Genomic DNA, 57,671 nt, shown 5'->3' on the forward strand with positions numbered 1-57,671 from the left:
CTCCATGCGTGGTGCTTGGTGGTTGGATGTATTGGAAGTATGATCGCGGGGTTGAAGGTGTGTTTAGTTATAAATAATGTTGGGCCGTTCGGGATGGGATTCCGGGCGGTTTTTTTTTGGTGTGAAACTATAAAAAGCGCCCCACCCATCAAAGGCAGGACGCTCCAATCAAACTTAAAATCTCTTATACCCAACAAACTTAGGATTCCAATACGTATTACTCAATTTCGATACCACTACCCCACTGTCAGATGCGTGGATGAATTCCCCGTTTCCAACGTAGATACCCATGTGGCTGATGCCGGCTTTATACGTATTTTCGAAGAATACGAGGTCGCCTGGTTTCGGGCTGGATACGAAGGTTGATTTGCTGTAGTAGCCTTCTGTGTTCGTACGTGCAATCGATTGTCCTGCCTGGTTGAAGACGTAGTAGATGAATCCGCTGCAGTCGAAGCCAGATGGTGATGTGCCTCCCCATGCGTACGGAGTTCCTACATATTTCTTGGCGATGTCGACGACGTTTGATGATGGGGTCTCTGTTCCTCCTCCGTCAGAGGTACCGTTAATGGAAAGCTTTTGCCCGACGTAAATGGTGTCTGAGCTTAACCCGTTCCAAGACTTGATGGATGATACGCTCACGTCATAACGAACGGCGATATGTGACAGGGTGTCTCCTGATTGTACTGTGTATATACTTGATGCTGTTGATGGTGGTGGCGTGGTTGTTCCGCCGGAAGAAACGATCAAGGTTTGACCAGGGTAGATGACATCACTACTCAGGTTGTTCCATGATTTTAATTCGGCCACATATACATCGTATTTGGCACCGATTTTTGATAGATAGTCCCCTGATTGGACGGTATAGGTTTTGGCAGAAGAACTGCTTGGAGCCGATACTTCCAGTACTTGATTCACATAGATCAAGTCGGAGCTCAGGTTGTTCCAGTTTTTCAGGTTTGAAACGGATGTATCATATTTATATGCAATCACGGAAAGGGAATCACCTGATTGTACGCGGTAAGAAGCCGCTTCCGTTGAATTGGCAGCCATTGTCGAGACTAGTGCAGCAGTTGTAAAGGCAATGATTGTTTTCTTCAAAAAAATGTCTCCTCTTCATAGATAGTGTCGAATTTTAGTGCTTGTCCATTATCTATGAAATAGACAGATATTTTAATAGGCTTATTTTCTTATATGAAGAAATATCAGGAAGAAACCCCAGTATAATCACACTTGGTACTTTATGGTTCTAATTCCAATTAACATTAAAGTGTGGAAATTCCACGAACAAAGTGAATTTCCTAATTTATGACCACTTCGTTAGCTTTGGCATCACCTTTTTACCAGTCATGACTATCATTTGGAGGAACATATACGAAAAGTATTAAATGAAAGTAGTGAATCCATTTCTTTCTATTGATATACTTTTAGTAACAAACTTGCAGGTGATTCCATGATAAAAAGTAAACTAAAAGCAGTCTTTCTCTCAATTGTTCTGGTACTATTGCTCACACCTATTCTTTTCCCTCTCGAATCTCACCTTCAGTCGGTAGGCATTTTTTCTATAGTCGGCGGAGTGTTAATGATTGTGGTTGGTATTCCTGTGACGATTCTTGCGGGAGTGGTCACAAGGAAAATGAAGCAGTATATTCATATAATAAACTTCATTATTCATATTCTTCCTGCCTTTCTTGTCAGCGTGATTATGTTTGGCCATGCCTTACCTCTCTTATCTATGCCCTATGCAGGTGTACCGATCTTCGCTTCTACTATTTTCTATGTGGTAGATGAAGTGATTTATCAAAAAATTGACCTTAGGGGCAGGTTTGTAAAAGGAATTTTTCTGATTCCGGCAGCAGTCTATTTACTGTACGTTGGCCCTTCTCTTTATACAGGCTTCTTGGCCAGTCAATCTTCAACACAGATTAATGAAAAAGGCTCACCTAAAGTTTCTCTGACATTCGATGGAGAAGAGATTCCCATCAAAAGCAGCTATTGCTGGACTCCAGACGGTGAAGGTTGTGTCTATGGCACAGACCCTTTTCCCCTTCCTGAGGAAAAAGTGAAGAATGTGAAGGAAATAACGATGACTTCACCCGCTACACTCGATTTTTCATTTGAGAATAGTGAGGGTGAGCCCACTATTTATGCTTACTACCATGATGGGAAGGATTTCAAAGAAATAGAAGAAGCAGGCAACAAAATAAACATCTCAAATGATATTCCTGAACAAGCGATCAAATTCGTTGTGAAGTGGGACAATAATGAAATGGTTAAGTTCTTTGTTGGTGTGAGGACTGGGATCCTTACTAACGGGAGAACCTTTTAAGGACTCTATTAAACCTTGAGGCATTCAGTTGCCTCAAGGTTTTTTTATGATCACTACCAACTTAAATGTAAACGGATACACTTTTTCGTTGACAACTTGTATATACATGAATACAATAAAAGTATATCTTGTATATACAACACTCCCCGTAAAATGAAAGCGTTTTGACAAAAGCATGATGTAAAGCGTTTTTCTCATACTATTTAGGGGAATTCCATTAATAGAAATGAAAGCGGGTACAAGTTAGGCGCCCGGCAGCTTTCACCATTCCAAGGGAGGGAATTTCATGAGCGTGAAACGTGAAGACGTTCTCGAAATCATTGAAGCGATTGGCGGCAAGGATAATATCCGCACGGCCACGCACTGTGTGACTCGTCTGAGGCTTGTGCTGAATGATGAGAAGAAAGTGGATAAAGAAAGATTAGAGGCAATTGATCTGGTGAAGGGTTCCTTTTCCTCCAACGGTCAGTTCCAGGTTGTCATTGGACAAGGTCTTGTGAATAAAGCGTATCAAATACTAGCTGAGGAAACAGGGATCGAGCATGCATCGAAGCAGGATGTCAAGGATGCGGCTACCCAGAACCTGAATCCCCTGCAGCGCGCGATCAAGGTACTGGCGGATATCTTCATTCCGATCCTGCCGGCAATCGTAACGGCCGGTTTGTTGATGGGTCTGAATAATATTCTGACCGGACCGGGGATTTTCTATGATGAGAAATCTGTCATCGATGTGCATAAGCAGTGGGCTGATTTTGCCTCGATCATTAACTTGATTGCCAACACCGCCTTTGTGTTCCTGCCAGGGTTGATCGGTTGGTCAGCGGTCAAGCGTTTCGGCGGAAGTCCATTACTCGGTATCGTATTAGGTCTTATGCTTGTACATCCGGACTTACTGAACGCCTGGTCGTATGCAAGTGCTGAAAAGATTCCTACATGGAACCTATTCGGATTTGAGGTCGACAAGATTGGTTATCAAGGACAGGTATTGCCAATTCTATTCGCTTCCTATTTATTAGCGAAAATTGAAATGTTCCTGGATAAGAGAGTTCATGACTCCATCAAGCTATTGGTCGTGGCTCCTGTGGCCCTTCTGATTACCGGATTCGCTGCATTCATCCTGATCGGACCTGTGACCTTCTTCATAGGTAACATGCTGACAGACAGCGTCGTGTGGGTGTTCGATCACGTATCATGGTTAGGTGGTCTCCTGTATGGTGGATTATACGCCGTCATGGTTATCACAGGTATGCACCATACCTTCCTTGCAGTAGACTTGCAGCTCGTCGGTAGTGAAGGTGGAACCTTCCTATGGCCGATCCTTGCCCTATCGAATATTGCACAAGGTTCAGCAGCACTTGCCATGATGGTTGTGGCCAAGAAAGAAAACGAAAAGCTTCGCGGCCTGGCTGGTACGTCTGCCATCTCAGCTTATCTTGGAATTACAGAACCGGCAATGTTCGGGGTCAACCTGCGCTACCGCTACCCGTTCATCAGTGCCTTGATCGGTTCTGCCATTGGTGGTGTACTCTTAGCGATGACAGGAACGAAAGCATTCTCCATCGGTGTAGGTGGATTGCCTGGATTCCTATCGATCATACCTGAATACTGGCTTCCGTTCTTCATCGGAATGGCCATCTGTATCGTCGTACCGTTCGTACTGACCATCGTCTGGTCCAAATTCAGCAAAAACGAACCAGCATAAACAATAGAGAGAAAACAGTTACACCAACTTGTATATACAAGTTAAACTAAGGGGGACAAATCAATTCTTAGCACTCACCTGTAAGGGATAGTGATGGGGATGTTTGTCTCCCTTTTCAATTGGAGGGACGGACCTTCAAATCTGCTTGTTTTGGAGCGTCTTTTCCTATGAAATAAGGGTTTGGGGCGGAGAATGGAAGGTCCGTCCCTCTATATAGACTTAAGAACAATGATGACATTAAATAAATGAGGCGGATGAGCTAAAAAGTTGAGGTCCGTCCCTCAAAAATATGTGAAGGATGGTGCATGTGGTATGAAGCAAGCTTGGTGGAAGAGGTCGGTTGTGTATCAGATTTATCCGAAGAGTTTTTATGATACGTCGGGGAATGGCGTTGGGGATATTAAGGGGATTACGGCGAAGCTGGATTATTTGAAGGAGCTTGGGATTGATGTGGTGTGGATCACGCCGATTTATAAGTCTCCTCAGAATGATAACGGCTATGATATTAGCGACTATTTCAATATTCACGAAGAATACGGAACGATGGAAGATTTCGATGAGCTTCTGGAGGAAGCCCACTCCCGCGGCATCAAGATCATCATGGACATCGTGATCAACCATACATCGACAGAGAACCAATGGTTCATCGAGTCCCGGAAGTCGAAGGACAATGAGTACCGTGACTTCTATATTTGGAGGGACGGCAAGGAGGACGGCTCCGAGCCGACCAACTGGCAGTCGAAGTTCGGGGGGAACGCATGGCAGTATGATGAAGAAACAGGTCAATATTACCTTCACCTCTTTGACGTCACCCAGGCTGATTTGAACTGGGAGAACGATAAGGTCCGCGAGAAGCTTTATGACATGATGCACTTCTGGCTGAAGAAAGGTGTCGATGGCTTCCGCCTGGACGTGATCAACCTCATTTCCAAAGATCAGGCTTTCCCTGACGATGACGGCTCGGTCGCTCCCGGGGACGGACGCAAGTTTTACACGGACGGGCCAAAGGTCCATGAGTATATGCAGGAAATGAACAAGGAAGTCTTTTCTCAATACGACATCATGACCGTTGGGGAAATGTCTTCCACCACGATCGACAACTGTATCAAGTATTCAAACCCGGAACGCAACGAGCTCAGCATGACGTTCAATTTCCATCACTTGAAAGTGGATTATCCTAACGGGGAGAAATGGTCGGTTGCTGACTTCGACTTCCTGAAATTGAAGGAGATCCTGTCTACCTGGCAGCATGAAATGAACAAAGGCGGCGGCTGGAACGCCCTCTTCTGGTGCAACCATGATCAGCCGCGGATCGTCTCCCGCTACGGTGATGACGGTGAGTACCGGAACGAATCGGCGAAGATGCTCGCGACGACGATTCATATGATGCAGGGTACCCCTTATATCTATCAGGGGGAAGAGTTCGGGATGACGAATCCGAAGTTCACGAGCATCGAGGAGTATCGTGATGTAGAGTCCCTCAATACGTTCAATATATTGAAGGAACAAGGAAGAACGGAAGAAGAGATCCTGGAGATCCTCCGCCACAAGTCCCGTGACAACTCACGGACACCTGTGCAGTGGAACAGTGACGAGAATGCCGGGTTCACAAGCGGAACCCCTTGGATCCCTGTTGCGAAGAACTATCAGGAAATCAATGCGGAACAAGCGCTGGAAGACGGAAACTCTGTCTTCTATCACTACCAGAAGCTGAACCGACTCCGTAAGGAATACGACATCATCGTCGACGGTGACTACCAGCTGATCCTGGAAGATCACCCTGACATTTTTGCCTATGTACGGAATGGTGACGGAGAGAAGCTGTTTGTGGTGAATAACTTCTATGCCCGCGAGACACAGTTCACGCTTCCTGACGAGGTGAATGTGGAAGGCTGGTCTAGTGAGGTTCTGATTTCGAATTATGAGGATGCGAAGAATGTGTATACTCAAATCTCGCTTCGTCCATATGAATCTGTTGTGTTTCGATTGACGAAATAAGGTAAAATAACGTTTGGGGTTTTGGCCCTGAACGTTATTTTTTTATGGTTACATTAGTAAAATTATGGGTATTGTGTACTACAAATTTCTAATGAAAGGATGCTTATGAACAATCAAAAGAAAAAAGCGGTAAAAACCGCGTTATTATTGTACCCCATATTAATGGGTACAGGTGGGACTATTATGCTGGGTGTACTTTTGTTACGGGTTATCCCTAAAGACGAAATCCCAAGCGTCGCCCTCCCTCTTTCCATGCTGGCGATCTACATATACGGAACTTGTGCAATCTCATTAATTGTAAGAGAGAAATTCTTTAAAGGAGAAATCCAGTGAATATATCTGTAAAAACCATTCGATTCTCATTATTATTTTTTTCTATATTCATCGGTTTGATGGGAACAATCTCATTGCTCGTTTTACTATTTTGGGGGATACCGAAGGAGGACCTCCGTTCACAGCTACCTGCAATTCTCCTTTTTGCCGGGGTGGTGTATGGGGTCTGTGCAGTGCCTCTTATCATTCGACATTTTTTACGAAATAAGGTCAGCAGTAAAATTGAGTCGTTTATTCAGGAAAAACGACCGATGAAACAGATTTCCCGTACGGTGCTGATGCTTTTTGCCATCCTTACGATGCTCAGCGGGACGTTCTCTCTATTCATCATTGTTTTGAACTTTTTCACACAAGGAGACTTACCCGACCAGCCGTTTATGGCATTAGTTGCTTCAAGTATCCTCAACTATAGCTTTGCCACTATATTCTTAGTGGTGCGTACAAAGTTTTTCAAGAAAAACACAAATTAGTAAACTAGTTGGATTTCACAGTTAACATTTATTCTCTATTATGGGATAATAAAGCTAAAAGGAGTTCCTGCAATGAACGCAACAACCAAAGTTCAAACTCTCTTGCAAGAAATAGAAACAAAGCGTGTCGAACTTAAATATTTTGCGCTTTACCATGGTTTCTCACATCCTGAAACCGTAAAACTCAGTCAGGAACTTGATGAACTATTCAACCGTTATCAACGGTTGAAATAAATAAAAGGCTGCGCACCAACGCAGCCTTTTATCTTATTCCGTCGCTTCCTCTTCTCCCTCACTGGCCAAGAAGAAAATCGCTGCAACCTTCCATCCATCCTCTTTCTTATGGAAGACGGTTACCTGCTTTCCTGAACGGGTCACTTCCTTATCACTGTTCGGGTCCTTCGTCGTTGCTTTGATTTCTGCATAGACATCCGCTTTCTTGCCGGCATAATTGATGATCTTCACATTATCCACTGTACGCTTCGAATCGACGGAATCAAAGATCTGCTTCACATAGCGCTCTTCATCTTCATACTTAAAGTTTACCGGTGTCTTCGAGATGACACTCATGTATGAATCGAAATCTTCTTCGTTAAAGGCATTGATATATTGATTAAAGGCAGCGTCGATCGCCGTTTTTTCCTCTGCAGGGATCCCTTCTGCTTCCTTCAGTTCACTTGCGTCCTCCACGATCTGCGTCATTTGGGTCAGGGATGCCGCTTCATCAGTCGCAGGATCATCTTTCGGGCTGACCTCTTCCGTTTTCTTTGCCGTATCCTTGTCTTCCTTCTTCTCTTCGTCTGCCCCACAAGCACCCAATAGTAGTGTACTCATGCCAATTCCCAACATGATTTTCTTCCAATGCTGTTTCGACAATGCTCTTCACCCTTTTCTAAAATTTGCACTATCTCCATTCTATTGAAAATATTCACAACACTCAAGTTGAATCTCATTTCTTCCTAATAATTATGGTAAAATAATAGCAGGTGATATTATGACGAAAAGCAATAAATACCAACAAATCTTCGAGGATCTCTCTGAAAAAATACAAAATGGCACGTACACAGCGAACTCGATACTGCCATCGGAAAACGAGCTCTCGGTGATCTACGCCACTTCACGTGAGACTATTCGTAAAGCGCTTACATTATTGGCTCAAAAAGGGTTGATACAGAAACTGCGTGGAAAAGGCTCCCTCGTGCTCGACGTGTCCCGTATGAGTTTTCCGATTTCAGGGCTTGTAAGCTTCAAGGAGCTCCAGACCTCCATGGGTCGCGATCAGATCGAAACGTTCGTCCACAACTTCGGGTTGATCTCAGCCGATGATGAAATCGCTACTCAGCTCGAGACGTCCCGTGACGCTGAAATATGGAAAGTCGTCCGCTCCCGCAAGATCGGCGGCGAGAGGATCATCCTGGACAAGTCCTATTTTCTCAAAGACAAAGTCCCTCTCCTGACAAAAGAAATATGTGAGAACTCCATCTACGAATATCTCGAAGGAGAACTAGGACTGCCCATCGATTTTGCCAAAAAAGAAATTGTCGTGGAAGAATGTACGGATGAGGACCGGGAGTACATGGACCTGAATGAATATGATCATGTGGTGGTCGTGAAGAACTTTGTCCATCTAAAAGATGCAACGTTGTTCGAGTATACAGAATCGCGGCACAGACTGGACATGTTCCGGTTTGTGGATTTTGCGCGGAGAAAGCATTAGGTAGGGTCCACTTCCTGTTTGGGGAGTGGATTTTTTTGACTGTCTGTTGATTTCACCTGCTGAATTACAGCCTATATTCAACAACTGAATTTAACCCTTTCTTCACCAGATGAACCACCAACCCCCCCCCATACCCATTCAAACAAATCAAAAACGACCCTCCACCAGGAAGGGTCGCTCTCTCAACAACAAATTAACAATACTTTATCTATCAACCGGTACTTATCGTACTTCCACCCAACCGTTCTTGATTGCAGTCACGACTGCCTGGGTACGGTCGTTCACGTTCATTTTTTGAAGTATATTACTTACATGATTTTTAACAGTCTTTTCGCTGATATACAATCCTTCACCAATACCGCGGTTGCTTTTACCGTCTGCAAGCATTTGCAGGACTTCACATTCGCGGCGCGTTAGCAGGTGAAGCGGGCGGCGAACTTCGGATTGCTGGAACCCGCCTGAGTTCTGGGCGTTTGCCAGGCGCTTGTATTCTGCAACCAGATTATGCGTCACTTTAGGATGGACGTATGAACCGCCTTCAGCGACGATTTTCACAGCGTCCACAAGTGCGTCTGAGTCCATTTCTTTTAATAGGTAACCTAGAGCCCCTGTTTTTAGCGCATGGTTCACATAGTTCTCGTCATCGTGGATGGACAGGATGATGACTTTGGTATCAGGATACTTGTCCATTAGCTCACGAGTCGCTTCGACGCCGTTTATCTCAGGCATGTTGATATCCATGAGGACTACGTCTGGTTCGTGTGTTTCGACGAGGTTCATTGCTTCTGAACCGTCATCACCTTCTGCTACTACGTTGAAAGAAGGTTCGAATTCGAGGATTCGTTTAACCCCTTCCCTGAAAAGCTGATGATCGTCAATGATAACAATATTTGTTGCCATGTCTTTCGCCTCCCTAAACCTTCGAAAATTTACATATTAAGCGGAACCTGGATCAGTATGACCGTCCCTGCTCCTACTTTTGAGTCGATCGTGATGTCTCCTTCGAGAAGGTCGACACGTTCTTTCATCCCCATGATTCCAAAGGATCCTGTTTTTTGTTTGTCTTTATCGAATCCTTTGCCGTTGTCTTTGATGACAACTGTTATTTGGTCTTTCTTTACTTCTACTTTAACTTGGATATGCGTGGCTTCTGCGTGCTTAAGGGCATTCTGGACACTTTCTTGTACCAATCGGAACAGAGCGACTTCGAATTTGGAAGGAAGTCTGATATCGAGCCCCATATTCACAAACTGTATGGAGGTCTCCTGGTTATACTCTTCGATTGTACTCAAGTATTTTTTGAGGGTCGGTATCAACCCGAGGTCATCAAGCGCCATTGGTCTGAGATCATAGATGATGCGGCGGACCTCATAAAGGGCTGAGCGGACCATCCGTTTAAGATCGCGGATTTCCGTGATGGCATGTTCTGTACTCTTTTCCCTGAATACTCGTTCAATCAGATCCGAGCGAATCATCACATTGGCCATCATTTGTGCAGGGCCGTCATGGATTTCCCGGGATAAGCGCTTCCGCTCGTCCTCCTGGGCCTCGATGATCCTGAGACCGAAATCCTGGCGCTGCTTCGCGTCCTCAAGCGCTTCACCCACTTGCCTTAAGTCACTATTCAAATAATTGAGAACGACGGAAATCTGCGAGCAGAGATTCTCTGCCTTTTCAATCGTGTCCCCAAGTGCCTGCAAGCGTCTTTCCAGTTCATCCCTGCGGTCCCGAAGCTGCTTTTCCTGCTGTCGGTTCATGGATAGCTTCATCTGCAGGTCATGAGCCTTCTCGTACGCTTCTCTTACTTGGTCTTCTGAATAGGTTTGGAAATGCTTGCTGACTTCAGAAAGTCTGAGCCGGGCAAACTTCGAATTCTGTTGGAGGTCATCTCCTTCATCAATCACCCTCAGGACCATTTCTTTCACTTCCAGTAATTCTCTCATCAATTCTTCATAATCAGTTCGACATTGCTCGCCAATCTGAAAGATCTCATCCTTACTTTCGTCAACCGTATCGACCATCTTTTTCAGGATGCTATCCAACATCTTGGTGTCTATTTTTTTAAGTGACACGGTACACCCCTCTTTTGTTCCACAATAGTCGTCCGCCTAGCTTCAAGAAAACTATCCTTGCATAGTAATAATCGGTTTTATTCGTACAGGGCAACATGCCCATAGACCTACTGTTCATCTATACTAGATCGTACCTATTATCAATTCAATGGAAAGTCACGAAACTCCTTTATTCATCTAGGCATATTCCTATGTAATACTTCTACCAAGGGATTATTCGCTCCAGGAATAATAGAGAAACAATGGCAATTATCTAGACCATTCGGCTTCCCTAAAGAAGCGTTGGAACAACTGAAGTATTACTATCAGCGTCCATTATACCATGTCACATATTGTCGGAGATTAAAGTTTGATTACATTGTATTACCATTATTTCATGTAGAACCAGTTTTTGCCTCGAAAAGGTACTCGAATTGTGCATTCTTCACCATTTTTCTATATAGTAGAATTAGGATATAAGCGCGGACTTTGTCGCAAGCTGCGGCAATCATGAAAGGAGAAATGATTTTGCTACATCAGTATAATACCGTCAAGGGTTTTGGAGAAAATGAAATCAATATCGAACGTTCGAGATTCATCACCTATGTAAATCGGGTGGAGACCGAAGAAGAAGCTCAGGAATTCATCGCATCGATCAAAAAGAAGCACCATGATGCCAATCATAACTGCTCTGCCTATATGATCGGCGAGCAGAATATGATCCAGAAAGCGAATGATGACGGAGAACCAAGTGGGACAGCCGGCGTTCCCATGCTCGAAGTGTTGAAGAAGCGGGATTTGAAAGACACCGTCGTCGTCGTGACACGTTATTTCGGCGGGATCAAGCTCGGGGCAGGCGGCCTGATTCGCGCGTATGGGCGGGCTACCTCAGAAGGTCTCAACGCCACTGGTATTGTCGAAAGACGTCTGATGCGTGTCATGAAGATGAAAATCGATTATACGTGGCTCGGTAAGGTTGAGAATGAAGTCCGGTCGTCTCACTATCAATTGAAAGACATTCATTATTTGGATGCTGTTGAGGTTGAAGTGTATGTGGAGGAAGCGTCAAAGGATCATTTCGTTGATTGGATGACGGAGCTTACGAATGGGCAGGCTGAGATTTCTGAGGGGGATGTGGAGTACCTGGAGGCAGATGTATCGTAAAACCTTGAGGGACGGACCTCTAATGTATAGGTCCGTCCCTTCTTTGTAATGAAAATTTCATTTTACCCTGCTCGTGATACATAGTAAAATTGATTTTGGTGTAATTAGTCGAATTAAGGGAATATGTTAAAGAAATATGTCGTTTAGTCCTCATTAGAGATTTACACCTCCTAAAATCGTAACATTCTTATCACTTTAATGATCCCACCCGCAAAAGGAGTTTTTTATTATTATGTCCATTGATCGAGATTACAGGAGAATTTTAAAAAGAAGAAAACGAAGAAGGCGGATTATATTTTTTCTTATCATTCCTATGCTGCTCGTCACATTCTCTGCTGCTGGATATGGTGCATACCTGTACAAGAAAGCAGAAACGGTGTTTTCTAACTCATATAAAGACTTAAATGGGAGAGAAAAATCTGATAAGAGGGAAACGGTTGTGAACCCGGAAAAAGATAATGTTTCGGTACTTTTTATTGGAGTTGACGGAAGCGATAGTCGAGACTTCGGTGAAAAAACCAGATCGGACGCACTTATGCTTGCAACTTTGAATGAAAAAGATAAAACCGTAAAGCTCGTCAGTATTCCCCGTGATTCATACGTTTATGTCCCAGAAGTAGATTATAAAACCAAAATTAATCATGCTCATTTCTTCGGGGGACCTAAGGCAACGATTGAAACGGTAGAGGAAACAATGGATGTTCCCGTTGATTATTATGTTAAAATGAACTTCTACGCATTCATGGATGTCATTGATGCTTTAAACGGAATCAATGTAGAAGTCCCTTATGAGCTGTATGAAAAAGATGCTGAAGACAACCACGATGCGATCCACCTATTACCAGGTAAACAAAAGTTGAATGGTGAAGAAGCATTAGCTCTGGCCCGGACACGAAAGCAAGATAATGACGTTGAACGTGGAAAGCGTCAACAGGAAATTATAAAAGCGGTAGTAAAAAGAGCTGTATCAGCAAATTCCATTTCTAAGTATGATGATATTATTGAAGCCATTGGAAATAACATGGAAACAAATATGACGTTTGATGAAATGAAATCACTTGTTAGTTATGGAACGAAAGGGAGTTTAGACATTGAACCCCTCTCACTGGCCGGACAAGATATGTATATTGACGGAACGTATTACTGGGAGTTAGACCCTGATTCACTGGACGAAGTGATTTATGATTTAAAACAACACCTTGAAGTGAGCTCAACAAATAGCGAAAAAAATGATGATGAAGATATGGCGAACGAATAGAATTCTTAATAAAAAGGAAGAACCCACACTTAGTAATCTGACTGAGAGTGGGTTCTTCCTTTTTATTATGGCGTGCCATGCTTTTTAAAGGAATTCAGTTGGGCGGTCAAAAAGGAATATCCTCTTGAGAATCACCCATTGCAATGTAACGAGCATTAAACAACAAGTATTGAACCGGTAAAAAAAGCTCACTGCAAAATATACAGTGAGCTTATAAAGTATTTAATTATCTCTTCGTGGTTTTACCATCTTAAGGAGTGGTTGATAGTTCTTCCCAACCAGACCAATGCTTTCAACAAATATTTCAATTGCCACCAGTAAAACAGCGATTAAAGTAAGTGCTCCCCAGAAAGTTGCTTGAGAGAAAATGACAGCCGCAAGACCAAACATAGCAGCGATTGCATAGATAATCAGAACCGTTTGTCTGTGTGAGTATCCTAATCTCAATAAGCAGTGATGCAAGTGAGATTTATCCGGAGCTGATAATGGCTGTTTATTCACAAACCTTCTAATAATTGCAAAGAATGTATCAGAAATTGGTACACCGAGAATAATAACAGGGATAATCAACGAAATCACTGTAATATTCTTAAATCCAAGAAGGGCCAGTACAGAGATCATATACCCTAAGAACAGGGCACCAGTATCTCCCATAAAGATCTTTGCTGGATGGAAGTTGTAAAATAAGAAACCTAAAGTACTCACTAAGAGAAGTGATCCAAGTGTTAAAACAAACATATCTCCCATAATAATGGCCATCACGGATATTGTAATCAGAGCAATGGAAGACACGCCTGCTGCCAGACCGTCTAAACCGTCAATCAGGTTTATGGCGTTCGTAACACCCACAATCCAGAGAATGGTAAGTGGCATGCTCATAAAGCCGAATTCAAGTTGTCCCCCGAAAGGAAGCTTGATGAATTCAATTTCAGCACCACCTACTAAAACAACCAGGAGTGCTGCTGCAATCTGACCGAGCAATTTAACCTTAGCCGATAACTCCATCATATCATCCAAAACACCAGTGATGATGATGACGAATGCTCCAAGAACAATTCCCAGCGCGTAAGGGCTATCCGGTCTGAGTATGGCTACTCCAATGATGAAACTTAAAAATATCGCTAATCCTCCAAGACGAGGCATGATTTTTTGATGAACTTTACGTTGGTTTGGTTTATCAGTTGCACCTATTTTAAATGCGAATTTCTTTACTAAAGGTGTTAGTACAATTGAGAGGATAAAACAGATGATTAATGTGAAGTAAAGCATATGGATCCTCCTTGACTATATTTTACCCATTTTCACTACTGTGAAACCTAGTGTATTTTTTGGAAAATGTAAATGTTATACCCTGATGAATTATATCATAACAAATTTGTGATGGGGAACATATTTTAATATTTTCAAAGAATTTTAGCGAAATAGGAGGAATAACCCACTCTTATTATATATCCATAAAATAGTAAGAAGAAACTTCCTTAGTATCTAATTATTTTTACGTTTACCCCATACCAAAAATATTGTATCCTAGTTTAAGATGAATCGAAAACGTTTGGAGGAATTTGACATAATGAATGGATTATTGAACAGTAAGAGGTTCTTGAATCTCTTTTTACTTTTCATCTTAATACAGCCAGTAATCGACATATTAACGACCTATAGCTTGGTTCAATTGGAAAGCAACACAACCTTCGGGGTATTAATCAGGATTCTATATATGTTTATTGGAGTATTCTTTATACTCATTAATGTACCTAGAAGTAAATTAGCTAAAAATTCTTTTATTTATTTACTTATACTTGGTGCTTTTGTCGTACTGAATATCGGCCTTAACTATTTCATAAAATCTCCTTATTATATTGGACAGGAAATAAAGTTCTTTATAAAAGTGGTATATGTCAATATTGTGTTTCTTAATTTCATCCTTGTCCTGAAATTAATGAAGGAAAAAGGAATGAATCATGTCTCTAAATCTTTAAAATACGTTCTCATCTCCTCACTGATCATTTCTGTGACAATGATTATCTCATTGTTAACGAACACCAGCCTGGAGAGTTATGAATCAGCGAAAATAGGATACACTGGTTGGTTCTTTGCGGGTAATGAAATAGGAGCGATCATTGCGATTATTCTTCCTATTATCTGTTTATATGCAATTAGAAAGACAAAGACTCTCAAGGATGTGTACTACTGGATTCCCGTTATTCTTGCCTCCTTATCATTGCTGATGCTTGGAACGAAAGTAGGGTACGGAGCTATACTAATTGTGTTACTTGCTTCTTCATTTGTATCTGCTATCGTTTATTGGAAAACAAGGAGTAATAAGGACTCTAAGAGTAATTTGGTTATTTCATTGGCATTGCTTGTTATGTTTTTACTTTCAACGCCGTTTACACCAGTGTTTAATAATATAAATGTACACTTAGGCTTCCTTGGATTTGATACCAATGAACAAGTAGATGACGGCTCCCAAGCGGATGATGACAGTGAATCTAAGGAAGAAAAGAAATTAAACTCAAAACAAATGCAAAACCTTATTCTAAGCAGTAGAGAAGAATTCTTGGCCCATCACACAGAGGACTATATGGATTCTCCTATGTTACAGAAAATATTTGGCCTTGGCTTTGCCGGTAATTATGATGAACCAGAGCCGAAAATGATTGAGATGGATTTCTTTGATTTATTCTTCTCATTTGGTATTATCGGATTCATTATCTTTATCGCACCAATCATATTTTTCCTGGTTAAAACAGCAAAAATAATCTTCAAAAACTTTTCACGCTTCCTTGAGCCAAGTTATGTACTATTGGCGACCAGTATTATATTGACATTAGGAATAGCGTATTTTGCTGGTCATGTTTTCACCGCTCCGTCTGTGAGCATTTACTTTGCATTAATTTTTGCTTTATTCGTGGTAGAAACGGGTAAACCTCAAAAAGAAACAAATAAATAAATCAGTAAAACAAGAGCCCCCCACCCGATAGGCCGGATGGGGGGCTCTTGTTTTACTTAAAGACGCTAATAAGCATCGGTTTAATATTTTCAACTTCATACTCATTCGCCTTGCTAACCGCTTCTTTCTTCATCTTTTCCTGATCCGCTTCATCTAATAGAAAGTATTCTTTGATTTTCATGGCTAGCTCTTCACTGCTGCCAGGAGAGAATAGTAGGCCATTACGTCCATCTTCCACATAGTCAAGAATGCCCCCCATCGCACTGCCAATTACGGGAGCACCACACGCCATTGCTTCAAGACCAACCAACCCCAAGCTTTCACCTTTGCGAACAGTAGGAAAAGCAAAAGCTTCAATACAGTTATAAATATCCGAAAGGGCCGGCTGAGGCAATAATGAGAAGCGTTTAATATCCTCTTCTATACCGAGATCCTTCATCTTCTTGTCGAATTCGTCACGCTGCTTCCCGTCCCCCACGATGACGAACTTTACATTGTGCAGCGAGTTTTCTTTCTTTAATAAAGAAATTGCATCAAGGAGGATATCCCACCCTTTGCCCACATCGATTCTACTAACAAATCCAATATAGCGCACATCGTCAACCAATCCATATTCTTTAAACAATTCTCTTTTATTTTCTTTTTTATGAAAAACAGATTTATTCACCCCGCCTGAGGGAAAAATCTCGATAGGAGTATTCACTTTATATTTCTCAATTACAAGGTCCTTGTAGTATTGGGACGGGGTAATAATTTTACTCGACTTCTCAAGAAGTTGTTTAACATAAGGCTGAAATTTCTCTTGTGACGGGACTTCTGGCACAACATCTGATCCATGAACATTTGTGACGATCTTCACGTTTTTTTTGAGTTTCTTTAATACAAGTAGCGGCAAGGAGTTATGAGCTGCATAATGCACATACGTATAGTCATATCGGTTAAATAGTCCCTTTAATACAATTTTAGAAAAATAAACACCATAGCCAACTAATTTGTTTATTTTGGAATTTGATTTCGTTAATACGGTTTTGTCAATTTCAAAACCGGCAGACTCCAGTATTTTTTCAGTGTTTTTCACAAAGACTCCATAACTCGGTGCTTCTTTACTTGGATACATATTAGCAATGAGATGAATTTTCATTTATTTTATCCTCTCTTTTCAAAGATACCTTATTTTTTTCGCTTTCTGTTTAAAATCATTTTAAGAGGATCAGATTTCAACAGATACAGTAATGGAAGATAAATCAATACTCCAATGATGCTTAACACTGGTACCTCCACATATACACTAAGGGATTCAAATGCAGGGATCCCTTTTAGAATATAAACTGTCAGTCCAACAGGTATCATGGTGATAAGAATCTTAGAATATTCTTTTCCCATAAACCTTAGATCGAATCCATTAGCAATACGGTAAAGGATGATGAAGCACAATAATGTGTATATAAATCCTACTACAGATGAGGACAGCGCTAACCCCTTATACCCGATTAGGTTGGAAAACACTATGTTAAAGACCACATTCATAACGACCGACAATAAACCGATTCTCAATATCAAATGGCCTTTTTCCAAGGTATAGAACCCCTTGGCTATAATAACTTGCATCGAATAAAAAAGCACAGACCCAATATAGTAAAGGGCCACTTCACTTGTCGCCATTGTAGCCTGATTGCTGAAGGCTCCTCTTTCATACACAATCTGAATGACTTCCTGCATAAGAATCATCATGATGGTTAAGGTTGGAGCAAGTAAAAGGATCATCATATTCAACCCTTTTTCAATCCCTCTTTTAAACATATCCTCATTTCGATCTGCCATTGCTTTTGCAAGAATTGGATAAATGATAGTAGCAGTCGTCACTCCGAATATCGCCTGCGGAATGCTGACTAAGCGGAAAGCATAATTCAAATAGGATATGACACCTTCACCAAATTGTCCTGCAAACAAGAAGTTAACAGTTAAATTGATCTGCCCTACCATGATAGTGAGACCAACAGGGAGAAATATTTTATAATAATTTATTGTTTCTTTTTTATCTAATTTTTGTTTCCAATTAATAAAATTCTTAGGTTTTAAGTATATAAATTTGATTAGAAATGAGATGACAGTCCCTACTAAATAACCTAGGGCCAGTGAATAACCACCCAGCCATTTATGGAGGAAGACCATACTCCCTATTGTACATAACACAACAATCGTTTGAGAAAAGGTAGCAAACGAGTATTTCCCTTTTGCATCGAAATACCCTTCGTATATCGCGTTGATTCCCACCAGGAAAACGGTAGCGAAGTAGATTGTGGCTGTCCAAATACCTAATTGAATAGCTGCATCATTGAATTCCGGATACATCAACGGGAAGTATACAGGGGCAAAAACGGCTCCGATTAAGGAAATAACAATCCCTATGATAAACGTCCCTTTAACGATGTTCGTTAAATGCTCTTTTCCTTTATTCACTTTTTCATACTTAATGAAGCTTGGTACAAAAGCATCTTTCATCCCGGTCAACATAAATAATATAAAGGCATTAGGGATGATCATAGCAGCGTTATAAGCATCCACAATATAAGTAGCTCCAAAATAATGGGCGATGACCAGATCTCTAAGCATACTGGAGAACTTCAAAAATAATGTTGAAATTAAAAAGATAATACTGGCGATCTTCAATTTTGACATAATCATACCTCTGTTAGATTTAATGAAAACATGTTTATCTTATCATAAACTAAGGTGAAGAGACATAGTAACAATTGTATGAAAGACGGTAAAAAGATAAAAGCCCCGGTTCAAAATGAACCGGGGCTTTTCATTTACTTACCTCCTGAAGGTTGATAAACAGGAATTTCAAATGTCTTCGGTTTAAGGCCAAGAATGGAGTAATAACTAGAAAAATAGTTTACTGCCTGTTTATATGCCCATCCGATGTCAGTCGCGTATTGGTGAGTTCCAGGAACGTCCGGATTCCATCTCATTTCATATAGAGTGTTCTGATTATTCCCAGCTCTATAGATATATTTCTCACCGATGAACTTAGCACCCCCAATGATGGCAGCATCAACTGAGAACCATTCCTGTTCATAGGCAAACTCCGCGGCACAAATGGACGGAGATTGAGGACAACTATCAAATGCGGCAATCCCATAAACGTTATAGACTGTTTTCTCAGGAACAGACTGTCCCTTTACAGAACTGATTTTATATCCTTTAAGTAAGGAAGACTCCCTTGAAGAACCTGCTCCTGTTTCAAGGATGGAATGAGAAACTAAGTAGATTTCATTAATACTGTGAAGTTTCCCCGCCTCTACAAAGGCTGCACCTTTTCCTGATAGATTACCTCTATTGGTAAGCATTTCAGAGTTGATTCTATCAGCGTCTGCATCGGCAGACTCCGATAATAGCAAGAATTGGAATCTGGCTTTATCGTCCGTCACAAAACTTTCAGGGTTCATGAAGTATGCCGTTTCCGTAGGATCGGCATTAACAAATGAACGGTAATGAGCCTTGTACCCACCATTGCCATCTTCTCTATACGTTCTATAAAAATTGATCTGGTACCACTTTTCGAATTGACCAGGAGCTACCTCTACAGTTTGTTCGCCTAAAATTTGAACCTTTTCTCCTTTGATCAGTGGTCCATTTGCAGCAACAACTGTTGGTGAATTAAGCATCCAATAGCTAGTTCCAGGACCTCCTCTAACGTTCCAAACGTCATTAACAAATCCATAGTCTCCTTCAATCTTATCAAATGCATCCCATCTTACATATGCATCATAACTGGTTGTATCACTTTGAGGTGCTTTACTTAATTGAATATCCAAAGCCTGTTGGAATGTATAATCTGAATAGCTATTAATAAAAAGTGGTCCAATTTGTACTCCTGTTTTATAAACCCAGCCTGTACGATCACCAAGATTGATTTCAATCCAGTTCCCGCTTCGGCTTACTATAGGATACGTTACTCCTTTTTTGATTTCAGCAAAAGGAATCAGTTTCCCTGTACTGTTATCCATGACAGGAACATCTTGTATAGTTGTAAAAGTCTCATCTGTAGGATTTCCCTGTTTAGGTTTAAAGTTTCTTTCGTATCCTAAAGTCGTATCGGTTTTTAGTACATACCCATAGGAATTTCCAAATTGAACTTTATGCCATTTTCCTGTATCTCCTACTCGTTTAATTGTTTTGCCCTCTAGTAAAGCACCAACCACTTTAGAAGTACTGGTTGTATCAGCATAAATGGCAGTAGCAGATTTATTTACCTCAAAGTAGTGATCTGTAGAGTAAAAATCAGTATAGGTGGATGGTGCATAAATAAACCCTATTCTTCCCGAGAAATCAATTCTATACCAATTACCCACGCGGTCTATTACAGGGTAGCTGACGGAAGGATCTATCGCTCCGAATTTTACTAATGAACCCGATGTATTATCATAGACTGATAGATACACATTAGAGGCGACAGGTCTACCATTGTTATTAAGTCCTTTGTTCAGGTTGTTGATAGCTGGCGTCGAAACAGGTTCAGTGGAGTCTTTCCACACAAATCCATATCCATTACCAAATTTGATTTTTATCCAATGGCCACTTAAAGCGACGATCGGATACTGCTGATTATGTTCTAAAGCACCCACTTTAACGAGTGCACCTGAACTATTATCATAAACTGATAAGAATTCAGTGCTTACTGTGAAATATTTATGCTCACTTGTAAAAACCTTCTTAGTGGCAGGTTTGTATATATACCCTATTCTTCCGGCAAAATCGATCTTTAACCAGTTTCCCACTTCAGCGATTACGGGATATTTTACATCTATCGCAATATTCCCCATCTGCACCAAACTTCCGGAAGTGTTGTCATAGACGGATAACGTCTTATCACTATGTACTTCATATAATGAAGATGCTCCGCTGTTATTAGGGTTTTTGATATCGGTTCCTAATGAAGGTGTTGTAGAATCCTTCCATACGAAACCATATCCGTTTCCGAATTTAATTTTATGCCAATTGCCCATTGTTTCAATAATTTTATATGATTGTTCATCAACCAAATCTCCGACTTTTACAAGACTGCCTGAGCTATTATCATAGATTGATAGAGTTTCAGTATTTGGTTTTAAGAAGCCTGCTTCTTTAAACGTTAACTGACTTGCAGTATCAGAAGCTGCCGATAAAAGAGTATTCTCTTTTTCCTCTTCTTTTTGAATTTCCATTTTTTCTTCTTCAGTTACTTTTTCTTCAGAATCTGCCTCTTTCTCTTCTTCATCTAAAGATGGACTATCATCCGTGGTTATGGACGAGGAATCTGTTTCAACGTTTTCTTTTATAGGTTCTTCCGTCGTACTTTCTTCAAGGGTGCCAGCGTCTCCACCCTCTGTACCCGTTTTAACCTCATCTTTCTGAACATAAATCTTCTTATTACCTATTATAAGGATATACTTATCCTCTTTTTCCTCAAATATAGGAAGGCTAATCTTATCAGTCACTGTCCCAAGGACACTTTCTGAATCGACTTCAATTAGATTTGTCTTAGGCTCTAAGGTTATTGACTCTATTGTAGTTTCTTCATCCTCTTTATAATTACTAATGGCTGACCGGTCAACTTCAGAATCACTTGATAATTCTAAATTCTCTAAAGAAATTGTGTTTTCTTCTAACCCCACTTGGACGGTTCCCTCTTCTTTGTTTAGAAGATGGACAAAGATTTTCTGACCTTCCTTAATGGAAATGCCATTTTCCAGCATTATTTCTTGCTTAAGTGTCATTTCAACAACATTCTCTTCGGCTTCTTGAGATACATTCGATTCGACACTATTGTCGAATCCTGCCCCGTTCACCGTCACCGGGAAAACCAAAAGAAAAATCATAAGTCCAATGAAACATTGCTTCATACCCGCTTTAAACATTTTGAGCCTGTTACACAAAGTTGTATCCTCCTATTGATAATATTGTATGTGGTACATAATATAGTATATTGTGGATAAATTTGTGAATCAATGGGGAATTTAATTTTATATCCTAATAATTGGTGTCGAATCTATCAAAAATTTGTAGAATAACCACTCTTTTCGTGTTATTCTATCAAGTGGTGTAGTGTGAAATTAAAGAACAGGAGCTGTATAAATGGAAATTGCAATTTTAGTACCTTGTTACAATGAGGAGCAGACGGTCGGGCAGGTTATTGACGATTTTAAAAAGCAACTGCCTAACGCAAAAATATACGTTTATGATAATAATTCTTCTGATAAAACAAGTGAAGTCGCTTTAGCGCATGGAGCGATTGTCAAAAAAGAAATGAAGCAAGGGAAAGGGAATGTGGTTCGATCCATGTTTCAGGACATTGATGCTGATTACTACGTCATGGTAGACGGTGATGATACGTACCCTGCTGAATTTGTACATGATGTGTTAAAACCTGTCATGAATAATGAAGCAAACATGGTCATCGGAGATCGTCTCTCTAACGGGACCTATTTCAACGAGAATAAGCGGGCCTTTCATAATCTCGGAAACAATCTTGTAAAAGGATTAATCAACACACTATATAAGAGTGATATCAAAGATATCATGACGGGTTACAGGGCGTTTGATAAACTATTTGTTAAATCAATGCCTGTTATGAGCCCTGGATTTGAAATTGAGACGGAAATGAGCTTACACGCTTTGGATAAACGGTTTAAGATCATTGAAGTTCCTATTGATTATCGTGATCGTCCCGAAGGCAGCGAATCAAAACTTAATACGTTCTCAGACGGATTCAAAGTGTTGAACATGATCTTTACATTGTTCAAAGAATTTAAACCATTCCAGTTCTTTAGCATTTGGGCGGGGATCTTCTTTGTATTGGGATTGTTATCCGGTGGACCGGTCATTTATGAATTTATTACAGATCAATTCATTACTAAGGTTCCTTCAGCCATACTCGCAGTTGGTTTAGTCTTATTGGCCGTGATATCCTTTGCAGTTGGTCTTATCTTAGACACCATCGCTTCATTGAATAAGAAGCAGTATGAACTTGAACTGAATCGTTTAACCCAAACATTTGGTGAGAAGAAATATGAATAACGTTCTGAAACTTATGGCTGTTTTTGTACTTTCAAGTATGTTAACGGTTTGTACGACCTTTTTCTTTTATCCAATACGAAATATATCTTTACTTGTATTCATTACAGCCTTTATCGTCATTTCTTTTATTACGTACCTTTTCTTCAAATGGAAACCTTTCTTAACAACGCCACTTGAAGAAAAAAACAAAAAAGGATTTTGGCTGTCACTGACAAGTGTTTTGCTTTCTTCCTACTTCTTGGTAAGTATAAAAGGTGAACAAATTCACTTGGAAGATAATTCTGTTTTCGTAAATGGATTAACTCATATATTCACCTTATTGTTTATTTATTTCACTATAAGTATCACTCTATCTCTTTTATTACGCTTTGAATTTTCAACACGAGAACAAAAAAAGACATCCATGGGAAGATTTATGGTGTACTTCATTCCAATTCTTCTTGTCTTACTCACTTATTGGGTTGCCTTTTTCCCAGCTGGTATGACCCCGGATTCATTAGCTCAATGGGATCAGGCACATACAAAGGATTTTAACGATTGGCATCCTATTATTTTCACCTGGATTATTATGCTATTAACCGGGATATGGGATTCACCGGCTATAATCAGTTTATTACAAATCATCGTTATCTCTTCGATTGTGTCTTATTGTATGCTTCAATTTGAGAGAATCGGGGTTTCTAAGAAATTTTTATATACGGTGACGGCCGGGTTTCTCATCCTTCCTGTCAGCGGTATCTTTCCGATCATCATTTGGAAAGATGTTCTATATTCTGCATTCTTATTACTATTTAGCATTCATGTTTTTAACATTGTATATACAAGAGGCCATTGGTTAAACAATACGTCCAGTATAATAGGGATGTTGAGCTCTTCGTTCGGACTAGTTTTCTTTAGACATAATGGCTTACCTGTATTTATCGTTGTAATGCTATTCCTACTAGTCATTTATAGAAAGAAACTGAAGGTATTAGCTCCTTTATTTATTGCAATTGTGGGAGCATATTTCATTCTGACTGGACCCATTTTTAAAGCATTGGATGTTACTCCTTCCGATCCAAACGAGGCTTTAAGTATACCGACTCAACAGATTGCGTTAATTGTTATCAATAATGGGGAAATGACGCTGGAAGAGAAAGAATATATCAATGACATCTTTCCTCTTGAATTATGGAAAGAGCGATATAACCCTTACAATACAAACCCAATCAAATTCTCTTGGGAAGAATATGATCGGGACATCATCTTTGAGGACTTTGGTAAATACGTAAAAACATGGTTATCTTTATGGTGGAAAAATCCTGCTATTGCCTTTGAAGCATTCTTTGACCAGACGTCGTTAGTATGGCAAATAAACCAGCCGGAAGACGGCTATACGGATACCTATGTAACGAATATTTATTATGGAAATGAATTTGGATTAGTCGATAAAGTGATCATACCATCAGTAACTGAGCAGGTTGCCTCTTATTTAGAGAAAACAAAAGAGTTGCTTGGGTTTGTCATATGGAGACCAGCTATTTATTTGAGCTTAATTTTATTGTTTAGCGTAGTATCTATTGCCAGGAATGGTTGGAAATACGGTTTAGTTTCGATGCCGATCATTCTGAATATCCTATCCGTAATGGCTGCCTTACCTGCACAGGACTTTAGATACCTATATGCTAATACTCTTGTAGTGTTTCTATTATTCCTTATGATGTTTGTCTCTAAGAAAGCGGACCAGGGTGAGCTTAAACATGAATAAATTCATCAATTCTTTTAAAAAGAATGGGACTGGGATTGGATTAATGATTATAGCCGCTCTATTCACATCTACCGGGCAGCTATTCTGGAAACTCTCCCTCTCCCAACTCAATATGAATTTGATCGTTGGGTTCCTGCTATATGGGTTAGGTGCCGTCATGATGATTGTCGCCTTTCGATTTGGCAGCCTATCCGTATTACATCCTTTCTTAAGTGTTGGATACGTAATCAGTACCTTATTGGGAGGATTCATCCTGCATGAGCACCTCTCTTACTATACTTTCATGGGAATCACTCTGATTATCATTGGCGTTTCCTTGATTGGAGGCGGAGATGAATAGTATCCTACTGCTCATTACAATGACCTTATTCGGGGCATTCGGTGGTTTTTTCTTCAAAAAAGCTTCCGGTGTAGAGGATAAGAAAATATTTATCATGCTAGTGTTTCTAGGCACTGGGGGCCTTTTATATTTTATTGGTGCTTTATTGAATATCTTATTACTCAAAAAGCTTCCTTACTCCATCGTATTCCCATTGACCTCTGTCACATATATTTGGACATTGTTGATATCGTATTTCTTTTTAGGGGAAAAAATCACTTTGAAGAAAATAATCGGCATTGTTCTCATTGCCGGAGGATGTCTGTTATTAACCAGATAACTTCAAACAAAAAAGACCTCAGAAGTGAGGTCTTTTTTTGGTCTGCCTTTAATCTCTAAACTCGTATCGGTTTAAAAGATCTTTCATCGACTCGATTAAATCTTCTCTAAGTTCTTCTTTCTGCAATGCAAATTCCAAGGTTGTTTGTACGAATCCAAGTTTCTCACCAACATCATAACGGTTGCCTTCAAATTCGTAAGCAAATACTCGCTGAATTTGATTAAGCTTCTCGATGGCATCGGTTAACTGAATTTCTCCCCCTGCACCAACTTCCTTTTCCTCTAAAAATTTAAAGATTTGAGGAGTGAAGACATATCTTCCGATAATCGCTTTATTCGATGGTGCGGTACCTTGTTTCGGTTTTTCTACAAATTCCTTCACTTGATAAAGTCGATCGATCTGTTCTAATGGATTAATAACACCGTATCGATGTGTTTCTGATTCCGGCACAGACATCACTCCAATAACAGAGCTCTCAAGTTTTTCATATTGTTCCATGAGCTGTTTTAAGCATGGTCTATCAGATTGAACAATATCATCACCCAATAGCACAGCAAAAGGCTCATCCCCGATAAACTTCTTAGCACATAAAACAGCATGACCTAAACCTTGAGGTGATTTCTGACGGATATAATGAATATCGACCAGGTTCGTCGCTTTTTGAACTTCTTCAAGAAGGGCAAATTTTTCTTTTTCTAATAAGTTTTGTTCAAGCTCTGGAGCGCTATCAAAGTGATCTTCAATCGCTCTTTTCCCTTTACCAGTTACAATGATAATATCTTCAATTCCCGCCTCAATTGCCTCTTCAACAATATATTGAATAGTAGGCTTGTCTACTATTGGAAGCATTTCCTTAGGCATTGCTTTCGTTGCCGGTAAAAACCTTGTTCCAAGACCGGCAGCTGGGATAATCGCTTTTTTAATTTTTTTATTCAACATCATTCACTCCTAAAGACAGTGTGTATAGTGTTCATTATACCTCAATATAAAGTTATATTAAACATAACCGATAAGGTACAAAATATGGTTTGCATTTTTTTCAATAATTTAATAGTTTTTAGCGGAATCAGCAATAACCAAACCAATTGTTTTATTTTTTTTCCAGATTTGATCAAAATAAGATACAGGTACTTCACCTTCTACAATATAAGGGCTGATTTCCACTGTAAAGCTCGGGAAGCCTGTCTGTCTGATAAACCAGTCCTGGAAGGCAGCACTCGGTTGATACACTGGTTTCACCAATGTATATCCCGTAATTTGACCAATTTTCGTAGCAAGAGCAAAATCTCTCGAATAATGGACGGTTTGGTTAAAGTACCAATAAAGGATTTGTCCCGATGAGTGATAAGTGGCCGTCGCTTTAAATTGATGCTTGTTTACAAAGTTAGCCATAGCAACGGCTTCAGGTTCAGTGAAAGGCGCTGTCCCTTTATAGTTCTTGGGAGATGGCTTTCCTGTATTAAACAAAACATTTTCCCAGTCAGCAGGAAACTGACGGTTTATATCCACCCCTCTAATATTGGCTTTCCAGGAAGAGAAGTCCGTACTAAACTTGTTGATGCTTAATACTTCCGCCGGATTCTTTGCACTTTTATACCCTTTTTGAACTAAAGTGACTCCATCGGGATTCACCATTGGCACGAACCAAATGCTTGTTTCATCGAGTATCTTTCGCGTATTCATTCCTTGAAATGACTGATTTGTTTTATATGAATAGGCATAATGATCAAGCATACTCATCACCACGTTGGTAGTCATATGCTCTCTTGCATGGGTAGAGCCATCGATTAAGATCTCTTTGGAACCTTTCCCTAATTTCAATGCATATAGCTTTCTACCATCGACCGAGCTTCCTATAGTTGTGAGCTCAGTGATATCGGGATACATTTCTGCAATAGCCTGAAGATCATTTATCATTTGCTCGTAAGTATAAACCTGTCTGGGATTTACAATTAATCGTGCATTTACCTTAGTGGCGGGGCCATAAATAAACGCTTTTCTCCCAGCAAAGTCTATTCTGTACCAATTTCCCATCTTTTCGATAATACTAAATGAAGCACCATGATTTATTTGCCCGATGGGATCAAGCTGACCTGATGAATTATCATAGACGCTCACCGTATTCTGAGCTGTGACATCAAAAGTTGGAGAACCTGTTGAGAAACTGGGTAATCCACTGGAACGATAGGGCTCAGTAGCTGCTTTCCATACAAACCCTACTTCGTTACCATATTCAATCTGATGCCAATTCCCATAGTTATTTGTCCGTTTGTATACTTCTCCTTTGTTCAATTTCCCCACTTCAATTAATGTTCCATTTTCATTTCTCATGATAGGTAAAGAATCTTGAGATGCTTGAAAATACTGATCTGATTCCACGAATTCAAGTGCAACAGAATTTTTGTGTATGTAACCTTCCCGGCCTGAAAAACTCACTTTATACCAATTTCCCATTTGACCGATATAGTAGAATGAAGAGCCTTTCTTCAATTTAGCGATGGGGACAAGAGAGCCACTAGAATTGTCGAAAATCGTAGTATCCTGTATTTGAACTAATTTATAAGTACCTTTACGGGAAGTTGATTTTGGCGGTGAAGATGAAGGAATAGTTGCTTCTTTCCATACAAAAGCCTTTGTTCCCATTACATCTATAATGTGCCAGTTCCCACTTTCGCCTACACGTTTATATCTTTGACCTGCTTGTAATTCCCCTAATTCTACAAGCTTACCATTAACATTCATAACAAAAGGTACATTTGATTGGGTTACTTCATAATAAAGATCCGACTTTTTAAATTCAGTATCTATCGCTGACTTGTGAAGGAACGCTTTTCTGCCCAGGATATTCACCATATACCAATCTCCAGTTGCCTGAACATAGTCTATCGTTTGATTCTCTTCTAAATAGCCGATATTCTTGAGGGAGCCGGAAGAACTATCATAAAGGCCTGCCTTCTTCCCGATTTTTATCACATTGCTTCCACTGTCATCGATAAATGTATCAGAAGAATCCATGATGAGGCTGGTGGCTTCTTTCCACACATATGCCCTTTTCCCTGCCAGATTAACTTCATACCAGTTGCCTACATCTCTTAATTTTTCAAACGTTTCACCCTTATTTACTTGAGCAAGGGAAACTAGTTCTCCATTTTCATTGGAATAAACAGAGGTATTCTCTTTCGTAATGGAAATGTAATGATACGCAGATGGGGCAAGTATAGGTTTTGCAGAATTTGTATGGACATAACCTATACGGCCTGCAAACTCTAATTTTAACCAATTACCAGATTGAGAGATATAGGGATATTCTATCCCCTCTTTCATTTTGCCAAATGGAATAAGTTCTCCGGTCGAGTTATCATATACAACCACTTCACTATCAGCTTTAAATTTATGTTGATGTGAGTATTGGCCAGTCGATTCCTCTATTACATTTCTACTTACTGGTTTAGTAGCTTCTTTCCATACATAACCAACTCTATCTCCAAACTGGATTTCGAGCCAATTTCCAACCTCTCTTATTAACCGGTAACTCTCCTGATTAACTAATTGACCACTTTCAACAAGCTCACCAGTAGAATTTCGCAAAAGCACAGTAACATTTGGAATCAAAGATTGAAACGTTTTTTCTTCATCATACGAATATGTACTTTGCTCAGCTAAACTATTCTGTTCAGTACCAGAAGCCTCTTTTGATGGAGAGTTGATTGTATCCTCTTTCAGAATATAGGGTTGATTTCCTACTATGACACTATGATCTTCACTGTTCATGTAAGCATCCATGCCCGTTTTAAGCGTAATGGATCCTGCTCCATCCATGCTTTCCAGAATAGACTCTGCAGGTAACGTAGAGGGAGTCTGATCCTTCCCATCTACAAATCTCTTTGATTTCTCCTCTTCCGTCATATCCAAAACTTGAATATCTTCAGCGTTTATTTGGAAAGTATCATTGTAGATTGTCAGACTATATGTATTGGTATCTGTTTTGTGGGCAAAGAATTCAGCTCCCTCGCTGATAAGAATTTCTGCACCACTGTCACTATCCACTTCAATTTGATGAACCGCTTTCAAAACTTCTGGATAAAGGGCAGAAGAATGATGATCAAGCAAGAAAAATAGAAATAGAAATGTAATAAATGAAAGAACGATTTTTGCGTTGCGAACTACCATGTTTCCCTCCTATGTAAGAGTTTATTGTTATCCTTATCAATCTTATAATTGATGTTACCGCTATTCAAGGGTATTCAACAAAAAAACTAGACTTATCGTCTAGTTCTTCTTTTTTTATTTATAATAGTCTGTACTTCAGAGATTTTCAGAAAAGCAGCCAGGAAAATGGTAAATCCTGTGAAGAGGACTCCTGCAGCGATTACCTCTATAAATAGAACATCTATTTTTTCCATTATATCTTTCATAAGCACTGTAAACATTACTAATACAAGTGCCATCAAAACAACCTTAATATACTCAAAGTAATTGCTTATTTTCAGATTCAGTCGACTCATAATTAAGATAATTAGTAAGATTGTCTGCACATAAGCACTTATTGTCGTTGCCCATGCAATGGCAGATGCACCAAACTTATCAATAAACAATACTGTGATTACCACGTTAACCCCGAACACAGATAAGAGACCCGTCAGAATAGAAGAAGTTGGTCTCTCCATGGCGTAAAAAAAACGGGTCAAATAGACGTTCATTGCGTGGGCAAGCATGCCGATCACTAATATTTTCAATAACTTTGCTGTCATTATTGTTGAACGGCTATCAAATTGGCCGTACTCAAACAGTATTCCAATCAATTCTTCAGAATAAAAGTATACAAAAATGGTTGAAGGCACCATGATTAGAACAAGCATGGAAATTCCTCGGTTTAAGATACTATTTAACTGTTCATATCGTTTTAATGCAATTGTTTTTGCGATATATGGGTAAATAACTGTCGTCACGGCGGTCATCAGAATGGTTTGAGGTAACTGAACGAATTTTGAGGAATAATTTAAAGCTGCTATGGCGCCATCTTCTAACTGAGCAGCAAAAATCCTGTGGATAAGAAAATAAAACTGCAGAGTCGCGCCTCCAAACAAAATTGGGAGGGCGATCAGGATGAATCGTCTTATGTATCCTTTTTCAGGCATACTCCACTGAAACTTGGGCAGTATCAATTTCCCTTTATATGTAGATGCCGCCAGGATTCCAAACATCAAAATAGACCCTATCAACGCCCCATACGAATAGGACTCGATACCTATACTGTAATAAAAGACTCCTGCAAACACGACAAATAAAACATTATTAATAAGTGGGCCGATAGCAGAAGTTTTAAATTGGTTATGGGTATTAAGAATACCTGTAAAGAGCATGGATAGTACAAGGAAAATGGTTGAAAAACCCATGACCCTGAATAAGTCAGCTGTTACCACTTTCCCTTGATTGGGCATTCCCCAGAATACAAGGTCAATCCACCATTGAGGTAATAAAAAAAAGATGAAGCTGACAATCAAAAAAACGACAGCTGAATAGGTAAAAACCACTTGACGAAAAGCAGGCTGCAGGCGCTCCTCCGTTTTGGAATACACACTGATAAAAGCTGTAGAAATTGCACCTCCTGCAGCAATATATAGAAAATTAGGTATCGTATAAGCCGCAACAACACTATCAGCTTCAAGGGACGTACCAAAATGATAGCCTATCAGAACTTCCCGAAAGAAGCCGACCAGTCTTGAAAGTAAATTGATTACCGCCACAGCACCAACAATTTTTAGAATGGATTTCCCCTTCAATTTAACACCGACCTTTTACCAGTTAAGCTTCTTTCTGGATGAAATCTTCAATAATACGAAGAATTTTTTCTCTGCCGCTTACAAATTGCTTCGGCTCAAAATCCTTTATTTGTACTATTATGTCTTTTAGCTCCATCCCTTCATCCCAATAGAGTATATACCCTGCATTATAGAATTGACGAACAATCTCTAATTGATGATCATCATTATGTTCACCATGATGTCTCCATCTGGGAGAAGCAATGACTTTCTTATTCATCTTCACTCCAGTTGTAATCGATCCAGTACCCCCATGAGTAATGATGACACGAGCTTGTTTATAATATTCTTCCATCTCAGAATAAGTCATAAAGGGTATGAACGTCATATTCGGACTTCGATAAGGTGTGTGTCCAACCTGTACAATTACTTCTTCAGTAATGTTTCCACTTTCAATGAGCTGGTCCACTTCTTGAAGTAGTCTCGAAAAAGGAAGCTCATGTGTTCCTAATACAACAAAAATCAATAGATTGACCCTCCCAACACGGCATTAGGGTAATGTTTTTTCATACCTTCCCACTGTACGATGAATAAATCAGCGATAGGGTAAACCATTTTCCCCGATAATGTAGGCGTGGAAGTCTTGGCAAAGCTTTCTATGAAAATAACTTTTTTACCAAATAATTTTGCCAAATAACACATAGGTACTGCGGTATGAGCCCCAGTAGTAACAATAACATTAGGCCTGATCTTTAAAAATAAATAAAGGGACTTTAAAATGTTATAGGAAAACTTGAAAAAGTATTTAAAAGGATAGTTTCTGGCCCCGTACACCAGGAAAGATATCGGGTATTTATTGCTTAACTCTTTTGTAATAATCGATTTCTCTGTAATAATATGGTAATCATATTGCTCAAACAGAGGGCTTAACTGCAATAATTGTGTTAAGTGGCCTCCAAGAGAAGAGATAAACAGTACTTTCTTTTTCATAAACATCCTACCCTCCAGTAGGAAAATAATATTAGCGCCATTTATAAAAGGCACTCCGTTATTTTACCACATTTGTTTCTACCATCCTAATAAATAGGAAAGATCTCTCAGAATGGTGATATTGGTGATATACCCTAGCTTTTTTTTTGAAAAAGGGGGCTATCGTTGAATGATTTGTTGCATAAGCTGACTGGATCGTACTGTTTCTTGCTTAGCTTGCTCAGAAATTCTCTTCATCTCACTTTGCACAGTCATCCAGTTTTCCCTATTATATTTAATTCTCTTTAACATTTCGTTTGGATCTTCCAGATTTTCTAATGAAACGTATCCACTTAAATAATTTAACTTCTTTAAAAAGGAGTATACCTTAGGGTGATAGCCGATTCCGACGATGGGCACGCCTGCAGCAACAGCTAGTATTAACGAGTGAAGCCTTGTTCCAATAATTAAGTCCAGGCTTCCGGCCAATTGAATTAACTCATCAGGTTTTAGATTCTTATCTACAATAGTTGCAGAGTCCTTACACGTCATTCTTTCATAAATGTCCTTTGTGACTTGAACGTCTTGAGGATATTTTGTGGAGAAAAAAGTTATTTCTACATCGCATTCCTTTACTATTCGATCCAGACTGGCAGCCATAGCTTGTATATAGCTCTGATAAACCGCTTCATCACTTTTCGGCCAGTAAGCTGAACTATAATAAGGAACAGCTGTAACCCCTATTCTTTTTAACTCATTAGTCTCTTCCCTGCTTGCGCTATTTCCTAATGAGAGAGCCGGGTCGGGGATAACATGTATCGGCTTTCTAACTCCTTTTTCTTCTAAGAGCTGCTTAGACTCTAAATCTCTTACAGCTGTCAGGGAGGAAGCGTGAACCATTCCCTTAATGAGAAATCTGCCCAGCTTCGTATTGATCGGACCTGCCCCCACTCCATAAATAATAATCTTGCACTTGAAAAGCTTTGCGATAAATACTAACGAGCTATATAAAGGAGCATCTCTTTTGAACATGTCCATTAAAACCCCGCCTCCACCAAGGATTAACACATCCAATTTCCTTACTAGATTAATATGTTGGATCAAAGTGGTCACCACAGAGGCAAGAAAGGAACCCTGTTTTTTTATCAAGGGTACAGAGGCAATATTGTAACGTTTCTTTGTATTTTCAGGATTGTTACTAAAGATCAATAGATCATTGGATTTAATTTGATATTCATTTTTTAATTGAAGGAGGATCCCTTGTAAAATGGCCTCATCTCCGTTATTGTCATGACCATAATTCCCTACTATGCCAATTTTCATTACTTCACCTTACATTTCATAAATTTATACTCAATAGTATATTATAACAATTTATTTACTGGAATGAACATCCTTCTTAATAACAAAAAATAACAATTTCACAAAGATAAAAGCTGAACCTTTTTCAGGCTCAGCTTTTATTATTTAATACTTATTATAGTAGCTTACAATACCTTTATAAATAGCTTCTGCATATTTTTCTTTACTAGTGGAGGAGGTCAATTTGGATAGATCTTCGATATTAGAGATAAATCCTAACTCAAGTAAAACGGCAGGTATTTCTTGATATTTTATTACATACCATTCTGCGTCTTTCACTCCTCTATCCTGGGTGTTTAAATCGTTTATCATTTGTTCCTGGATTTCTCTCGCAAGGTAAAAGCTTTCCGTACCATTATCATTACTTGTTGAATTATAATATGTTTCGGTCCCTTTAGCCGCAGGAGAATAAGATGCATTCACATGGATGCTTAGAAAAAGTTCTGCATAATGATCTTCTGCGAATTCAACCCTTTCTTCCAGGGTTGGATATTCTCCATCATTCTCCCTTGTTTTCAACACCTTAGCTCCGGCTGCCTCAAGCTTTTTCACAAGTAGGTTGGTCACATCCATTACAATGGACTTTTCGTATATACCACCATTTGTGGCTCCAGAATCACGGCCGCCATGACCAGCATCCACCACAATAATGCGATTCTTTAGAGGACTCCCACTAGTATTCATTAATTTTAAATACGTTTTATGAACATATGCTTTTTTACTATTGTATTCAATCTCAGCCCAATATCCATTGATGGAATATACCTTTACAATATCCCCTAAATTTAACCTGCCCAGCTGAGATGCACTGGAAGTTGCTGCAGATCGTACATTTAATGTGCTAGCAGTTACCTTTGCTTTTGCTAGAACATTCTTCTCTACAGCCAACTTAAAACGTTCACTCTTTGCCCTGCTAAGAAATACAGAGAATTGCGCGCGCGTTGTATAATTTTGAGGTCTATACTCTTTAACCGTTCCATCCGTTATACCATTATAGTAAAGAGAATTGATAAAGGTTGAAGCCCAGAAATCTGGTTTGATATCAGAAAAAACAATAGGACGATCAGAAGAAGCCTCTATATTCAGTCCGAAAGCATTAGCCAGGATTTTACTCATCTGTGCTCGGGTCAGAATCCCATTGGGATCAAAGGTACCATCATCTTTCCCATCAAAGTAACCTAATTGTGCAGCCTTCTCGATCCATCCTGCTGCCCAATAGTTTAATGGTACGTCTTTGTACCTTTGTGCTGATGGACTTGTTTCCTTTTGTCCTTTTGCCATGACAAGCATTTTAGCAGCCTGGGCTCTCGTAACATTATGGTCCGGATTAAAGTATGTGCCCTTATCAGAATCATATCCATTTATGATTTCTAATGAATGTAAATATTCAATCTCTGACTTTGCCCAATAATCAGAATCCACATCTAGGAACATCCCGCCTGCCAATACCTTTTGATTCATTCCAAAAACAAACAAGACAACAACTAACAACAAAGTCAACTTTCCTTTGACTCTTGAAACTCTCATTCTATGAAGCTCCCCCCAAAATGTAATCATCCTAATATCAAGGATTATGTATCAGTAGTTATATCGACAAATTCTCTCAATTATTTATGTATTTCGTGTAATATTAAACGGTAGATAATGGTAAAATATGTTTTTTGAAACAATTTCATCCTATGGTTTAATAGAGTAGGAAACATAAAAGGGAAAAATAAGATTTACGTACTTTGGTATTAGTCGATATAAAGCATACAAACCAGATGGGATGTGGAGTTAATTGAATAGACTTTTTTGTAGTATTTTACTCAGCCTAGGACTGTTTAGTTTCATCACACAGTCATCGGCAGCTGCCGAACAGGGATGGATTGTTCATTTTCATTCAACTGGTGCTGCTCAGGAATTTAAAAAGCTTCACCCCGAGATCGTTCAATCTGCCTACAAGGATACTTTGAGTATACGTGGTGAAGAAAAAGTGGAATTAGAAAATGCCCCAGGTGTTCAATTGGTAGAACCAAATTACACAAAAACATCAGCTTCTTCATTGAACGATGGACTTTTTTCTAAACAGTGGTATCTGAATCCTGTTCACTTTCAGTCCGTTTTAGAACAGTACCCGGAAAGCAGTAAAAATCTTTTCTCTGATAAATTCATCACCACTGAAGAAGGCACAATAAAATATTCAGGTCAGGTTATCAATGCCCCCTCTTTTACGATTGATTTGAATGAAGAAACACTAAACAGAGTTTCTGTAAAGTTAGACCATGTGGAAGGTCCATGGACGTTAACAATTAGAGATTCCAATATGAAGACGATTGCCTCTAACTCTGGTAGCCTTTCTCAACTGGATGTGTTAGTCAAAAAGAAATCTTATGGATCACTTTCAATAGAAATATCCACAGCTAATCCTTGGGATGTCCCCCCCACCATCAGCTCTGCTGAGGGTGTGAATCACGTTCGGGTTGGAATATTGGATTCAGGAGTCAGCATGCACGAGGACCTCTGTGGCAACATTTTACTTAGCCTGGGAGAAAACTATATTAATAGAGAAGCTCTACCCATTGACGGGTATGGACACGGGACCCATGTAACGGGCACCATCGCTGCGTGCAGCAATAACTTTATTGGAGTGACGGGTGTTATAGGGAACGCCCCTATTGATATTATTCCTTTTAAAATATTGAATGATGATGGAATTGGGGGAGACTTTGAAATAAGCCAGGCAGTAGAAGAAGCAATTTCAATGAATATGGATGTTCTAAATTTAAGTTTAAGCGGAAAAGGAAAAACAAACATGTTGGAAAGTGCTTTGAAAGATGCTTATTTGGCTGACATTCCCGTAGTGGTGGCTGCCGGAAATTACCGTTCATCTACAGAAGGTGTATATCCTGCCTCCTATCCTGAAGTGATTACAGTTTCTGCCCTGAATGAACAATTGAACAAAGTAGATTCATCCAACTATGGTTGGGCAGTTGACATTAGTGCTCCCGGAGAAAACATTTTAAGCACGTATCTTAATAATGGGTATAGCAGCATGTCAGGGACATCAATGGCCACTCCAATCATTACCGGAGCTGTGGCGATATTGAAGCATAAATACCCGGACTTGGATATTACAGAGCTGCATAACAAATTAGTTACTTCTACCAGAGATATATTGGGACAAGGGTATGATCCCTTAAGCGGCTCTGGGATCATTGATTATTCAAAGCTTTTCATTGAAACTGCTCCCATTCCCGTTGAATGGCTGAATGCTAAAGAAGGACAACCACAAATTGACGGAAACCTGATACTTGCTCTCTCCCCTAATCTAAATGGAGATACGCTCTATCTCTTTAATAATGAAGAATTGGTTAATAAAAAAATCATTGATTCCAAGCTTTTTGAGACACCAATCGACTATTCAGATACTAAATCAAAAACGAAATTAGTATCTTTAGTTCTGGAGGGTAATAAGGTAGTGAGTATGGATTCTATTTATTTGAATAATCCATCTTATAAGATTCAACCATTTCCGGATGTAGAACAAAGCTATTGGGCTTATTCAGATATCATGAACGTTTTGAAGAACGGATATATACATGGGTATGATGACGGTTTCTTTAAGCCGAGAGAAAACATTTCCAGAAGACATGCAACCGTTATGCTTAACCGATTGTTCAGGTGGGATAATCTTGAGTCGATTCAATCACCTTTTAATGATGTTCAGCAACAAATAAACGCACACTCACTAGCAATTATGTCAGCCAACACCGCCGGGGTAATCAATGGATATTCAAATGGCTCATTTTATCCAAAAAGATCACTATCAAGAGGTCAAATGGCTCTTATACTCTCAAGAGCATTAGGAGTCGATAAATCCCCTTTAAAAACGGCTTCCAATCCTTTTCTTGACGTTTCAGAAGGAAGTGAAATTTACCTTTCAGTCATTAATTTAGCGGAACTCGGTATTGTGACAAAGCAAGATTACTTTAAGCCTTCTGATCCAATCAATCGTGCACAGTTTGCGGCAATGATCAATCGTACTCATCAATACTTGCAGAAATAATAATCATCATTCATAACCCTTGACGTAAAAAGAAGTAGGCATAGTAGGGCCTGCTTCTTTTTTATTTACTAAAAATACAGAAATTATGGTATGTTAATATCAATTAATATTAATATACCAATGATGAGGAGAATAAGATGATCAGCTACATAAATATATTAAGAAGTTTAGCCATAATAGGGGTCATAATCATACATTCCTCTGGTCCATTGCTTTCTTTTATTGATAATCCAACTTATTGGTGGGTCGGGAATGTATATGATGGTTTAGTAAGATGGTGTGTCCCTTTATTTGTCATGATAAGTGGTACGCTATTATTAAATCCAAAAAGGGAAGACTCATTACAAGTCTTCCTTAAGAAAAGAGCGTCAAAGATTGTATTACCTTTTATTGCCTGGATTGTATTCTACAGTTTTTGGAAATACAAGAGCGAACTGGGTACGGTGAGTATCCCTGCCGCAATAAATGAAATGATCAACGGGACGGTCTATTTTCATCTATGGTTTCTTTATATGATTGTTGGTATCTACCTTATCACTCCCTTGATTCAAATTGTGATCAGGTACGGGAACAGAAGCATTGTAGAGTATTATTTAGTTATATGGTTCATTACGAGTTCTTTGTTTCCACTTGTAAAGTATATACTAGATATTCGTGTTGGCTTACAAATGCCATATTTCACCGGCTATCTAGGATACTTCATTCTGGGTTATTATCTGCATCATATACAATTATCTACAAAAATAAAAAACGTTATCTATTCAGTTGGAATCTTGAGCGTTCTTATCACGATTACAGGTACGTATTTGGGGACAAAGACACTCGGTACATTTGATGGTTATTATTATGAATACCTTTCTCCTAATAACGTATTTGCAAGTATAGCTATTTTTATCCTTTTTAAAAGTATAAATTGGGACAACATTTTTGAAAAAAATGGGCCTTTCATGAAAGTTACCACTAGTATTTCAAATGCCAGTTTTGGTATTTACTTGATCCATCCGCTCGTTATGGATATTATTTCTTCCCATACGATGTACAAACTTATCGGTATAAAAATAAATTACAACCTATCCCATCCATTTATTGGGACTCCCATTACAATCTTGGTCGTTCTGATACTCAGCTTTATTTCTATTTGGGTAATGCGAAAAATACCTTTTATCAAGAAACTTGTTCCTTAAAAGTGATAAAAGCACTGCTCCTTCATGAGGAGCAGTGCTTTTATCTTTACTTAAATCGATCGTCTTGAATTCTTGCTAAGAACACAGCAAACTGTGAACGGGTCAGATTATCTTGAGGTTTGAAGGTATTATTATCGTATCCAGTCGTAATACCATTTGCTGCAAGCGTGTTAATATAACCTGAAGCCCAGTAACCAGTAGTAACATCCTTGAATGTTTGATTAGTAGTACCGGTTAGGTTGTATGCTTCAACCAAAATTTTTGCCATTTGAGCCCTGGTAAGGGTTCCTTGGGTGTTAAACACTCCATTGTTACCTGTCATAATGCCTTCATCAGCAACTGTTGCGATCACATCGTATCCGTAGCTTCCCGGCTGTACGTCTTTAAGGTTAGGATTTGGTCGATTAGCTGTATCCAAGTTTAGCGCTCGAACAATCATTTGTGCAGCTTGAATACGTTTGATATTATCAGCTACGCCAAATTTTCCATTATCGTATCCATTAATGACTCCCTGTACATTAAGAGTTTCAATCTCCTCTTTAGCCCAGAATCCGGAATAGACATCCTTAAACTGTTTTGCTTGTTTCGTTGTTTTGTAGATTGTGATGTTCTTGATTGTTGTGTGGCCTGCTAAGTCCACTAATCTAAACTCAAAGTGATTTGCGCCATCTTTCAGCGTCACTTCTTTATTGATGGTTTTTTTGTATGTTTCCATTACATATGGTTCTTTGAACTGATGATAGAATTCTTCACTATCATCCATGTAGAATCTCATCTCACTGAAGTTATCCTCCAGTTCGAAACTTAGATCCACTTTGCTCTCATTTGTGAAGTGTGGTCCATTGACTTTCATTGAAGGCTTTTCTGAATCAATGATCACTTTTCTAAGGAAGCTGATTTCGTTTCCTTTAGAGTCTACTCCTTTGAATTCAAGATCGTGAACTCCATCAGATTTAAATTCGATCTCCTTAGAAAACATGTAATTATTCTCATAGGAATTCCATGTCAATGGAACCTCTTTACCGTTGATGAATAATTTTTTCACGTCAGAATCATCATTGATGAATCCTTCGACTTGAACGACTCGCTCACTGTTTACACCCAATGCCTCCGGGGAATAAACCGTAATAAATGGAATCGTATCGTCTTCTCCGATTGAATCTGATCCAACATTCCCAGCCCAATCATATGCAACCACTTTAATATGTTTAGCCTCTTTACCTTTTTCTAGCGTGTATTCCGTTTGATCAGCTGCAAGTGGTGTTTCTAATACACTTTGTCCATTTACTAAGATATCAATATGAGAAACTCCCACTCCCTGGTCTTTAGACGTCCAAGAGATAACACCCGTTTCATTATCGATAGTTGCTTCAACAGTCGGTTTCTTAGTATCAATGTATACAGGGATTTCTTTTTTCTGCCATTCTGCCCCAGGGAAGTCAATGACAGATTCCACTACATAGTGATATAGTCCATCAGGCAATACCTTACCTTTGGATTTCCCATCCCAGGCAGCTTGATCGAAGGCGGTAAACATTTCTCCACTGCCTCCATCGTAATAATGTTTCAACACTTCATTTTCGGTTCTTATGGTTTGGATTTTCTCGTTATTTTCATTTTCTACTGAAAATTTCACATTTTTCGCATTCCTCAGGAAGGATAGTGCAGGGATAACCGTATCTTTATTCCCATCACTATTTGGTGAAAACGCTACTTTATCACCAAATGCTTCTTCTGATACAGGATTGGTTCCTAAGAACTCGTAATCTTCACTAATGAGTCCTGACATTCCATAGAATGAATTCTCTTCGTAGATTGTTTGATCAACAATTGGCGCTTGATCCCAATCCCCTTTGAATCCTACATATGGAACGGTTAATTCTGGATGTGTATCATTTACGTCTGTAAAGGATACGAATCCTTCGACAAAGTAACCATTTTCAAAGATTTCTTCTAAAGGAACATTACTTGCCCAGTCAATCGTATTAGTTAGGTCAAGTTCCACCTTTACCTCTACCGTTTTATTAGCAGGAACGAGTACATGATATTCACCATTGACATCACTGCCGTTTACGGAAGTAATCTTAATTGGGAACTCACCCATTCCAGACTCATCAAGAGTTCCTTCTTTAAATATCCCTTGCGTTTCAACCATATTGTAGTTGTCTAAAACCAAATCAGTTTGAACAGTACCATTTGTCTTATATACGACACTGTCATCCGAATGATTCGTTAGTTTTAGCGTAAATGACTCTTTATCTTTCATTTCTTTCAATGCTACTTTACTGATTCCTGAAGTTGCTTCCGTCACTACTACTGGTGTCGCCATTGCAGCATGGAGATCCATCAGTCCAGTACCTTGACGACGCGGAGAGTACTTAAGACCCGTTTTATAGTAGTTGTTATACAGACCCATATCCGTCTGAGGTCTGGAAGTATTCATAAGGATATTCTTTGCCATCATCACTCGATTTGCACCAGTAAGTTGGAAGTCATCCTCTATTCTTTGTAATACAAGTGCCGATCCACCAGCTACATGTGGTGCTGCCATGGATGTACCACTCATCAAACCATATTGATCACCATTTAAAGTAGAGAGAATATTACCACCCGGCGCCGTGATTTCAGGTTTGAAATCCAGGTTTGGTGTCACTCCCCATGAGGTGAATTCTGATAGTTTATTATTTTCAGGGTTAAGTGCTTTTACCTTATTCCCCTTAAAGGCAATCTTTACTTCTTTTCCATCGTTTAAAGCAGTTTGCAACTGATCTCCATATTCTTTTAACGTAAAGATATATGGAATCTTAATTTCTGGATCATTCACCATATTCACGTATCCAGAAGCATTATTATAAATAATGACCCCTACAGCTCCCTGAGCCTGGGCATTTAATGCCTTGGATACAAAAGGACTTTCACCACGTTTGATGAGTGCGATTTTCCCATCAAGATCAATGCCTTCAAAGTCATTTGCATCAGGAGATTCTGTGGAATCACCTGGCATTCTGCCCAATCCTGCATCCACGACTTCGATATACTCGTCACCAAGGGAAGTAGGCTCTACATTTCCTGATGAAACAAAAGAAAATACATCTCCTTCTTCTCCATCAATCATCACGTTAAATCCTTCTAAGTCAAGATATTGATTCTCAAACGATGCAACCTGTAAGGACTCACCAGCGATACCAGGTGAACCGACAAGTCCAATGTCCGGGTTAGAAGCAAAAGGATTATCGTGTCCTTCTCCAAAACGTGCAGAGTTTCCGGCTGAAATGGCCATCATGACGCCATTTTCAACAGCTCTGGCCACTGCCTTTTGTTCCGGATCATCCGGCGATACGTATCCAGCAGTAGAACCAAGACTCATATTGATGACATCTGCTCCAAGGATGATGGCGTCATCAATCGCCTTGATGTAAATATCTCCCCACGTAGAAGGCATTTCCGGATCATTTCCAAAAACTTTCATACCTAGAATCTGAGCCTCAGGAGCTACACCTTTAATGCCCCCATTCTCTTCATCTCCATTTGCTCCAACTGTTCCAGCTACGTGCATCCCGTGCATACTTGCATCAGGACCCAAATCAAGGATCTGATTGTTTCGATCAGCATAATTATACGCATATGGAACTTTTTCAGTATAATACTTTCCTGGTAAACCTTTTTCCTTCGTAATTTGGTCTACAGCTTCTTTAGAAAGTTCAGGAGTCGTCTCATCACTCAGGATCATATCTCTATGTGAAGGGTCGATACCGGTGTCAATGACCGCTACCGTCATCCCTTCCCCTTTATAGCCATAATCCTGCCAAGTTTGTTGAGCCTTCACTAACTCTTTACTGTAAAGCATCTCAGGTTCTTCCGTTGGCCGCTCATATTTGTTGGCAACATATACGTTCTTTACATTAGGCAGGTCTTCTAGTACTTTTACCGATTTATAAGGGACATCTCCACTAAAACCATTTACAACGGTAGTGAAGCTTTCCTTATACTTCATGGGTACAGCTTTCTTCTTGATATCACTCTTTACTTTGTTCTGTGTATCTAAAGCATCATTGCGGAGTTTCTTCTTAGTTGATTCTGAGAGATCCTTATAATTCTTCCCAGAACTTTGTGCTGAGAATAGGGCTGAACCATCTTCAAGTTCAACGATTACCCGTACCTCTTCATTTGGATCAAGCTTTTCATCTTGACCCGACTTTTTTAGCTTTTTGACTAGTTTTCTTTCTTGTTTCACTTTACTATCCAGCATTTTATTGCTTACAGTTTGTGCTGAAGCCATTCCTAAGCTGGAAAAAACAAGTAAGATGATTAGTAGAGAACTTACTAATCTCTTTAAATTCATTCCTTTACCCCCTTAAAATATGTAAAATTTCTCAGAAAAATACTTTTCTGACTATTATAAATTTTAATTGAATATAGTATAATAGTCAATTTATTCTTATACATATATAAATTTCCAGTTATAAAAGTATGTGTTTTTTTCAACAATATGTAATTAAATACCATATTTACCTATCTATCTTTTTTTATACAAATAGATTAAAATCTATTTAGTTTTATATTTTACATATTGAGAGGAGAAAAAAATAAGTGAAAATTGTACGCTTATTATTGGGTTTATCGTTGGTTTTTTCATTGCTTCCATTATCGGCAAATGCATCTGAGGAGAAAGGGTCAGAGTATTATTATGCTGAAGACATTTGGGATAGCTGGGCTTATGATGAAATCGATGATTTTTTATCAGCTAACATCATTGACGGCTATGTAAAATACGATTCAGAGGGGTACCCAATAGTGAATGTAAATCCTGAATCTAACATTACACGTGCTCAATTCACAAAAATCATTGTAAATGCAATGAACTTAAAGCTGAACGGATCCGGCCAGACATTTTCGGATGTGAAGTCAACCGATCCACTTTATCCTTACATCCAAATTGCCAGCAGTCATGGAATCATTAAAGGAAGAGATGGACGGTTTGATCCAAACCAAAAGATCAATCGTGAACAAATGGCAGTTATGATTCATCGCGCCTTCAAATCTACAGTTTCTTTTGAAGCATCTGAAAAAACATTTACAGATGTACCTGCAGGCTATTGGGCTGAAAAAGAAATTAATGAGGCTGCTGCTAGTGGAATCATTAAAGGTTATGGTGATATTTTCAAACCAAGAAACTTAGCCACTCGCGCCCAGGGAATCGTGATGATCCATCGAGCCCTTCGTCAGGAAACAACCCACATGCCTAATGAAAATGACATGCTAAGTGTTGTGAATGACCATTTTGACCAAGAGAGACAGCTTTTCTCAGCGAAAAACTTTGATGCCTTAAGCTCTCTATATAATCAGAATGGAACTGGGTACTACAAAGCCATTTCATTAGAGAACGTTCAATATATGGAAGAAGCTGAATCTTATGGTGACGCAATCGAGATTGAACCAGTTGGCAACTTCACGGTTTCAATTGAAACGATCAATAACCGTTATGCAGAAGTTTATGTCGAAGGACTGGAATATAAAGAAAGCTACTATTCCGCAGGGTCTGAGGAGTACTCGGATGTGATGGATTACTCTGGTTTCTACTCATTGAAGTTGGATGACTCCGGAGAGTGGAAGATATATAATTATCGTTCTGCGGAGTAAATTTAAGAACCCCTCATTCCTGGTGAATGAGGGGTTTTCAATGTGTCGTCCATACAAAAAAATGAAAAGGGTCCCGGTGATGTAAACAACATCAACGGAACCCTTTTTATTAATACATTGACCTCTGTAAAGGGTACCTAATTACTTCTTAGCTTCCCAATCCCCTTTTTCTACTTCAAGAAGAAGAGTAACATCTTTACGGTCGATTTTGAATTCTTTTGAGCTTACATAGAAACCGTCAACATAGCTGGCTACTGTGTAAGTACCGTTTGGTAGGTCGAAAGAAGAACCTACTGTGCGAACGATATCTCCGGATTCATTGAATACTACCAGCTTAGAATCAACAGGAGTTGTTGTATCTTTCTGAACGACATTAACATTTACCTCGTAAGTCGCTGCAGATTCGTTTAGTACAACGGTAGATCTGAAGTCTTCGTTATCTTCTAAAGATACTCCGACTGTTTGTGTATCGTATCCAGCTTCACTAACTACAACATCAAATTCACCTACTGAAAGGTTTTTGAATACTTCAGTTGGAGTTCCAGTAACTGTGTACGTACCAGCTTCTTCTGAAGCTGCTTTACTTCTATCAGCCCATGCATCGAATACTGTAATCGTATCTGCTGCTAATGCCTTATTAGCACCATCTACAACTGAAAGATCGATTTGTGCTGCTTCCTTATCTAAGTTAAAGTGGTGATTTTTGATATCGTCTTTATTGTTCAATGTTAATTGTTCAACATACGTTTTATACTCTAAAGTTCCACCATCATTGGAAGTTAAAGAATTGTCACGAACAACTACAGTATAGATTCCTGGTAATAAATCATCTGCTGCACCGTCCGCATAGTCATCGCTAGTAATCGCACTAACTAATGATCCTTCTTGGTAGAATGAAACTGTAGCACCACTGATCTCTTTTAGAGTATCCGCATCACGTACTAAACCTTGAACAGAAGCAGATAGAGTTGGAACTACTAAATCTAAATCTCCAGCAGCGTATGCTACATCGCCATTAGCATTAACAGTAATTGAAGTCTTGTTAGAGTTAGCTTTATCAAATTCATAACCAGGTTTATAAAGTTCAACACTATATTTACCAGGCGCTACGCTTGTAAATCCAAATCCTGGAGCAGCCGAAGTACTATAGGCAATTTCACCTTTTGAATCTTTAAGAACTACTACTGTATTTTCAACTGTCCATTTATCATCAGCATCAAGCTGATCAGGATTCGTAATATGAATAGTATTCTCAAGAGCTGTTACAACTCCACCAAATGCAGCTACATAGTTTTCACCAGAGAAAGACTTAGTTTTCCCTTCGTCTACAAATCCAGCTACATCGGCAGCTGTGACTTCAATGTTGTATTCTTGAGGAACAATGTAGTCCCCGTGCACTTCTACAGTATATTTTCCAGTCGGTAGATGGTTGCTAAGACCTTTAAATTCAACTTTAGATGTACCAGCAACAGCTGCTGCTTCTTTAGTTTCCCAAGAGACTGCTACACCGTCTGCGTTGTAAACTACAGCAGTAAGATCTTGTGCTTTGAACTCTTTAGCCGCAGGAGCTGCAACAGTGAAGTCTACATCTGCACCCAATGCTAGAGTTACGTCTTGACCAGAAAGATTTTTACCTTCTTCGATGCTGATAGCTTTAGTCGTAACAGCATTATTTTCTCCAGCTGCCGTGCCATCATAATTTACTACTAAATCGTAGTCTCCAGAAGGAATCTTTTTCTTGTCAAATTTATAAACACCGTTAGCATCAGTTACTGTATTTAACCCAGCTAAATTAACTTCTGCACCTTCTACAGCACTTCCATCACGAGTAACTTTACCAGTGATTGTAGTTTGTGCTACAGGAGCTAATTCAACGGCAGACAGGTTAGTGATTTGTTTTTCGTCATTTACTGTAAAGTCAACTACCTCATCATGGTAATTAGCTGAATCAAGAACTAAGCGGTATTCTCCACCGAATTCAATGAAGTCAGTTGGTGTGATTCCTTCACTATCTTGAGTAATTGAGAAAGCACCATCTACAGTATCTTCAGTATGAATTGTAATCCATTCACCAAGATCTTCACTATATGCTTGGAAATGAACTTTACCATCAATCTCAGCACCTGTTACCTTATCAACTAATGAACCTTCAACTTTAATGTTTGCTTTACTAATTGCATTAAAGTCTTCAGTAATTACAGAAGAAACTCGATCCTTTTGAACACGTACTCTTTCCATCGTAGTTTCATGTTCTGGCTTAGTGATTTTGATGTCATAGTATCGATCAGTAGCAAGTTCTGGAATTTGGTAAAAACCAGCAGCATTTGTAGTGTATTCCATACCATCTACTGTTACGGTTGCACCTGCAACAGGATAGGATACTTCTTCACCCTTAACAATTTGCTTATCTAATACGAAACCAGCGATTGAAGTTTGTTCATCAACAACAGCTACCTGAGTCATTTCAGAAACAGATTTATCTCCGTCAAATGCTTTGACAGTGACTTCATAAGCGCCTACTTCAAGCTCTTTAGAAGTGAAAGTGTAAGATCCATCTTCTTCTAATGTTGCAGACTTTTCTACACCGTCGATTGTTACTGTAACGCGGTCAGCGTTGTACGCTTTACCAGAAACAGTTACTGAGTGATCAGCGTTAGCCGTAGCCGTTACGCTATCGATCATTAATTCTTTACCAGGTGTTGGTTGTTCGACATCTTTTGACTCGATTGCGCGAATCATGAATGAAACGAATTGAGCACGCTTTAATGAACCTTTAGGGTTGAAAACTTCTTGGTCTGTGATTTTCCACTCAGATAATACGTTGATATTATCTTGGTGAACAGGGTAAGCTGCTTCAATATCCGTTACAGAAGACTCAACACCATCGATATCTTCTAAGTGATTGAATAGGCGAACGATTACGCTTGCCATTTCTTCACGAGTGATTTCTTTTGTGAAATCAAGCATGTCGTTACGTCCAGTGAAGATGTTAGCTGCTCTAACTGTTAATGCAGCGTCTTTAAGCTCTATGTCGCCAGTTGTTTTCACATCTTCGAACTGATCTACACCAGTCGTATCAACATCACCAAGGTAACGAGCGATGATCTTCGCTACTTGACCACGTGAGATATTGTTGTAAGGTTTGAAAGTTCCATCATCGTACCCATTGATAAGGCCAAGATCTACTGCCTTTGCAATGTTATCTGAGTGTTGATCTTCCACTACATCTGAGAATCCAGCTGCAGCACTAGCAGGAGCTACTGCTGATGCTACTAATGCAGCAGTTACTGATCCCACTAAAAATTTACGGTAATTATTTGGTTGGTTAGCCATTTTAAAATATTTCCTCCCTCGGAATGTTTGTTTAATGTTCTAGACTAAGAGATATGTAATAGGAAAAAATACTCTTAACCCTTAACAAATACATTTCCCATTATATGAAAATATTAGAAAAGAAGTCAATAATTTTACCTAAACTTTTTTCCTGAATACCCAAATATATGAAATAATGTATCCGCTCTTAACTTATTCTACATCTTTTTTCATATTTTTCAACTATATTTTAACATTTTTTTACCTTATTCTTATTTTATTAGATTAATTAACCAATTTTAACGTTTGATGGAATGTTACTGAATGGTTTCAAAACACTGATCTATAAGGACTATCTTTGTTACATTTTTGTAAACTACAAATTCCGCGTAGTATGTTAGGATGAATATCAGAATAGAAAAAATATTGACTAGTATTGGAAAGGGGCACTATTTTTTTGAAAAAGTTCTTATTTCTTGTCGTAATGTCACTGATGTTCATCCTTACTGGCTATTCAACCGTATCAGCTGAGGAAAACTATGAAAAACTGATCCCCGTTGCAAAGAAATATCTTGGAGTACCTTATGCCTGGGGAGGAACTTCTGCCAAAGGATTTGATTGCTCTGGTTATATCACTACCGTATATAAAGAGATTGGAATAGCGTTACCCAGAACATCTTCATCCATATATAATACTGGTAATTCTGTAAGCAAGAAGGATCTGCGAGTCGGAGATCTGGTATTCTTTAATACATATGGAAGCGGAGTAAGTCATGTAGGTATATACATAGGAGAAAACGAATTCATTCATGCGTCTTCGAATAAAGGAGTCACCATCTCAAATGTGAATGACCCTTATTATTGGGCAAGCCGATATGTAGGAGCAAAACGCGTTCTTTCATATAAAGGAGAAAGTGGTGAGTTCCGGGATGTTGGATCAACGCTGTGGGCTTATTCAGCAATTCATAAGCTTTCGGAAGATAATGTCGCGATTGGCTATGAGAATAGCTACTATAAGCCCAACACATTCATTAAGCGTTCTGAAGTGGCTGGCTTGATGGCGCAGGCCATTGATCTTAAAATGAATGATCGATCAACTTCCTTTAGAGATATCCCTTCTTCTCATTGGGCGGTGGGCGTAACCAATGCCATGTATGATGAAAAGATCTTTGAAGGAAGCAACGGATCATTCAGACCTGATGAATATCTAACTAGGGGCCAAATGGCAAAAATCCTTGTTCGTGCATTTGACTTAAACGGATCAAGTTCAAAGCAATTTAAAGATGTACCTCCTACTCATTGGGCGAATTCATATATTAATAAACTTGCAGCTTCAGGGTTAACGACCGGCTATGATGATGGGACCTATAAACCTGAAAATCATGTTACCAGAGCGCAATTCACAGCATTTTTATATAGAGCTATGTACTAATAAAAAAACATCCGGACCTAATAAATTATTGGCCCGGATGTTTTTTATTGTTGTACTTCCATTAATTTGATGGTTCTTTCTAGGAAAAGAGCAAAGTGGGCTCTTGTAGTTGGAGCATCCCAGTTGAATGTATCAACCACTGTAATTCCGTTGTTCGCTAATAAATTAATATCATCATAGTTCCAAAACTCATCTTGATCTGTAAATGTGAAATTCTTGGTCGGTACTTTATAGTAATCTTTAAAAGCACGGGTGAGAATAGCTGCCATCTGTGATCGGGTTAGTGTCTTGTTTGGATTCAGGTCACTATCCACTCCCATCAACCCATTTGCCTCCATGATCATCATTTCCTCATATCCAAGTTGACCAGGCTTCATATCCGTCGCTTTCATCGTATACCCTTCTGGAAGCTTGAGATCCAACGCCTTCACTAATAACTTAGCAGCATGCCTTCTTAACAACTCATTATCAGGTTTATAGGTTCCGTCATCATGGCCATTGACAATTCCTCTTTGCTGGAGATAGCTTACCGCTCTCGCTACTTCCCCTCTGTTTATATCAGGAAAAAGCTTGATGTTATCAGAATACACGATATTCGCTGATGCTATATATCCTTCAATGCCGTTACCTTTCACCTTGTACCTTACGTATAAATTATTATCATTAGTAGTTTCAAAGGGACCACCTACAATTTCAAGGGGGGTATTATGAAGAATTTCTGTTTCTGTGCCCCCCGTTACTTGGGACCATAGATTAGAGTAATTTTCTTCAGTATTGTAAGTGTAAACCATATCGCCACTCTGAAGATCTTGGCTTGTTCTGGTTTTTGTCGGCCAATCATAATGATCACGATCTGAAAAAACCATTATATCAGGTTGGTCCTCAATTGGATAATTAATTTCTATATCATCTGGCGTTTGGCCTACATCTTTCTTGGCTAGATTTCTAATATATTTATATACACTTTCTTGATATGGTTCACCAGGAAGTTCCAGTGTAGGATCATTTCGTTTAGACAGACCATTATAGGCCATGACAGCAAAATACCAATCTTCCAGATACTTTTTGTTATGGTCATTTATTTTTGGAATGTCTAAATCCCATTTTTGAAGTAACTTCCTAGCTCCGATTTCCATATTGTATCTCGTGTCCCACTTCAAACGTTCTACATCCACATTCCACATATCCATTTCTTCAGGAGACATGGTAATCTGCATTACTCCTATACCACCATCCTCTGATATATACGGCTTACCTTCGGAAGTGAATTGGTGTATACCGCCAGTCTCTCTGTACGCAATAGCTTTCATAATTTCTGGTGGAATACCATTATCGTTTCCAATCTCCAATAGCATCTTTTTCATATCCGCCTTAGAGTAAAATTCTGCATGATCTTCCCATGTGCTGGCATTAGTGTGCTCCACAAACAGAGTAGAAACAGCCATAACCCCCATCAACATGATCATCATTAACTTTTTCATTCTTCTCCCCCTCATTATTTCCTATTCTCTACTATACTACCATTAATTACATTTATTTCAATTGCACCACTCGAATCTAATGGTTAAAAATGGCTTTATATACTTTACTAGGAATTAATGATAGAAAATTGAAAGAGTGCTATAATGTTCAATGATTCATTTTATCGACAAGGAGAGGCCCATATGCTTACATATATGAAACAAATAATAGGAAATTCCAATCAGAAATTAATAAAAAAATACCAAAAAGAAGTAGAGCAAATTAACCAACTCGAAAGTGAATACGCATCTTTATCGGATACTCAACTCCAAGCAAAGACAGCGGAGTTCAAACGACGTCTACAAGAAGGGGCGACTGTATTTGAAATACGAGTAGAGGCATTTGCCGTTGTTAGAGAAGCTTCAAAAAGATTATTAGGTATGAGGCATTTTGATGTACAGCTTGCGGGAGGTTTGGTCCTATCCGAAGGGAACATTGCTGAAATGCCAACCGGTGAAGGCAAAACTCTTGTTGCTTCCTTAGCAAGTTATTTACGGGCTCTTGAAGGGAAAGGTGTTCATGTTATTACTGTAAATGAATACTTAGCCGATCGGGATAAGAATTTAATTGGACAAATTCATGAATATCTCGGTTTGCGTGTAGGAATAAACCTTCCCGGCTTGGACCCGGAACAAAAGAAAAAAGCTTATGAAGCGGACATTACATATGGGATTGGCAGTGAATTTGGTTTTGATTACCTCCGGGATAACATGGCTTATAGTCTGGAACAAAAAGTCCAAAAGCCTTATCACTACGCAATAATCGATGAAGTGGACAGCGTGTTGATCGATGAAGCGAAGACACCATTGATCATCGCCGGCAAAGATGGGGTCAGTGCTAATTTAAGCCGCCTGTGCGCTCAAATCATCAAAGGTTTCAAAGAAGACGTTCACTACCTATTCGATATAGAAACCAAATCAACTAACATGACCGAAGAAGGTATTTCATTTATAGAACAAGGATTTAATATAGAAAACCTGTATGATATTGAACATCAAACTCTCTATCACTATGTCATTCAAGCACTCAGAGCCAGAGTGATGTTTCAAAGGGACATAGACTATATCGTACATGAAGGGAAAGTGTTGCTTGTCGACATGTTCACAGGAAGGCCGATGGAAGGACGGACCTTGGGAAACGGTCTTCACCAGGCAATCGAAGCCAAAGAAGGGTTAGAAGTAACGGAAGAAAACAAAACACAAGCCTCGATCACAATCCAAAATTTCTTTAGAATGTACCCTATCCTCTGCGGCATGACCGGAACAGCTAAAACAGAGGAAAAAGAGTTTGAGCAATTGTATGGTATGAATGTCGTACAAATCCCTACCAATAATCCAATAATTCGTGAAGACTTAGCCAATCGGATCTTCTTGACTACAGAAGCGAAATACAATGCTGTAGCCAAGAAAGTAATAGAATTACACCAAAAAGGGCAGCCTGTTCTAATTGGAACAACATCCATTCTCCAATCGGAAGCGGTATCTGAGTATCTAAAAGGGGCTAACCTGAAACACAATGTTTTAAACGCTAAAAGTGTTGAACAAGAAGTCACCCTTATCTCTCTTGCTGGTCAAAGAGGCATGATTACTGTCGCTACGAATATGGCCGGTCGCGGAACGGATATCATGCTTGGAGATGGTGTGAAAGAACTAGGCGGCTTATACGTGATTGGAACAGAGCTGCATGAATCCAGAAGGATTGATAATCAATTAAAAGGAAGATCCGGTAGACAAGGTGACCCAGGCACATCTGAATTCTTTATTTCATTGGAAGATGAAATGTTTCACCGTTTTGCAAAAGATGATTTAGAAAAAATTCTGAAGACCATTAAAGCAAATGACCTCCAACAGGTGACAAGTAAGAAGGTTCACGAGTTTGCTGATCGGGTTCAACGTATTTGCGAAGGCTCAAATTTTTCTGTAAGGGAATATAATTTAAAACTTGATGATGTATTGAATATCCAACGAAATACGATCTACGAGTTGAGGAATAACTTGGTACACGCTAGTAATATCACTGAAATCATTAAAAATATGCTCTCTTCTTATATCCAAGAAGAAATCGAACGTTGTTGTCCAGATGATCAAAAGGAAGACAAATGGGATTTACACACACTTGAAAAACAATTACTTAACGTCTTGCCGTTCAGCACGCTATCTCTATCCGGAGCAGAAGATGTAAATAAAAAAGAGTTAAATACAAATATTGAAATTGAACTTGATCATTATCTGAAAACAGTTACAGAACACTTGCATACCGAGACTTTCATAAACAGCGTCAAGGGGTTCCTTCTGTCTCTTACTGACGCTCACTGGTTGGAGCATATTGATGCTATGGAGCGACTGAAAGAAGGAATCGGGCTTAGGAGCTTCAGTCAAGAAGACCCTATGAGGCAATACGCACGAGAAGGTTTGGAAATGTTCTCAAATATGCACTTCGAACTTAGTCGAGATGTCAGCCGGCAGCTGGCAGAATTAATTTCGAAATTGGGAAAATCAGAAAAATAATACTGGAACTTCAAAGGAGTTGAAACAATTGTTTAAATTACTAGATAGATTAAAAAAGGGATATGGCAAAACAAGTGGTAGAGAAAGCGTTATTCCCTCAGAAGATTTACTGGATATTAAGGAAGAAGAAACAAATCAGTGGATTAATACAAGTTTATCCTTTCCTCCCCATGCTGACATTAACTCTGAGGAGAGATATTTCTTTCAATTTCTTCATAATTCTCTTTCAGATATGAAAGAAAATCAAATTTCCATTGCTGGTGTTGATTTAACAAAGACTGAAGATCACCTGCTTATTACAGCTTTTGTTAGAAACAGTCTGAATAAAAAGGTGAAACTTCCTACAGCACCCTTATTATTACTTGATCCAGAAGGCAACCGAATAATAAGGAAAGAATTTAATTTATCGTTATTAGGGGAAATTCCGCCAAGATCTAGCCGACCATGGCAATTTAAGTTTCCTTTGAAAGATTTAGAAATGGAAGAATTCCCCCATTCTGGATGGAAGCTTTCGTTTGAACTTTCTCCACGAACCCCTCACCTACTAGACCTTGAAGAGTCCTGGAAAAACGGCTTGACGGCGGATAAAATCACTAAGCTCGAGAAAATGGTTCAGGCTTTGGATATCCCCAAACGCGGTGAGATTGAATGTGTAGGTATAAATATAGAATTTAGTCAGGAAGGGCAACTTCACACGACTATTTTGATTCGAAATGGCAGTGAAAAATCCATTAAGATCCAACAACTGCCTATAGCAGTAGAAGATGCATCCGGGTCTTTAATAGCAAAAGGAGCATTCAACCTAAACAATATGCAGGTTAAAGAAAATACTAGTAAACCTTGGACATTTATCTTCCCTGAATCTTTAATCCTTGAAAAAAGCCCCGATCTTTCCAAATGGAAAGCGTACGTCATTCAAAAATAAATAAAGAAAACCCCTCTTTTTAAAGAGGGGTTTTCTTTATTTCGGAAAAGAGAGAAAAGATAGTACTAAGTAGTATCTTTCCAAGCGGCTACCAACCTAGACATACTATTAATAAAAAGGAAATATTTTCTCTCTAACTCATATTTTACCACTTAGAGACCATTATCACAATTATTATTTGTGAAATCATAGGCAAATATTCCCCCTGCCTTCAATGGTTATATGCCAAATTCCCTTTTAGTTATCCAAATTTTAGAATGACGCTATTTCTTCATCACTTCTAATAAAAATTTGGGTAATAACAACTGCCTTTTCCATCTCCAAGGTTCCTTTAAAAGACGGTATAACCACTCCGCTCCCATTTTTTGATAAAATTCAGGAGCCCGCTTTATCCGGCCGGAAATGACATCGAATGAACCACCCACACCTTGGTAAATACTCGGTGCCAACTCATGCATGTGAGAAAGAATCCAGTTTTCCTGTGCAGGGCTTCCCAAAGCTACAAATATAATATCAGGATTTGCGTTATTGATGGTATTTTTAATCACTTCTTCATCTTTTTCATACCCGTTTAACGTTCCGGCAATGCGCAATGATGGATATTGTTTCTCTAGCTCCACTCTTGCTGCATCTGCTATTCCAGGCTTTGCTCCATATAAAAAGATACTCTTTCCATTCAGCTCGGCTTCTTTACAAATCGCAAGCATCAGGTCGATCCCCGTTACCCTTTCACGGATTTCTCCACCTTTTAGTCTAGAGGCTAAAATGACACCAATCCCATCAGGAATTTGATAGTCCGCCTTGTTCAGTAACGTCCTGAGTGACTCATCCTGTTTTGCCTTCATGATTTTCTCAGGGTTGATCGCTACGATAAATGATTTCTTTCTTTGTTCGATATCTTCAATAATCGCAGAGGTTATTTGCTTATAGTTTAATGTACAAACATCTACCCCTAAAAAGTTTTCCTTCATCTCATCACCTATTCTGTGAGAATAATGTCAAAGTGTTCGGTGCCGGATGACTGATTAGTTCTTTGAATCACCAATAACCTTCACTTCAAATCCTTCTTTTTCCCATACAGCTCGATTGATACAGTTTTTAGTATCGAAGATCATCTTCGTACGCATTTCGCCTGAAATCTTAGAAGGTGTAAATTCCTTAAACTCGTTATGATCCGTCAATACTAAAATAATGTCTGCGTGGTTGGTTGCTTCATGAATATCTTGTGTTTGTTTTGCCAATTGATTCTCTTTAATATGAGGATCGTAAGCAGTATAGTCAATCCCCAGCTCTTCAAGGTGTTGAAGCACATGAAGGGACGGACTTTCACGCATGTCATCGATGTTCCCTTTGAATGCGAGACCAAATACAGCTACTCTTCCATGTTGAATTCCTTTGTCTTGAAGTAGAGACTGTACCTTTTCTGCCGTATACTTCGGCATACCGTCGTTTGTCGTTCTGGCTAGATGAATGATCTTTGCTAAGTCAGGTTGTTGTTCAACAATGAACCATGGGTCAACTGCGATGCAATGACCGCCAACCCCAGGACCTGGTAAGTGGATATTAACGCGTGGATGGAAATTGGCTAGCTTGATTGCTTCCCATGCATTAACGCCGATTTTATCACTAATTTTTGCAAGTTCATTAGCGAAAGCTATGTTAACATCGCGATACGTGTTCTCAATAACCTTTACCATCTCAGCTGTTGTTGCATCTGTAAGATGAATGGTACCTTTTACGAATACTTCATATAGTTCCTTTGTTAATTGAGAGGACTTTTCGTTGATTCCCCCGACAATACGATCATTGTTAACCAGTTCTTCAAATACTTTACCAGGGATGACGCGTTCTGGAGAGTGAGAAACGTATAACTCAGTACCAAATTCCAATCCTGTTTTCTCTAATACAGGCATCATCACATCTTCCACTGTTCTTGGTGGAACGGTCGACTCCAGAATAACAAGATTTCCTGCTTTTACATAAGGAGTAATTGCTTCTGTGGCTTTCCTGACGTATTCCAAGTCTGCCGTCTTATCTTCGCGGATCGGGGATGGTACAGCAATAATAAATACATCCGCCTCTTCAGGAGTGGTTGCTGCTGTCAAATTCCCACTATCAATAGCTGTTTCAAGTTTTTCTTGAAGTCCATTTTCTTCAATATGCAGCTGTTTATTTTGAATTAAATTAATCGCTTTTTCATTCACATCTACCCCGTGAACTTTTATGCCGTGATTGGCAAACATAACAGCTGTAGGTAAACCAATATAACCTAAGCCGACGACACAAATTTTGTTAAACATCTCACAAAACTTCCTTTCAGTGGTCCTTTATTAAACCTAATTGTAATTATATCTAAATTAGTCTTTAGTGACACTATTTTAAAAAAGAATTAATAATCTAAATTAGTATACCCTATTAACGACCGATCGAAAAATAAGTAATTTCTTCTTTTTTTGCATCAAAGGGGGAAAGAACATTTCTTCCATCAAAGACGACTGGCCTTTTCATCAATTCCTTGTATTTCTTTAATGGAAATCCTTTAACCTCTCTCCATTCAGTAACCAATAAGGCCATATCTGCATTTTCAATTGCTTCATCTATGGAATGGTGAAAATATACCCGGTCGCCGTAAATTTCTTTTACATTCTCTAGAGCAATCGGATCATATACATGCACTTCTGTTCCTAATGACAATAACTCATCAATTAATTCCAAAGAAGGTGCTTCTCTTATATCATTTGTATTTGGTTTAAAAGCCAATCCAAGAATAGCTGCCTTCTTACCTTGGATATCTATAAAATAATCCTTCACTTTTTCAACAAGCCTCTTCTTCTGAATATCATTGACTTTTAACACTGCATCAAGAATGTAGCTGGAAGAATCATACTCATTTGCCAGACTTATTAATGCTTTCGTGTCTTTAGGGAAGCAAGATCCCCCAAAGCCAATACCTGCTTTAAGAAACTGATTCCCTATTCTCTTGTCGAATCCCATGCCGACTGCTACCTCTTCCACGTTTGCCCCGGTCTTTTCACATAGGTTAGCTACTTCATTGATAAAGCTGATCTTTGTTGCAAGAAAAGCATTGGAGGCATATTTGATCATTTCAGCACTTCTGATATCCGTTCGGACTATAGGGATCGAGAGCGGGCTATAAATTTCTTCAATGAAATCCCCGGCCTCTTGAGAATTCGAACCAATGACAATCCGGCTCCCTTCAAAGGTATCTTTAATAGCTGACCCTTCACGGAGAAACTCAGGGTTCGAAACCAAATGGACCTTGATCCCTTCTCCCGTTCTTTCATTAATTAGACGCTCAATATAATCGTTCGTTCCAACCGGGACCGTGCTCTTTATCACAACGATCGTATCTTGTTTAATTGATTCTGCAATGGTCAAGGCCACTTCTTCTACATAGGTTAAATCAGCAGAACCATCTCTCGTTTCTGGTGTTCCCACCGCTATGAATATACAATCCACAGATTGATATGCCTCTTGAACGTTTGAGGTGAAAAATAGTTTGTTCGCTTTAACATTTTTCTCCATTAATTGTTCTAACCCAGGTTCAT

Annotated in this window: 42 protein-coding genes (2 of these 42 cut by a window edge); 21 read left to right on the forward strand and 21 right to left on the reverse strand. The window is 39.2% G+C overall.

What is annotated here, in order from left to right; all coding sequences use genetic code 11:
- Nucleotides 1–77: the 3' portion of a 3-phenylpropionate MFS transporter gene (locus M1J35_RS00290; RefSeq protein WP_254652399.1), read on the forward strand. It extends 1,090 nt beyond the left edge of the window; 77 of the gene's 1,167 nt are visible here — the last part of the coding sequence; the start codon falls outside the window, past its left edge; the stop codon is at nt 75–77.
- Between the two features lie 97 nt (nt 78–174).
- Here M1J35_RS00290 and M1J35_RS00295 read toward each other — a convergent pair whose 3' ends face one another.
- Nucleotides 175–1,098, reverse strand: coding sequence for a peptidoglycan endopeptidase (locus M1J35_RS00295; RefSeq protein ID WP_254652400.1), 924 nt, complete (start codon nt 1,096–1,098; stop codon nt 175–177).
- Nucleotides 1,099–1,579: 481 nt separating this feature from the next.
- On the opposite strand from M1J35_RS00295, the gene M1J35_RS00300 reads away from it, so the two are divergent.
- The 6 genes from M1J35_RS00300 (at nt 1,580) to M1J35_RS00325 (ending at nt 7,063) form a co-directional block, all read left to right on the forward strand.
- Nucleotides 1,580–2,326 (forward strand): hypothetical protein, encoded by a 747-nt coding sequence (locus M1J35_RS00300; RefSeq protein ID WP_254652401.1) that lies wholly within the window; start codon nt 1,580–1,582, stop codon nt 2,324–2,326.
- A 286-nt stretch (nt 2,327–2,612) separates the two neighbouring features.
- On the forward strand, nt 2,613–4,028 hold the full coding sequence (gene treP, locus M1J35_RS00305) for a PTS system trehalose-specific EIIBC component (RefSeq protein ID WP_034765394.1): 1,416 nt from the start codon (nt 2,613–2,615) through the stop codon (nt 4,026–4,028).
- 312 nt (nt 4,029–4,340) lie between these two features.
- Nucleotides 4,341–6,026: an alpha,alpha-phosphotrehalase gene (gene treC, locus M1J35_RS00310; protein WP_254652402.1), complete on the forward strand. Its 1,686-nt coding sequence runs from the start codon at nt 4,341–4,343 to the stop codon at nt 6,024–6,026.
- A 105-nt stretch (nt 6,027–6,131) separates the two neighbouring features.
- Entirely contained in the window at nt 6,132–6,359 is a 228-nt protein-coding gene (locus M1J35_RS00315) for a hypothetical protein (protein WP_254652403.1), read from the forward strand.
- Nucleotides 6,356–6,829: a hypothetical protein gene (locus tag M1J35_RS00320; protein WP_254652404.1), complete on the forward strand. Its 474-nt coding sequence runs from the start codon at nt 6,356–6,358 to the stop codon at nt 6,827–6,829. Before M1J35_RS00315 ends, M1J35_RS00320 begins: the two co-directional genes overlap by 4 nt.
- 72 nt (nt 6,830–6,901) lie before the next feature.
- Nucleotides 6,902–7,063 (forward strand): aspartyl-phosphate phosphatase Spo0E family protein, encoded by a 162-nt coding sequence (locus M1J35_RS00325; RefSeq protein ID WP_254652405.1) that lies wholly within the window; start codon nt 6,902–6,904, stop codon nt 7,061–7,063.
- Between the two features lie 33 nt (nt 7,064–7,096).
- On the opposite strand, the gene M1J35_RS00330 is transcribed toward M1J35_RS00325, so the two are convergent.
- The gene (locus M1J35_RS00330; RefSeq protein ID WP_254652406.1) at nt 7,097–7,705 is read right to left on the reverse strand and encodes a Cif family virulence factor; all 609 of its coding nucleotides are present in this window, start codon (nt 7,703–7,705) and stop codon (nt 7,097–7,099) included.
- 118 nt (nt 7,706–7,823) lie between these two features.
- Here M1J35_RS00330 and treR point away from each other — a divergent pair, with 118 nt between their 5' ends.
- Nucleotides 7,824–8,546, forward strand: a complete 723-nt coding sequence (treR, locus tag M1J35_RS00335) for a trehalose operon repressor (protein ID WP_254652407.1) — start codon at nt 7,824–7,826, stop codon at nt 8,544–8,546.
- A 222-nt stretch (nt 8,547–8,768) separates the two neighbouring features.
- Here treR and M1J35_RS00340 read toward each other — a convergent pair whose 3' ends face one another.
- Entirely contained in the window at nt 8,769–9,446 is a 678-nt protein-coding gene (locus M1J35_RS00340; protein WP_254652408.1) for a response regulator, read from the reverse strand.
- Between the two features lie 29 nt (nt 9,447–9,475).
- The gene (locus M1J35_RS00345) at nt 9,476–10,618 is read right to left on the reverse strand and encodes a sensor histidine kinase (protein ID WP_254652409.1); all 1,143 of its coding nucleotides are present in this window, start codon (nt 10,616–10,618) and stop codon (nt 9,476–9,478) included.
- 507 nt (nt 10,619–11,125) lie between these two features.
- On the opposite strand from M1J35_RS00345, the gene M1J35_RS00350 reads away from it, so the two are divergent.
- Nucleotides 11,126–11,761, forward strand: a complete 636-nt coding sequence (locus M1J35_RS00350; protein WP_254652410.1) for a YigZ family protein — start codon at nt 11,126–11,128, stop codon at nt 11,759–11,761.
- A 439-nt stretch (nt 11,762–12,200) separates the two neighbouring features.
- Nucleotides 12,201–13,019, forward strand: coding sequence for an LCP family protein (locus tag M1J35_RS00355; protein WP_371928702.1), 819 nt, complete (start codon nt 12,201–12,203; stop codon nt 13,017–13,019).
- Between the two features lie 222 nt (nt 13,020–13,241).
- Here the strand turns inward: M1J35_RS00355 and M1J35_RS00360 are convergent, their stop codons facing one another.
- The gene (locus M1J35_RS00360; RefSeq protein WP_254652412.1) at nt 13,242–14,288 is read right to left on the reverse strand and encodes a glycosyltransferase family 4 protein; all 1,047 of its coding nucleotides are present in this window, start codon (nt 14,286–14,288) and stop codon (nt 13,242–13,244) included.
- Nucleotides 14,289–14,589: 301 nt separating this feature from the next.
- Between M1J35_RS00360 and M1J35_RS00365 the strand changes: the two genes are divergently transcribed.
- Nucleotides 14,590–15,972 carry an O-antigen ligase family protein gene (locus tag M1J35_RS00365; protein WP_254652413.1) on the forward strand — a complete coding sequence of 461 codons (1,383 nt, stop codon included), beginning with the start codon at nt 14,590–14,592 and terminating at the stop codon, nt 15,970–15,972.
- Between the two features lie 52 nt (nt 15,973–16,024).
- Here the strand turns inward: M1J35_RS00365 and M1J35_RS00370 are convergent, their stop codons facing one another.
- The 3 genes from M1J35_RS00370 to M1J35_RS00380 all read right to left on the reverse strand — a co-directional run bounded on the left by M1J35_RS00370 (nt 16,025) and on the right by M1J35_RS00380 (nt 21,875).
- Nucleotides 16,025–17,113 carry a glycosyltransferase gene (locus M1J35_RS00370; RefSeq protein WP_254652414.1) on the reverse strand — a complete coding sequence of 363 codons (1,089 nt, stop codon included), beginning with the start codon at nt 17,111–17,113 and terminating at the stop codon, nt 16,025–16,027.
- 29 nt (nt 17,114–17,142) lie between these two features.
- Entirely contained in the window at nt 17,143–18,651 is a 1,509-nt protein-coding gene (gene murJ / locus M1J35_RS00375) for a murein biosynthesis integral membrane protein MurJ (RefSeq protein ID WP_254652415.1), read from the reverse strand.
- 134 nt (nt 18,652–18,785) lie between these two features.
- Entirely contained in the window at nt 18,786–21,875 is a 3,090-nt protein-coding gene (locus tag M1J35_RS00380; protein ID WP_254652416.1) for a glucosaminidase domain-containing protein, read from the reverse strand.
- A 217-nt stretch (nt 21,876–22,092) separates the two neighbouring features.
- Here M1J35_RS00380 and M1J35_RS00385 point away from each other — a divergent pair, with 217 nt between their 5' ends.
- From M1J35_RS00385 to M1J35_RS00400, 4 genes are read left to right on the forward strand one after another with little or no spacing between them, the layout of a single operon-like run.
- On the forward strand, nt 22,093–23,034 hold the full coding sequence (locus M1J35_RS00385; RefSeq protein WP_254652417.1) for a glycosyltransferase family 2 protein: 942 nt from the start codon (nt 22,093–22,095) through the stop codon (nt 23,032–23,034).
- Nucleotides 23,027–24,781, forward strand: coding sequence for a DUF6020 family protein (locus M1J35_RS00390; RefSeq protein WP_254652418.1), 1,755 nt, complete (start codon nt 23,027–23,029; stop codon nt 24,779–24,781). Before M1J35_RS00385 ends, M1J35_RS00390 begins: the two co-directional genes overlap by 8 nt.
- Nucleotides 24,774–25,121 carry a DMT family transporter gene (locus M1J35_RS00395; protein ID WP_254652419.1) on the forward strand — a complete coding sequence of 116 codons (348 nt, stop codon included), beginning with the start codon at nt 24,774–24,776 and terminating at the stop codon, nt 25,119–25,121. Before M1J35_RS00390 ends, M1J35_RS00395 begins: the two co-directional genes overlap by 8 nt.
- Entirely contained in the window at nt 25,114–25,440 is a 327-nt protein-coding gene (locus tag M1J35_RS00400; RefSeq protein WP_254652420.1) for an EamA family transporter, read from the forward strand. The genes M1J35_RS00395 and M1J35_RS00400 overlap by 8 nt, the downstream gene beginning before the upstream one ends.
- Nucleotides 25,441–25,488: 48 nt before the next feature.
- On the opposite strand, the gene galU is transcribed toward M1J35_RS00400, so the two are convergent.
- From galU to M1J35_RS00435, 7 genes are all read right to left on the reverse strand, one after another.
- Complete coding sequence (gene galU, locus M1J35_RS00405) at nt 25,489–26,379, reverse strand: UTP--glucose-1-phosphate uridylyltransferase GalU (RefSeq protein WP_254653661.1); 891 nt, start codon at nt 26,377–26,379, stop codon at nt 25,489–25,491.
- 108 nt (nt 26,380–26,487) lie between these two features.
- Nucleotides 26,488–29,610 (reverse strand): M14 family metallopeptidase, encoded by a 3,123-nt coding sequence (locus M1J35_RS00410; protein WP_254652421.1) that lies wholly within the window; start codon nt 29,608–29,610, stop codon nt 26,488–26,490.
- Between the two features lie 92 nt (nt 29,611–29,702).
- Nucleotides 29,703–31,223: a murein biosynthesis integral membrane protein MurJ gene (gene murJ, locus M1J35_RS00415; RefSeq protein ID WP_254652422.1), complete on the reverse strand. Its 1,521-nt coding sequence runs from the start codon at nt 31,221–31,223 to the stop codon at nt 29,703–29,705.
- A gap of 22 nt (nt 31,224–31,245) precedes the next feature.
- A complete protein-coding gene (gene pssE, locus M1J35_RS00420; RefSeq protein WP_254652423.1) occupies nt 31,246–31,728 on the reverse strand; it encodes a PssE/Cps14G family polysaccharide biosynthesis glycosyltransferase in 483 nt (160 codons plus the stop codon).
- Nucleotides 31,725–32,192, reverse strand: coding sequence for a PssD/Cps14F family polysaccharide biosynthesis glycosyltransferase (gene pssD / locus M1J35_RS00425; RefSeq protein ID WP_254652424.1), 468 nt, complete (start codon nt 32,190–32,192; stop codon nt 31,725–31,727). The genes pssE and pssD overlap by 4 nt, the downstream gene beginning before the upstream one ends.
- A 159-nt stretch (nt 32,193–32,351) precedes the next feature.
- Nucleotides 32,352–33,494 (reverse strand): polysaccharide pyruvyl transferase family protein, encoded by a 1,143-nt coding sequence (locus tag M1J35_RS00430; protein ID WP_254652425.1) that lies wholly within the window; start codon nt 33,492–33,494, stop codon nt 32,352–32,354.
- 144 nt (nt 33,495–33,638) lie between these two features.
- Nucleotides 33,639–35,060 carry an N-acetylmuramoyl-L-alanine amidase gene (locus M1J35_RS00435; RefSeq protein ID WP_254652426.1) on the reverse strand — a complete coding sequence of 474 codons (1,422 nt, stop codon included), beginning with the start codon at nt 35,058–35,060 and terminating at the stop codon, nt 33,639–33,641.
- Nucleotides 35,061–35,313: 253 nt separating this feature from the next.
- Here M1J35_RS00435 and M1J35_RS00440 point away from each other — a divergent pair, with 253 nt between their 5' ends.
- A complete protein-coding gene (locus M1J35_RS00440) occupies nt 35,314–37,581 on the forward strand; it encodes a S8 family peptidase (protein WP_254652427.1) in 2,268 nt (755 codons plus the stop codon).
- Nucleotides 37,582–37,718: 137 nt separating this feature from the next.
- Complete coding sequence (locus tag M1J35_RS00445; protein ID WP_254652428.1) at nt 37,719–38,765, forward strand: acyltransferase; 1,047 nt, start codon at nt 37,719–37,721, stop codon at nt 38,763–38,765.
- Between the two features lie 46 nt (nt 38,766–38,811).
- On the opposite strand, the gene M1J35_RS00450 is transcribed toward M1J35_RS00445, so the two are convergent.
- Nucleotides 38,812–43,107, reverse strand: a complete 4,296-nt coding sequence (locus tag M1J35_RS00450; protein ID WP_254652429.1) for a S8 family serine peptidase — start codon at nt 43,105–43,107, stop codon at nt 38,812–38,814.
- Nucleotides 43,108–43,355: 248 nt separating this feature from the next.
- On the opposite strand from M1J35_RS00450, the gene M1J35_RS00455 reads away from it, so the two are divergent.
- On the forward strand, nt 43,356–44,405 hold the full coding sequence (locus tag M1J35_RS00455; protein ID WP_254652430.1) for an S-layer homology domain-containing protein: 1,050 nt from the start codon (nt 43,356–43,358) through the stop codon (nt 44,403–44,405).
- A 141-nt stretch (nt 44,406–44,546) separates the two neighbouring features.
- Here the strand turns inward: M1J35_RS00455 and M1J35_RS00460 are convergent, their stop codons facing one another.
- On the reverse strand, nt 44,547–47,738 hold the full coding sequence (locus M1J35_RS00460; RefSeq protein WP_305882325.1) for an S-layer homology domain-containing protein: 3,192 nt from the start codon (nt 47,736–47,738) through the stop codon (nt 44,547–44,549).
- A gap of 436 nt (nt 47,739–48,174) precedes the next feature.
- On the opposite strand from M1J35_RS00460, the gene M1J35_RS00470 reads away from it, so the two are divergent.
- Nucleotides 48,175–49,149 (forward strand): C40 family peptidase, encoded by a 975-nt coding sequence (locus M1J35_RS00470; RefSeq protein WP_254652431.1) that lies wholly within the window; start codon nt 48,175–48,177, stop codon nt 49,147–49,149.
- 44 nt (nt 49,150–49,193) lie between these two features.
- Here M1J35_RS00470 and M1J35_RS00475 read toward each other — a convergent pair whose 3' ends face one another.
- Entirely contained in the window at nt 49,194–50,630 is a 1,437-nt protein-coding gene (locus M1J35_RS00475; RefSeq protein ID WP_254652432.1) for an S-layer homology domain-containing protein, read from the reverse strand.
- A gap of 183 nt (nt 50,631–50,813) precedes the next feature.
- On the opposite strand from M1J35_RS00475, the gene secA2 reads away from it, so the two are divergent.
- Entirely contained in the window at nt 50,814–53,177 is a 2,364-nt protein-coding gene (gene secA2 / locus M1J35_RS00480; RefSeq protein ID WP_254652433.1) for an accessory Sec system translocase SecA2, read from the forward strand.
- A gap of 28 nt (nt 53,178–53,205) precedes the next feature.
- Nucleotides 53,206–54,102, forward strand: a complete 897-nt coding sequence (locus M1J35_RS00485) for an accessory Sec system S-layer assembly protein (protein ID WP_254652434.1) — start codon at nt 53,206–53,208, stop codon at nt 54,100–54,102.
- 263 nt (nt 54,103–54,365) lie between these two features.
- Here M1J35_RS00485 and M1J35_RS00490 read toward each other — a convergent pair whose 3' ends face one another.
- The 3 genes from M1J35_RS00490 to M1J35_RS00500 all read right to left on the reverse strand — a co-directional run.
- Nucleotides 54,366–55,073: a WecB/TagA/CpsF family glycosyltransferase gene (locus M1J35_RS00490; protein WP_254652435.1), complete on the reverse strand. Its 708-nt coding sequence runs from the start codon at nt 55,071–55,073 to the stop codon at nt 54,366–54,368.
- Between the two features lie 54 nt (nt 55,074–55,127).
- Nucleotides 55,128–56,402, reverse strand: a complete 1,275-nt coding sequence (locus tag M1J35_RS00495; RefSeq protein WP_254652436.1) for a nucleotide sugar dehydrogenase — start codon at nt 56,400–56,402, stop codon at nt 55,128–55,130.
- A gap of 115 nt (nt 56,403–56,517) precedes the next feature.
- On the reverse strand, nt 56,518–57,671 hold the 3' portion of the coding sequence (locus M1J35_RS00500) for a UDP-glucose dehydrogenase family protein (RefSeq protein ID WP_254652437.1). 139 nt of this gene lie beyond the right edge of the window; 1,154 of the gene's 1,293 nt are visible here — the last part of the coding sequence; its start codon lies off the right edge, out of view — the gene reads right to left on this strand; its stop codon occupies nt 56,518–56,520.

This window comes from Rossellomorea sp. KS-H15a (assembly GCF_024195245.1).
GTDB lineage: Bacteria > Bacillota > Bacilli > Bacillales > Bacillaceae_B > Rossellomorea > Rossellomorea vietnamensis.

Bases quoted from the DNA above. Each gene is read 5' to 3' on its own strand.
- M1J35_RS00300 (WP_254652401.1), top strand. From the start codon at position 1,580: ATGATTGTGGTTGGTATTCCTGTGACGATTCTTGCGGGAGTGGTCACA.
- treP (WP_034765394.1), top strand. From the start codon at position 2,613: ATGAGCGTGAAACGTGAAGACGTTCTCGAAATCATTGAAGCGATTGGC.
- treC (WP_254652402.1), top strand. From the start codon at position 4,341: ATGAAGCAAGCTTGGTGGAAGAGGTCGGTTGTGTATCAGATTTATCCG.
- M1J35_RS00315 (WP_254652403.1), top strand. From the start codon at position 6,132: ATGAACAATCAAAAGAAAAAAGCGGTAAAAACCGCGTTATTATTGTAC.
- M1J35_RS00325 (WP_254652405.1), top strand. From the start codon at position 6,902: ATGAACGCAACAACCAAAGTTCAAACTCTCTTGCAAGAAATAGAAACA.
- treR (WP_254652407.1), top strand. From the start codon at position 7,824: ATGACGAAAAGCAATAAATACCAACAAATCTTCGAGGATCTCTCTGAA.
- M1J35_RS00340 (WP_254652408.1), bottom strand. From the start codon at position 9,446: ATGGCAACAAATATTGTTATCATTGACGATCATCAGCTTTTCAGGGAA.
- M1J35_RS00360 (WP_254652412.1), bottom strand. From the start codon at position 14,288: ATGCTTTACTTCACATTAATCATCTGTTTTATCCTCTCAATTGTACTA.
- M1J35_RS00365 (WP_254652413.1), top strand. From the start codon at position 14,590: ATGAATGGATTATTGAACAGTAAGAGGTTCTTGAATCTCTTTTTACTT.
- M1J35_RS00370 (WP_254652414.1), bottom strand. From the start codon at position 17,113: ATGAAAATTCATCTCATTGCTAATATGTATCCAAGTAAAGAAGCACCG.
- murJ (WP_254652415.1), bottom strand. From the start codon at position 18,651: ATGTCAAAATTGAAGATCGCCAGTATTATCTTTTTAATTTCAACATTA.
- M1J35_RS00380 (WP_254652416.1), bottom strand. From the start codon at position 21,875: ATGTTTAAAGCGGGTATGAAGCAATGTTTCATTGGACTTATGATTTTT.
- M1J35_RS00385 (WP_254652417.1), top strand. From the start codon at position 22,093: ATGGAAATTGCAATTTTAGTACCTTGTTACAATGAGGAGCAGACGGTC.
- M1J35_RS00390 (WP_254652418.1), top strand. From the start codon at position 23,027: ATGAATAACGTTCTGAAACTTATGGCTGTTTTTGTACTTTCAAGTATG.
- M1J35_RS00395 (WP_254652419.1), top strand. From the start codon at position 24,774: ATGAATAAATTCATCAATTCTTTTAAAAAGAATGGGACTGGGATTGGA.
- M1J35_RS00400 (WP_254652420.1), top strand. From the start codon at position 25,114: ATGAATAGTATCCTACTGCTCATTACAATGACCTTATTCGGGGCATTC.
- galU (WP_254653661.1), bottom strand. From the start codon at position 26,379: ATGTTGAATAAAAAAATTAAAAAAGCGATTATCCCAGCTGCCGGTCTT.
- M1J35_RS00410 (WP_254652421.1), bottom strand. From the start codon at position 29,610: ATGGTAGTTCGCAACGCAAAAATCGTTCTTTCATTTATTACATTTCTA.
- pssD (WP_254652424.1), bottom strand. From the start codon at position 32,192: ATGAAAAAGAAAGTACTGTTTATCTCTTCTCTTGGAGGCCACTTAACA.
- M1J35_RS00430 (WP_254652425.1), bottom strand. From the start codon at position 33,494: ATGAAAATTGGCATAGTAGGGAATTATGGTCATGACAATAACGGAGAT.
- M1J35_RS00435 (WP_254652426.1), bottom strand. From the start codon at position 35,060: ATGAGAGTTTCAAGAGTCAAAGGAAAGTTGACTTTGTTGTTAGTTGTT.
- M1J35_RS00445 (WP_254652428.1), top strand. From the start codon at position 37,719: ATGATCAGCTACATAAATATATTAAGAAGTTTAGCCATAATAGGGGTC.
- M1J35_RS00450 (WP_254652429.1), bottom strand. From the start codon at position 43,107: ATGAATTTAAAGAGATTAGTAAGTTCTCTACTAATCATCTTACTTGTT.
- M1J35_RS00460 (WP_305882325.1), bottom strand. From the start codon at position 47,738: ATGGCTAACCAACCAAATAATTACCGTAAATTTTTAGTGGGATCAGTA.
- M1J35_RS00475 (WP_254652432.1), bottom strand. From the start codon at position 50,630: ATGAAAAAGTTAATGATGATCATGTTGATGGGGGTTATGGCTGTTTCT.
- secA2 (WP_254652433.1), top strand. From the start codon at position 50,814: ATGCTTACATATATGAAACAAATAATAGGAAATTCCAATCAGAAATTA.
- M1J35_RS00490 (WP_254652435.1), bottom strand. From the start codon at position 55,073: ATGAAGGAAAACTTTTTAGGGGTAGATGTTTGTACATTAAACTATAAG.
- M1J35_RS00495 (WP_254652436.1), bottom strand. From the start codon at position 56,402: ATGTTTAACAAAATTTGTGTCGTCGGCTTAGGTTATATTGGTTTACCT.